General features: G+C 70.9%; 51 protein-coding genes (1 of these 51 cut by a window edge). 28 read left to right on the top strand and 23 right to left on the bottom strand.

Going from position 1 to position 56,352, the window contains the following annotated elements; all coding sequences use genetic code 11:
- Both MMSR116_RS12070 and MMSR116_RS12065 read right to left on the bottom strand, forming a co-directional pair.
- Positions 1-2,122, bottom strand: the 5' portion of a protein-coding gene (locus MMSR116_RS12070; RefSeq protein WP_010682896.1) for an MGH1-like glycoside hydrolase domain-containing protein. It extends 551 nt beyond the left edge of the window; the window shows 2,122 of its 2,673 coding nt (coding positions 1-2,122); it begins with the start codon at positions 2,120-2,122; the stop codon falls past the left edge of the window.
- Between the two features lie 82 nt (positions 2,123-2,204).
- A complete protein-coding gene (locus MMSR116_RS12065; protein ID WP_010682897.1) occupies positions 2,205-2,870 on the bottom strand; it encodes an HAD-IA family hydrolase in 666 nt (221 codons plus the stop codon).
- Between the two features lie 194 nt (positions 2,871-3,064).
- On the opposite strand from MMSR116_RS12065, the gene trpA reads away from it, so the two are divergent.
- The 4 genes from trpA (at position 3,065) to MMSR116_RS12045 (ending at position 7,356) form a co-directional block, all read left to right on the top strand.
- Positions 3,065-3,904, top strand: coding sequence for a tryptophan synthase subunit alpha (gene trpA, locus MMSR116_RS12060; RefSeq protein WP_010682898.1), 840 nt, complete (start codon positions 3,065-3,067; stop codon positions 3,902-3,904).
- Between the two features lie 85 nt (positions 3,905-3,989).
- Entirely contained in the window at positions 3,990-4,886 is an 897-nt protein-coding gene (gene accD, locus MMSR116_RS12055) for an acetyl-CoA carboxylase, carboxyltransferase subunit beta (protein WP_010682899.1), read from the top strand.
- An 8-nt stretch (positions 4,887-4,894) separates the two neighbouring features.
- The gene (locus tag MMSR116_RS12050; RefSeq protein WP_010682900.1) at positions 4,895-6,220 is read left to right on the top strand and encodes a bifunctional folylpolyglutamate synthase/dihydrofolate synthase; all 1,326 of its coding nucleotides are present in this window, start codon (positions 4,895-4,897) and stop codon (positions 6,218-6,220) included.
- Between the two features lie 233 nt (positions 6,221-6,453).
- Positions 6,454-7,356, top strand: coding sequence for an outer membrane protein (locus MMSR116_RS12045; protein WP_010682901.1), 903 nt, complete (start codon positions 6,454-6,456; stop codon positions 7,354-7,356).
- 114 nt (positions 7,357-7,470) lie between these two features.
- Here the strand turns inward: MMSR116_RS12045 and trxA are convergent, their stop codons facing one another.
- Complete coding sequence (gene trxA / locus MMSR116_RS12040) at positions 7,471-7,794, bottom strand: thioredoxin (protein ID WP_010682902.1); 324 nt, start codon at positions 7,792-7,794, stop codon at positions 7,471-7,473.
- Between the two features lie 206 nt (positions 7,795-8,000).
- A complete protein-coding gene (gene addA, locus MMSR116_RS12035) occupies positions 8,001-11,492 on the bottom strand; it encodes a double-strand break repair helicase AddA (RefSeq protein ID WP_039892415.1) in 3,492 nt (1,163 codons plus the stop codon).
- Between the two features lie 111 nt (positions 11,493-11,603).
- On the opposite strand from addA, the gene minC (MMSR116_RS12030) reads away from it, so the two are divergent.
- From minC (MMSR116_RS12030) to MMSR116_RS12010, 5 genes are all read left to right on the top strand, one after another.
- Positions 11,604-12,356, top strand: coding sequence for a septum site-determining protein MinC (gene minC, locus MMSR116_RS12030; protein WP_051072124.1), 753 nt, complete (start codon positions 11,604-11,606; stop codon positions 12,354-12,356).
- 391 nt (positions 12,357-12,747) lie between these two features.
- The gene (gene minC / locus MMSR116_RS12025; RefSeq protein ID WP_010682904.1) at positions 12,748-13,476 is read left to right on the top strand and encodes a septum site-determining protein MinC; all 729 of its coding nucleotides are present in this window, start codon (positions 12,748-12,750) and stop codon (positions 13,474-13,476) included.
- 13 nt (positions 13,477-13,489) lie between these two features.
- Entirely contained in the window at positions 13,490-14,305 is an 816-nt protein-coding gene (gene minD / locus MMSR116_RS12020; protein ID WP_010682905.1) for a septum site-determining protein MinD, read from the top strand.
- Positions 14,302-14,640, top strand: coding sequence for a cell division topological specificity factor MinE (gene minE, locus MMSR116_RS12015; RefSeq protein ID WP_010682906.1), 339 nt, complete (start codon positions 14,302-14,304; stop codon positions 14,638-14,640). The genes minD and minE overlap by 4 nt, the downstream gene beginning before the upstream one ends.
- Before the next feature lie 341 nt (positions 14,641-14,981).
- Positions 14,982-15,866, top strand: coding sequence for an alpha/beta fold hydrolase (locus MMSR116_RS12010; protein ID WP_010682907.1), 885 nt, complete (start codon positions 14,982-14,984; stop codon positions 15,864-15,866).
- Here the strand turns inward: MMSR116_RS12010 and MMSR116_RS12005 are convergent.
- Complete coding sequence (locus tag MMSR116_RS12005; protein WP_010682908.1) at positions 15,856-17,292, bottom strand: cytochrome P450; 1,437 nt, start codon at positions 17,290-17,292, stop codon at positions 15,856-15,858. The two genes, MMSR116_RS12010 and MMSR116_RS12005, sit on opposite strands and share 11 nt — an antisense overlap.
- Before the next feature lie 60 nt (positions 17,293-17,352).
- Positions 17,353-20,001 (bottom strand): ABC transporter ATP-binding protein, encoded by a 2,649-nt coding sequence (locus MMSR116_RS12000; RefSeq protein WP_010682909.1) that lies wholly within the window; start codon positions 19,999-20,001, stop codon positions 17,353-17,355.
- A gap of 405 nt (positions 20,002-20,406) precedes the next feature.
- Here MMSR116_RS12000 and typA point away from each other — a divergent pair, with 405 nt between their 5' ends.
- Together typA and MMSR116_RS11990 are read left to right on the top strand one after the other, a co-directional pair.
- Complete coding sequence (gene typA, locus MMSR116_RS11995) at positions 20,407-22,230, top strand: translational GTPase TypA (protein ID WP_010682910.1); 1,824 nt, start codon at positions 20,407-20,409, stop codon at positions 22,228-22,230.
- Between the two features lie 182 nt (positions 22,231-22,412).
- Positions 22,413-22,649, top strand: a complete 237-nt coding sequence (locus MMSR116_RS11990) for a hypothetical protein (RefSeq protein WP_010682911.1) — start codon at positions 22,413-22,415, stop codon at positions 22,647-22,649.
- A gap of 42 nt (positions 22,650-22,691) precedes the next feature.
- Here the strand turns inward: MMSR116_RS11990 and MMSR116_RS31360 are convergent, their stop codons facing one another.
- The 5 genes from MMSR116_RS31360 to cysK form a co-directional block, all read right to left on the bottom strand.
- A complete protein-coding gene (locus MMSR116_RS31360; RefSeq protein ID WP_010682912.1) occupies positions 22,692-22,850 on the bottom strand; it encodes a hypothetical protein in 159 nt (52 codons plus the stop codon).
- The gene (locus MMSR116_RS11985; RefSeq protein WP_010682913.1) at positions 22,847-23,161 is read right to left on the bottom strand and encodes a hypothetical protein; all 315 of its coding nucleotides are present in this window, start codon (positions 23,159-23,161) and stop codon (positions 22,847-22,849) included. Before MMSR116_RS11985 ends, MMSR116_RS31360 begins: the two co-directional genes overlap by 4 nt.
- Entirely contained in the window at positions 23,161-23,487 is a 327-nt protein-coding gene (locus MMSR116_RS11980; RefSeq protein WP_010682914.1) for a hypothetical protein, read from the bottom strand. The genes MMSR116_RS11985 and MMSR116_RS11980 overlap by 1 nt, the downstream gene beginning before the upstream one ends.
- Positions 23,488-23,576: 89 nt before the next feature.
- A complete protein-coding gene (locus MMSR116_RS11975) occupies positions 23,577-24,074 on the bottom strand; it encodes a hypothetical protein (protein ID WP_010682915.1) in 498 nt (165 codons plus the stop codon).
- 307 nt (positions 24,075-24,381) lie between these two features.
- Positions 24,382-25,356, bottom strand: coding sequence for a cysteine synthase A (gene cysK, locus MMSR116_RS11970; RefSeq protein ID WP_010682916.1), 975 nt, complete (start codon positions 25,354-25,356; stop codon positions 24,382-24,384).
- 259 nt (positions 25,357-25,615) lie between these two features.
- Between cysK and MMSR116_RS11965 the strand changes: the two genes are divergently transcribed.
- A complete protein-coding gene (locus MMSR116_RS11965) occupies positions 25,616-26,563 on the top strand; it encodes a TAXI family TRAP transporter solute-binding subunit (protein WP_010682917.1) in 948 nt (315 codons plus the stop codon).
- A 9-nt stretch (positions 26,564-26,572) separates the two neighbouring features.
- Here the strand turns inward: MMSR116_RS11965 and MMSR116_RS11960 are convergent, their stop codons facing one another.
- Complete coding sequence (locus MMSR116_RS11960; RefSeq protein ID WP_010682918.1) at positions 26,573-27,100, bottom strand: GcrA family cell cycle regulator; 528 nt, start codon at positions 27,098-27,100, stop codon at positions 26,573-26,575.
- Between the two features lie 421 nt (positions 27,101-27,521).
- Here MMSR116_RS11960 and MMSR116_RS11955 point away from each other — a divergent pair, with 421 nt between their 5' ends.
- Positions 27,522-28,709: a patatin-like phospholipase family protein gene (locus MMSR116_RS11955; RefSeq protein ID WP_010682919.1), complete on the top strand. Its 1,188-nt coding sequence runs from the start codon at positions 27,522-27,524 to the stop codon at positions 28,707-28,709.
- A gap of 241 nt (positions 28,710-28,950) precedes the next feature.
- Here the strand turns inward: MMSR116_RS11955 and MMSR116_RS11950 are convergent, their stop codons facing one another.
- The 3 genes from MMSR116_RS11950 to MMSR116_RS11940 form a co-directional block, all read right to left on the bottom strand.
- Positions 28,951-29,079, bottom strand: a complete 129-nt coding sequence (locus MMSR116_RS11950) for a hypothetical protein (protein WP_010682920.1) — start codon at positions 29,077-29,079, stop codon at positions 28,951-28,953.
- A gap of 97 nt (positions 29,080-29,176) precedes the next feature.
- Entirely contained in the window at positions 29,177-30,589 is a 1,413-nt protein-coding gene (pyk, locus tag MMSR116_RS11945) for a pyruvate kinase (RefSeq protein ID WP_010682921.1), read from the bottom strand.
- 147 nt (positions 30,590-30,736) lie between these two features.
- Positions 30,737-31,231 (bottom strand): SRPBCC family protein, encoded by a 495-nt coding sequence (locus tag MMSR116_RS11940; protein ID WP_010682922.1) that lies wholly within the window; start codon positions 31,229-31,231, stop codon positions 30,737-30,739.
- A gap of 218 nt (positions 31,232-31,449) precedes the next feature.
- Between MMSR116_RS11940 and MMSR116_RS11935 the strand changes: the two genes are divergently transcribed.
- Positions 31,450-32,697 carry a lytic murein transglycosylase gene (locus tag MMSR116_RS11935; protein WP_010682923.1) on the top strand — a complete coding sequence of 416 codons (1,248 nt, stop codon included), beginning with the start codon at positions 31,450-31,452 and terminating at the stop codon, positions 32,695-32,697.
- A 9-nt stretch (positions 32,698-32,706) separates the two neighbouring features.
- Here the strand turns inward: MMSR116_RS11935 and MMSR116_RS11930 are convergent, their stop codons facing one another.
- The 4 genes from MMSR116_RS11930 to MMSR116_RS11915 form a co-directional block, all read right to left on the bottom strand.
- Positions 32,707-33,495: an aldolase gene (locus tag MMSR116_RS11930; protein WP_010682924.1), complete on the bottom strand. Its 789-nt coding sequence runs from the start codon at positions 33,493-33,495 to the stop codon at positions 32,707-32,709.
- A gap of 62 nt (positions 33,496-33,557) precedes the next feature.
- A complete protein-coding gene (locus tag MMSR116_RS11925) occupies positions 33,558-34,625 on the bottom strand; it encodes a biotin-dependent carboxyltransferase family protein (RefSeq protein WP_010682925.1) in 1,068 nt (355 codons plus the stop codon).
- Positions 34,625-35,356 (bottom strand): 5-oxoprolinase subunit B family protein, encoded by a 732-nt coding sequence (locus tag MMSR116_RS11920; protein ID WP_010682926.1) that lies wholly within the window; start codon positions 35,354-35,356, stop codon positions 34,625-34,627. Before MMSR116_RS11920 ends, MMSR116_RS11925 begins: the two co-directional genes overlap by 1 nt.
- A complete protein-coding gene (locus MMSR116_RS11915) occupies positions 35,353-36,114 on the bottom strand; it encodes a LamB/YcsF family protein (protein WP_010682927.1) in 762 nt (253 codons plus the stop codon). The genes MMSR116_RS11920 and MMSR116_RS11915 overlap by 4 nt, the downstream gene beginning before the upstream one ends.
- Positions 36,115-36,492: 378 nt before the next feature.
- Between MMSR116_RS11915 and MMSR116_RS11910 the strand changes: the two genes are divergently transcribed.
- The 3 genes from MMSR116_RS11910 to MMSR116_RS11900 all read left to right on the top strand — a co-directional run bounded on the left by MMSR116_RS11910 (position 36,493) and on the right by MMSR116_RS11900 (position 41,393).
- On the top strand, positions 36,493-36,891 hold the full coding sequence (locus MMSR116_RS11910) for a hypothetical protein (RefSeq protein WP_010682928.1): 399 nt from the start codon (positions 36,493-36,495) through the stop codon (positions 36,889-36,891).
- Positions 36,892-37,132: 241 nt separating this feature from the next.
- Positions 37,133-38,239 (top strand): hypothetical protein, encoded by a 1,107-nt coding sequence (locus MMSR116_RS11905; RefSeq protein ID WP_010682929.1) that lies wholly within the window; start codon positions 37,133-37,135, stop codon positions 38,237-38,239.
- Positions 38,232-41,393, top strand: coding sequence for an efflux RND transporter permease subunit (locus MMSR116_RS11900; protein WP_010682930.1), 3,162 nt, complete (start codon positions 38,232-38,234; stop codon positions 41,391-41,393). Before MMSR116_RS11905 ends, MMSR116_RS11900 begins: the two co-directional genes overlap by 8 nt.
- Before the next feature lie 178 nt (positions 41,394-41,571).
- Here the strand turns inward: MMSR116_RS11900 and MMSR116_RS11895 are convergent, their stop codons facing one another.
- The 3 genes from MMSR116_RS11895 to MMSR116_RS11885 all read right to left on the bottom strand — a co-directional run bounded on the left by MMSR116_RS11895 (position 41,572) and on the right by MMSR116_RS11885 (position 44,197).
- Positions 41,572-42,354 (bottom strand): ABC transporter ATP-binding protein, encoded by a 783-nt coding sequence (locus MMSR116_RS11895; protein WP_039892668.1) that lies wholly within the window; start codon positions 42,352-42,354, stop codon positions 41,572-41,574.
- 74 nt (positions 42,355-42,428) lie between these two features.
- On the bottom strand, positions 42,429-43,217 hold the full coding sequence (locus MMSR116_RS11890; RefSeq protein WP_010682932.1) for an ABC transporter permease: 789 nt from the start codon (positions 43,215-43,217) through the stop codon (positions 42,429-42,431).
- Positions 43,217-44,197 carry an aliphatic sulfonate ABC transporter substrate-binding protein gene (locus MMSR116_RS11885; RefSeq protein WP_010682933.1) on the bottom strand — a complete coding sequence of 327 codons (981 nt, stop codon included), beginning with the start codon at positions 44,195-44,197 and terminating at the stop codon, positions 43,217-43,219. Before MMSR116_RS11885 ends, MMSR116_RS11890 begins: the two co-directional genes overlap by 1 nt.
- 756 nt (positions 44,198-44,953) lie before the next feature.
- Here MMSR116_RS11885 and MMSR116_RS11880 point away from each other — a divergent pair.
- The 6 genes from MMSR116_RS11880 (at position 44,954) to MMSR116_RS11855 (ending at position 50,308) form a co-directional block, all read left to right on the top strand.
- Entirely contained in the window at positions 44,954-46,219 is a 1,266-nt protein-coding gene (locus tag MMSR116_RS11880; protein ID WP_010682934.1) for an NAD(P)/FAD-dependent oxidoreductase, read from the top strand.
- Between the two features lie 475 nt (positions 46,220-46,694).
- Positions 46,695-47,375, top strand: coding sequence for a divIVA protein (locus tag MMSR116_RS11875; protein ID WP_010682935.1), 681 nt, complete (start codon positions 46,695-46,697; stop codon positions 47,373-47,375).
- A 50-nt stretch (positions 47,376-47,425) separates the two neighbouring features.
- The gene (locus tag MMSR116_RS11870) at positions 47,426-47,935 is read left to right on the top strand and encodes a hypothetical protein (RefSeq protein WP_010682936.1); all 510 of its coding nucleotides are present in this window, start codon (positions 47,426-47,428) and stop codon (positions 47,933-47,935) included.
- Between the two features lie 79 nt (positions 47,936-48,014).
- Entirely contained in the window at positions 48,015-48,557 is a 543-nt protein-coding gene (locus MMSR116_RS11865) for a hypothetical protein (RefSeq protein WP_039892671.1), read from the top strand.
- Between the two features lie 33 nt (positions 48,558-48,590).
- On the top strand, positions 48,591-48,806 hold the full coding sequence (locus tag MMSR116_RS11860; RefSeq protein ID WP_158168866.1) for a hypothetical protein: 216 nt from the start codon (positions 48,591-48,593) through the stop codon (positions 48,804-48,806).
- Between the two features lie 146 nt (positions 48,807-48,952).
- Positions 48,953-50,308 (top strand): LLM class flavin-dependent oxidoreductase, encoded by a 1,356-nt coding sequence (locus MMSR116_RS11855; protein WP_010682939.1) that lies wholly within the window; start codon positions 48,953-48,955, stop codon positions 50,306-50,308.
- A 44-nt stretch (positions 50,309-50,352) separates the two neighbouring features.
- Here MMSR116_RS11855 and MMSR116_RS11850 read toward each other — a convergent pair whose 3' ends face one another.
- On the bottom strand, positions 50,353-50,688 hold the full coding sequence (locus MMSR116_RS11850) for an ArsR/SmtB family transcription factor (RefSeq protein ID WP_010682940.1): 336 nt from the start codon (positions 50,686-50,688) through the stop codon (positions 50,353-50,355).
- Between the two features lie 107 nt (positions 50,689-50,795).
- Here MMSR116_RS11850 and MMSR116_RS11845 point away from each other — a divergent pair, with 107 nt between their 5' ends.
- The 5 genes from MMSR116_RS11845 to MMSR116_RS11830 all read left to right on the top strand — a co-directional run bounded on the left by MMSR116_RS11845 (position 50,796) and on the right by MMSR116_RS11830 (position 56,115).
- Positions 50,796-51,542, top strand: a complete 747-nt coding sequence (locus MMSR116_RS11845) for a glucose 1-dehydrogenase (protein ID WP_010682941.1) — start codon at positions 50,796-50,798, stop codon at positions 51,540-51,542.
- A gap of 204 nt (positions 51,543-51,746) precedes the next feature.
- Positions 51,747-52,106, top strand: a complete 360-nt coding sequence (locus tag MMSR116_RS31860) for a hypothetical protein (RefSeq protein WP_244625646.1) — start codon at positions 51,747-51,749, stop codon at positions 52,104-52,106.
- Complete coding sequence (locus tag MMSR116_RS11840) at positions 52,103-53,542, top strand: di-heme-cytochrome C peroxidase (protein WP_244625645.1); 1,440 nt, start codon at positions 52,103-52,105, stop codon at positions 53,540-53,542. The genes MMSR116_RS31860 and MMSR116_RS11840 overlap by 4 nt, the downstream gene beginning before the upstream one ends.
- Positions 53,543-53,664: 122 nt before the next feature.
- Positions 53,665-54,804: a helix-turn-helix transcriptional regulator gene (locus tag MMSR116_RS11835; protein ID WP_010682943.1), complete on the top strand. Its 1,140-nt coding sequence runs from the start codon at positions 53,665-53,667 to the stop codon at positions 54,802-54,804.
- A 39-nt stretch (positions 54,805-54,843) separates the two neighbouring features.
- Positions 54,844-56,115: a cytochrome P450 gene (locus tag MMSR116_RS11830; RefSeq protein ID WP_010682944.1), complete on the top strand. Its 1,272-nt coding sequence runs from the start codon at positions 54,844-54,846 to the stop codon at positions 56,113-56,115.
- The last annotated feature ends 237 nt before the right edge of the window (positions 56,116-56,352 follow it).

Raw genomic sequence — 56,352 nt, 5'->3', positions numbered from 1 at the left:
CGCGGTGCAGGAGCGCCTTGAGCCGGTGGCCGCGCAGCAGCGACAGCAGGGCGCTCCGGGCCTGGCCGGGCTCGTTCCAGCGCGAGACCAGGGTCGCGAGATCGGGACGGTTCCTGAGGAAGAACACCATGCGGTCACGCAGGGACGGAAGCCGTTCGAGGTCACACTCGTTGATGGTCGCCACCGCGAAGATCGGGACCAGCCCGACCATGGTGCGTGCCCGGATCGGCAGCCGGCGTCCGTCGCGGGTCTCGATCACGTCGTAGAAGAAGCCTTCGCCTTCGTCCCACACGCCCTCGCCGGTGGCGGCCGCGATGAGGAGGAAGTGCTCGAAGAACTTCTCCGCCATGTCCTCGTAGGTCGGGTCCTGCAGCGCCAGCTCGATCGCGATGCGCATCAGGTTGAGGGCATAGGTCGCCATCCAGGCGGTCGCGTCCGACTGGGTCAGGGTCGCGCCGTCGCCCACCGGCTTCGACCGGTCGAAGATACCGATGTTGTCGAGGCCCAGGAATCCGCCCTGGAACAGGTTGCGGTCGTCCGAATCCTTGCGGTTGACCCACCACGTGAAGTTCAGGGTCAGCTTGTTGAAGATGCGCTTGAGAAAGGCATGGTCGGGCGTGCCGGTATGCTGGCGATCCAGTTCGAACACCCGCCAGGCGGCCAGCGCGTGGACCGGCGGGTTGGCGTCCCCGAACCCCCACTCGTAGGCCGGCAGGGCGGCGTTCGGATGGGCGTAGGCCTCGTCCACGAGGAGCAGGAGTTGGTTCTTGGCGAAGTCCGGATCGAACAGCGCGAAGACGATGGCCTGCAGCGCGAGATCCCAGGAGGCGAACCAGGGATACTCCCAGGCGTCCGGCATCGAGATGATGTCGTTGGCGCGTAAGTGCGCCCAGTCGCTGTTGCGTCCGCGCCGCCTCTCGGGGGCGGGGGCGGGCTGGGCCGGATCGCCCGCCAGCCATTCGCGCACGTCGTAATGGTAGAGCTGCTTCGACCAGAGCATGCCGGCCAGCGCCTGCCGCTGGACGAGCCGCATCTCGGGATCGGCGATCGGCGCCTGCAGGGCGGCGTAGAAGGCGTCGGCCTCCGCCGCGCGCTCGGCGAAGACGGCGTCGTAGTCCGCGAAGGGCGCCCCCGGCGCGGTCTCGGCGCGCAGGCGCAGGCGCAGGGTGCGGGTCTCGCCGGGGCCGAGATGCAGGTCGTAGCGCGCGGCGCACTTGGTGCCGGAGAGTCGGTTGACCGCGTTCGCCTCGCCGCCGACGACGCAGCGATCGATCCCGTCCTTGTAGAAGCCGTCGGCGGGACCGCTGCCGAACAGGCGGTGCGTGTTGGTGTCGTTCTCGGTGAACAGGACCTCGGCCGCGCCCTCGGCGAAGAAGCGCATCGGCGGCATGGTGGGGTGGCGCGCCCAGACCGAGCCGTCGGACCCGGCCATCAGCTCCGGCTTCGGCGCGCCCTGCTTCCACGACCAGGTGTTGCGCGCCCAGAGCTGCGGCAGCAGCGTCAGGTCGGCCGCCTCCGGCCCGCGGTTCGTGACGGTGACGCGCATCAGGACGTCGTCGGGGGTCGCCTTGGCGTAGGCGATCGCGACGTCGAAGTAGCGGCCCTCGTCGAACAGGCCGGTGTCGAGCAGCTCGTATTCCGGGTCGTCGAGCCCGCGCCGCGCGTTCTCCGCGACCAGCTCTCCGTAGGGGAAGGCGGCTTGCGGGTATTTGTAGAGCATCCGCATGAACGCGTGGGTCGGGACGCCGTCGAGGTAGTAGTAGAGTTCCTTGACGTCCTCGCCGTGGTTGCCCTCCTGGTTGGTCAGGCCGAACAGGCGCTCCTTCAGGATCGGGTCGCGGCCGTTCCAGAGGGCCAGCGACAGGCACCAGTTGAGGTGGCGGTCCCCGAAGCCGCCGATCCCGTCCTCGCCCCACCGATAGGCGCGCGACCGCGCGTGGTCGTGGGGCAGGTAGTCCCAGGCGTCACCGCCGGGGCTGTAATCCTCCCGGACGGTGCCCCATTGCCGGTCGCTCAGATAGGGGCCCCACTGGCGCCAGGCCGGGTCGGAGCGCGCCGCGACGAGCCGCCGGCCCTCGGCGGTCTCGAAGATGCTCCGCGGTGCGCCCTCGGGCTTGGTCATGGGCTAGCATGTCCCGGATCCGGCATTCGAACCGCCGATACTGCCCCGGTCCGTCCGGTAAAAGTCAACGTCGGCGCGACGCTCAAACCGTCAGGCTCACGCGGATCCCGTCCGGACCGGCCTCGGCGCGCAGGCGGCGGTAATCCGGGATCCGCGCATGGGACGTCCGCACCGGCGCGTGATGCGTGGCGGTGACGACCGCGACGGACGCCCCCGCCGCCTCGGCGGCCTGGATGCCGGCCGGCGCATCCTCGAACATCAGGCAATCCGCCGCCGCGACGCCGAGCCGGTCCGCGGCCGCCAGGACGCAGTCCGGCGCCGGCTTACCCCGCGCCACGTCCTCGGCGGCGATCATCAGTCGGGGACGCGGCATCCCGGCGGCGGCGAGGCGGCGCTCCGCGAGCGCCCGGGGGGCCGAGGTCACGATCGCCCAGCGGCCGGGCGGCAGCGCCTCCACGAAGGCGCGGGCGCCGGGGATCTCGGTGATGTCGGCCACGTCGTCCATCTCGGCCCGGGTGATCGCCGCGGCCTCCGCCTCGGGATCGACGCCGGGCAGGTCGAGGCGCCGGATCGTCTCGACCGAGCGCACGCCGTGGATCGTCGGCAGGAACGCCGCCACGTCGAGGCCGTGGGCCCGCGCCCAGCGCGACCAGATCCGCTCCGCCGAGGCGAGGGAGCTGATCAGCGTGCCGTCCATGTCGAACAGGAGCGCGGCGAAGCGGCGGGCGGGAAAGGCATCCTCGGTCATGGCCGAGCGCTACGCGGGGGACGCTCGGCGGGCAACGGGCCCGCGCGCATGGCCGGACCCCGCATCCGGCCGCGGCCCGATCCGCGATGCCGGCCGATGCCGGAGGCGCCCGCTTCACGGGCCCGCGCCTTTGGTGTAGCGCGGAGGGCAATCCCGGGCCCCCGCGCCCTGACACTGCGAAATACCCCAGACCCATGCCGAGCCGCATCGACGCCACCTTCGCCCGCGCCCGCGCGGAGAACCGGGCCGTCCTCGTCACCTACGTGATGGCGGGCGACCCCGACCCCGAGACCTCCCTGGAGGTGCTGAAGGCCCTTCCGGGGGCCGGCGCCGACATCCTGGAATTCGGCCTGCCCTTCACCGACCCGATGGCGGACGGCCCGGCGATCCAGGCGGCGGGCCTGCGGGCGCTGAAGGCCAGGCAGACCGTGCCCGGCACCCTCGATCTCGTGCGCCGCTTCCGCGCGGAGAACGGCTCCACGCCGATCGTGCTGATGGGCTACTACAACCCGATCCACACCTACGGCGTCGACCGGTTCCTGGAGGACGCGGTGGCTGCCGGCGTCGACGGGCTGATCGTGGTCGACCTGCCGCCCGAGGAGGATGCCGAGCTGTGCCTGCCGGCGCTGGGCAAGGGCCTCGCCTTCATCCGGCTCGCCACCCCCACCACCGACGAGAAGCGGCTGCCGGCCGTGCTCGCGAATACGGCAGGCTTCGTCTACTACGTGTCGATCACCGGCGTGACCGGAACGGCGACGCCCGATTTCGGCAAGGTCTCGGAGGCGGTGGCGCGGATCCGGCGGCACACCGAGCTTCCGGTGGTGGTCGGCTTCGGCGTGAAGACCGGCGCCCACGCGGCGGCCATCGCCCGGGGCGCGGACGGGGTCGTGGTCGGCTCGGCGCTGGTGGACACGCTCGTGCGTTCACTCGATGCCGACGGCCGGGCCCAGCCCGGCAGCGTCCCGGCAGTCGTGCAACTCGTGCGCGAACTGGCCGAGGGGGTGCGCTCGGCGCGGGTCGGGCAGGCCGCCTGATCGGCGATCCCTGGCGGTCGCCCCTGGCGGCGGAGCGCCGCCATCCTGATATTGGCGCGGGCTTGAAGCGGACGGACGCGAGGCGATGGTCGAACCGATGAACTGGATCTCGGAGGTTGTGCGCCCCCGGATCAAGACCCTGTTCAAGCGCGAGACGCCGGAGAACCTCTGGGTCAAGTGCCCCGATACCGGTCAGATGGTGTTCCACAAGGAGGTGGAGGCCAATCACTGGGTCATCCCCGGCTCCGAGCACCATCTGAAGATGGGCGCCCAGGCGCGCCTGAAGATGATGTTCGACGAGGGCACGTGGATCGACGTCGCGCTGCCCGAGGTCGCTCCGGACCCGCTGAAGTTCCGCGACGAGAAGCGCTACGCCGACCGCCTCAAGGAAGCGCGCGCCAAGACCGGCTTGCAGGACGCATTCAAGATCGGCTTCGGCCGGGTCGGCGGGCTGCCGATGGTGCTGGCCGCGCAGGAATTCGGCTTCATGGCCGGTTCGCTCGGCATGGCGGCGGGCGAGGCCTTCGTGCGCGGCGCCGAGACGGCCCTGGAGAAGCGCACGCCCTACGTGCTGTTCGCGGCCTCGGGCGGCGCCCGGATGCAGGAGGGCATCCTGTCGCTGATGCAGATGCCGCGCACGACCGTGGCGGTGCGCCGCCTCAACGCGGCCCGGCTGCCCTACATCGTCGTGCTGACGAACCCGACCACCGGCGGCGTCACCGCCTCCTACGCGATGCTGGGCGACGTCCACCTCGCCGAGCCCGGGGCCCTGATCTGCTTCGCCGGTCCCCGGGTGATCGAGCAGACCATCCGGGAGAAGCTGCCGGACGGCTTCCAGCGGGCGGAGTACCTGCGCGAGCACGGCATGGTCGACCAAGTCGTCCATCGCCACCAGCTCAAGGAGACGATCACGCGCCTCTGCAAGCTCCTCACCAACGCCGCCGAGGCGAGCGCCCCGCTCACCGCCTCCGAGGCGGCGTAAGCCGCGCGATGGCCTCGTCCGACGCCCTGATGGCGCGATTCCTCGCGCTGCATCCCCGCACCATCGACCTGTCGCTGGGTCGGATCGAGCGGCTCCTCGCGCGCCTCAACAATCCTGAGCGGCGCCTGCCGCCGGTGATCCATGTCGCCGGCACCAACGGCAAGGGCTCGACCATCGCGTTCATGCGGGCGATCCTCGAAGCGGGAGGGCTCGCGGCGCACGTCTACACGTCGCCCCACCTCGTCCGATTCCATGAGCGGATCCGGATCGGCGGGATCGGCGGCGGCCATTTCGTCGACGAGGACCGGCTGGCCGACGCGTTCTCGCGCTGCGAGACGGCCAACGACGGCCAGCCGATCACGATGTTCGAGATCACCACGGCGGCGGCCCTGCTGCTGTTCTCGGAGAGCCCGGCCGACGTGCTGCTGCTCGAAGTCGGCCTCGGCGGCCGGCTCGACGCCACCAACGTGATCGCGCAGCCCGCCTGCTCGGTGGTGACGCCGATCGGGCGCGACCACGCCGAGTATCTCGGCGACACGGTCGAATCGGTGGCGACCGAGAAGGCCGGCATCTTCAAGCGCGGCTGTCCCGCCGTGATCGCCGCCCAGGACTACGCCGAGGCCGACGCCGTGCTGTGCCGGCGCGCCGAGGCGGTCGGGGCCGGTCCGATCCTGGTGGGCAACCAGGATTTCTCCGTCTACGAGGAGCGCGGCCGGCTCGTCTACCAGGACGAGACCGATCTCTTCGACCTGCCGCGTCCCAAGCTGGCGGGCCGCCACCAGCTGGTCAATGCCGGGACGGCGATCACCGCGCTGCGCGCCGCGGGCTTCGGCGACATCGGCACGACGGCCCTGGAGAAGGGTCTCACGGAGGTCGATTGGCCGGGACGGCTGCAGCGCCTGGGCCGTGGGCGCCTCGCCGCGCAGATCGATCCCGGCGCCGAGCTGTGGCTCGACGGCGGCCATAACATCGACGGGGGCCGGATCCTGGCCGCCGCGATGGCGGATCTCGGCGAGAAGAGCGACGTGCCGCTGGTTCTGATCGTCGGCCTGCTCGGCACCAAGGACGCCGACGGCTTCCTGCGCAATTTCGTCGGGCTCGCCCGGGCCCTCGTCGCCGTCCCGATCACCGGGACGATGGCGGCGCGCCCGGCCGACGAGGTCGCGCGGATCGGCGAGAGCGTCGGCCTCTCCACCTACGCGGCCCCGAGCATCGAGGCGGCGCTGGCAATGGTTAAAGACATCGCCTTCGAGCGGCCGCCGCGGATCCTGATCTGCGGGTCGCTCTACTTGGCCGGGCTAGTCCTGGCGGCCAACGACACACCGCCCGTCTGAGTCGTCGCGGTCCGGCTGTGCCGGAAACGGCGGCCGCAATCGCATGGAATGTCTCTGGACATCCCGCAAGCTTTGATCGTCAGGCGCGGAAAGTCGTCGATTCGCCGCATTCGACCGGATCGACGTCCCGTCACGGCTACGCTTTCCCTCGGCTGTGGCAGCTAAGCTACATCCATCGCGGGCCCGATCGCCTAACGTCCACGGCGATCGGGCTAATGCTGGGGATCACAGTAATGAAGAAGCTTATCACCTCTCTCGCGGCGTTCACGGCGCTGACGGCCGCCGCTTCGGCCGCCGACCTGCCGCGCCGCGCCGCTCCGCCGCCGGTGTTCACCCCGGTTCCGGTGTTCACCTGGACGGGCGCCTACTTCGGTATCAACGCCGGTTACGGCTTCGATGCCAGCAACAACACGGCCAACGGCTTCACGCAGATCCCGGGTGCCAACCCGGTCGCGATCACGCCCGGTGGCGCGCTGTTCGTCCCGCCGATCCTGACCCCCGGCTCCTCGCTGACCTACGGTCGTAACCAGAACGAAGGCTTCACCGGCGGTGGCCAGATCGGCTACAACTGGCAGCTGACCCCGGGTCAGGGCGTGGTGTTCGGCGTCGAGGCCGACGCTCAGTACCTCGACTTCGGCAACCGTCGCGGCAGCTATGTCCTGGCGGGCGCGCCCGGCGCTGGCTTCGGCAACTTCGTGCCGGCCAACGGCCTGCTCAGCACGCTCGACTTCTTCGGCACGGTCCGTGGCCGCCTCGGCTACGCCTTCGACCGCGTGCTGTTCTACGGCACCGGCGGCTTCGCCTACGCCACCGGCGATCAGGGCGCGCGCGTCGCGTTCCAGAACTTCGCCGGCAGCCGCAGCGACTTCGTCACCGGCTGGACGGTCGGCGGCGGTATCGAGTACGCCCTGCCCACCGACTCGTTCCTGAACTTCTTCCGCTCTTCGGCCGTGACGCTGAAGGTGGAAGGCCTGTACGTGAACCTCGATCAGGGCCGCAACACGGGTCTCCCGCTGGTGGGTGGCTACATCACCCCCGCCGGGCTGGTGCCGGTGTTCAACAACGTGCCGGTGCGCAACAACGCCGAGTTCGCCGTCGTCCGCGCCGGCCTGAACTACAAGTTCGGCTCGTACTGAGACCGGACGGAAGGTCCCGGGCATAAGCCCCGGGACTTGATAACAAAAGGGTCTCGAAACCAAGAAAGCCCGGCCTCGCGGCCGGGCTTTCCTTTTGTCGACCGATCTCCGGGATCAGGCCGTCTGCGCACCGATCCAGCGGGACAGGTCACCCTTCGGGGCAGCACCGACCTTCTGATCGACCCGCTCGCCGTTCTTGAACAGCAGCAGCGTCGGAATCGACCGGATGCCGTACTGGGCGGCGATCTGCGGGTTCTCGTCGACATTCACCTTGGCGATCTTCACCTTGCCTTGAAGATCCGTGGCGATCTCCTCGAGCGCCGGGCCGATCTGGCGACAGGGGCCGCACCACTCCGCCCAGAAATCCACCACGACGGGCTCGGCGGACTTGAGAACGTCCTGCTCGAAGCTCGCGTCGGTCACTTTCACCGTCGCCATCACGTCACCTTTCGGTCTGCGCCACCCATCGGGCGGCGTCGAGCGGGCAGGGGCCCGCGCGGTCCGGTCAGAATTGGCGACGGGTCCGCGTGGGGTCAAGAAGTCGCGACACCCCAGCGGGCGCTGTGGTGGGGATGTGCCCCGCGCATGTGCGCTGGCGCATACCCGGGCGCTCCGATCCGGCAACCCGAGCCGTCGCCGAGGCGTCAGGCCGCAATCCCGGCTTGGTCCAGGGCGGTCGCGATGTCCTCGGCGCTCAAGGCGCGGATCACCGGGCCCGAGGTCCAGATGAGCATCGGCCGAATCGTCCGGCCGGGGTAGATCTGGCCGAGCAGCCGGGCATAGACGGCGATCTGGCCGGCCTCGGCGGGGGGCAGGGGCGCGTCCGGATCCGGCGGCCGCCCGGTCTTGAAGTCGGCGATCCGCACGGTGTCGGTCGTCACGGCCAACCGGTCGACGCGACCCTGGACAGCCCTCTCCGCGCCGCCGACCTGCACCCGCCCTGACAGGTTCACCTCCGCCCGGGCATCCGGCGCGAAGAGGGGTGCGAGGTCCGGATCGTCGATGATGCGCAGGACCGATCGCACGAGCCCGTAGAAGGCCGGGCGGGGCAGGCCGGGCGCCCGAGCCTGCACGAAGGCCAGTCCCGCGGCCTCGCGGCGCGCCGGCTCGACCCGCGGCAGGTGCTGGAGAAGGGCGTGGATCAGGATACCGCGGCGCCGCGCCTGGGCATCCGCGAGGCGCGGCGGCGGCACCCGTGCGCCATCCGCCGCCTGGAGAGCGCTGGATGGATTGAGCGCCTGCACCTGCGGCTCGGCCGGGACCGGGTCGCGCAGCCAGTCAGGCTCCGACGCCGGCGGATCCGCGGGCCTCGGTGTCTCCGGCGCGCGGCGAGCCTCGGAGCCGTCCTGCCAGACGGTGGCCGTCCCGTAGGACAGCTCGATCGTCTCGCCCGCGCCGAGCACGGCTTCGAGGCCGGCGCGCACCATCCGGCACCATGCCGCCTCGGTCTCGCGTTCGTGCCCGCGGAAGGGCGCGACGATCAGCCGGTCGGCGGCCCGGGTCATGGCCACGTAGAGGAGGCGGTTGTGCTCCTGCCGCGCCTGGGCGAGCAGGGCCGCGCGGGCGGTTTCCGTGGCCGCGCAATCCTGCAGCTTCCCGCTCGACCAGACGGGTGGGAGGGCGCCTCCGGTCGCCGCCAGCGGCAGCAGTGGCGGGTCGTTTCGGCCGAGCGGTTCGCAGCCGTCGAGGATCACCACCACCGGCGCTTCCAGGCCCTTGGCGCCGTGCACCGTCATGACCCGAACCTCGTCACGGCCCGATTCGAGGTCGCGCTTGACCGTGTGCCCGGCCTCGGCGCCGACATAGCGGGCCAGGAATCCGCCCAGCGACGGGGCGTCCTCGGCCGATTCGGCCTGCGCGGCGGCGGCGAGGAAGACGTCGATCGCGTCGCCCGCCTCGCCGCCGAGCCGCGCGACCAGCTTGGCGCGGCCCTCCTGCGGGCCGAGGAGCCGGGCGTAGAACCCGAACGGGCCGTGGCGGCCCGCGAGCGCGATCCATCCCGCGAGTGCCGCGAGGCCGCGGATCGCCGTCGCATCGCCCGCCGCGGCGTGGCGGTGCAGGGCGTCCTCCAGCGTCTCCGACAGGTCCCGACGGGCGGCGATCCGCACCAGATCCTCGTCGGTGAACCCGACCAGGGGCGTCTTGAGCGCCGTGGCGAGGGTCAGGTCGTCGGCCGGGAGGAGCCCGGCCCGCCCGGCCGCCACGAGATCGGCCACCGCGATATGGGCCGAGACCTCAAGCCGGTCCTGGCCGGCCACCGGCACCCCGAGGCTCTTGAGGGCGCGGATCACCTCCTCGAAGGCCGGGCCGCGCTTGCGGACCAGGATCAGCACGTCCCCGGGGCGCCAGATCCGGCCTGCCGCGTCGCCCCGTGTGGTCCAGCTCCGCACCGCCTGCGCGACGCGGCGGGCGGTCACGATCGCGGGGGCGCTGGTCTCGGGCGCGTCGACCGGTGCCGTCCAGGCATCGGGCTCGGCCGCCGGCTCGGGCTCGGTGATCGGCCACAGCTCCACCGCGCCGGGCACGTCCGGCCGCGCGCTCGCGTGGACGGTCCGGCGCACCGTGTCCTCGAAGGACAGGCCCTCGTTGTGCGCGTCGAGGGCGAACACGGCATCGACGGCGCGCAGCACCAGGCTGGTCGAGCGGAACGACAGGGTGAGCGGCACGTCCTCGAAGGTGAGGCCCGCCGCCCGCGACTCCGCGATCCAGGAAGCCCGCGTCAGGGCGAATTCCCGCGGCTCGGCGCCCTGGAAGCCGTAGATCGACTGCTTCGGATCACCCACGGCGAAGCGCGTGCGATGGCCTGCGCGCGCGCCCTCGCCGGCGGCGAATTCCTGGGTGATCGCCCGCAGGATCGCCCATTGCTCGGGGTTGGTATCCTGCGCCTCGTCCACCAAGACGTGATCGATGCCGCGGTCGAGCTTGTACAGGACCCAGCCGGCGCCGACCCGGCCGAGCAGGTCCAGGGCCTTGTGGATCAGGTCGTCGAAGTCGAGGGCGCCGAGCCGCGCCTTCTGCGCCTCGACCCGGCGGTGGATTTCGGCGGCGATCTGGAACAGGGCCTGGGTGCGGGCGTGGGCGCGGGCGGCGCGCAGGCGGTCGAAGAGAGGGTCCAGGCGGTCGCGCTCGGCGATCAGGGCGTCCTTCACCGCAGCCGGGACGCTCTTGGTGCCGAGGCTGGAATCGGCCTTGGGCTCGTCCTTGAGGGTGAAGAACACGGCGCGGTAGAGCGAAAGCGCCTCCGCCCGGTCCGGCTGGTCCTCGGAGCGGGCCCGCTCGGCCTCGGCGGCCGCCAGCGCGTCGGCGAGCTTCTCGTCGTTGGCCTTGCCGGTGCGCAGGGCCTGGACCACGGCGGCCCGATCCTCCGGTGCGAGGCCGGGGCCGCCCTCCAGGATCGCCGCCTCGATCCGCTCGGCGCTCTCCTCGGCGGCGAGCCCCAGCGCGCCGTGCAGGCGCGCGAAGGCGCGCTCCAGGCCTGCCGTATCGCCGATGAGGCTGCGCGCCCGCATCGCGGAGCGGATCGCCGCCCGGAGCGTGTCGCCCGTCGCCTCGGGGGCGACGCGGGCGAGGGCCGCGCTCAGCGGCGTGTCGCCGTTCGAGACCGCGTCGGCCAGCACGTTGGCCATCTCGATGTCGAAGATCTCCCGGGCCTTCGCCTCGTCGAGCACCACGAATCGGGCCGGGACGTTCGCCTCGAACGGGAACATATGGAGCAGCCGCTCGCACAGGGCGTGCAGGGTCTCGATCTTGAGGCCGCCCGGCGTCTCCACCGCCCGGGCAAAGAGGCGCCGGGCCATGCGCAGGCGCTCCGGCCCAGCCTGCTCGCCGGTGAGTTCAGCAAGTTCGGCCGCCAGGGCGTCGTCGTCCAGCGTCACCCAGCGCCCGAGCAGGCGGAACACGCGGATCGCCATGTTGGCGGCCGCCGCCTTGGTGAAGGTCAGGCAGAGGATCCGGCCGGGCGGGGCGCCGTCGAGGAGCAGCCGCACCACCCGGTCGGTGAGCACCTTGGTCTTGCCCGCGCCGGCATTGGCGGAGACCCAGGCCGAGGCCCGCGGATCGGCCGCCCGGCGCTGGTTCGCCCGGGTGAGGTCGTCGACGACGAAGGGTTTGACGGCGTGCGTGCTGGCGCTGCTCAACGGTCCGGTCCGGCTCGGCTGGCGCCACGTTCTACAACAGAAACGCGTGCGCGGGGCCGCCAAGGCGTCACACCGGGCGTTGCGGGATTGCCCCCGGCGCGGCGGCGCCGCATGGATGCGGGGACAACCTGCGCGAAGCAAGACACGCCCGTGACTCAGCCGACATCCGAGCCGGCCCGCCCGCCGATCCGCTTCCGCGGCCGCTCCTTCATGGCCACCGTCCTGGCGCCCGTGCCACCGGTGGCGGACTGGCTGGGCGACCTCGACGCCCTCAACCGGCGAGCGCCCAATTTCTTCGCCGGACGCCCGGTGATCCTCGACCTCGCGGGCCTCCGGCTCGGCCGCGAGGATCTCGACGGGCTGCTCGTGGAACTGACGGCCCGCAACATCGCCATCCTGGGCATCGAGGGCGCGCCGCCCGCGCTCCTGGGCGACGGCCTGCCGCCGGCCCTGTCGGGCGGACGCCCGGCCGGCGAGGTCGCGGTCTCCGGCGAGCCCGCGCCGGCCGAGCCGCAACCGAAGGAGGCCGTCCGCTCGCTGATCCTCGACGCGCCGGTGCGATCGGGCCAGACGGTGCTCCATCTCGAGGGCGACGTGACCGTCCTGGGCGCCGTTGCCTCGGGCGCCGAGGTGATCGCGGGAGGCTCGATCCACGTCTACGGCGCGCTGCGCGGCCGCGCGATCGCCGGCGCCGCGGGCAATCCGGCGGCGCGGATCTGGTGCCGCAAGTTCGAGCCGGAGCTGGTGGCGATCGACGGCCTCTACCGCGCCGCGGACGACCTCGACCCGTCCTTCCGGGGACAGGCCACGGAGGTGCGGCTCACGGATGATGCGATCAAGCTGACCTTGTTCGATCGGGGGTGATCGTTCGGGCGGTTCTTACCGGGCGGGTGGAGCGAGGCGAAATCTGATCCGGATCCAGCAGAGAAGGCGCCGCGCCAGCGGCACGGAGACGCCTTTGCGGCTCCCGTTCGAATGCCTGTGGTGGCGGGTCTCGCACGACTCACGAGCGACGCGAAGTGACCCAGGGCAGCGCCACCCAGAATGGGCAAAGCGCCACTGGATTGCTTCGCTCCGCTCGCAAAGTCGGTGGTGCCACGGCATCGACCGGAACGGGCTGACGACCATAGAGCTGTCGTCCTGCGCCGCCCCGATACCAGGATCCCGGCAGAATTTGCCGACCGGATCAGAAACTTAACCCTTCGGTAACCATACCCGCCGTCAATGGTCCGGTAAGGACTCTTAACGGGCGGACATGAGCGACACCCTCCCCGAGCCGATCGACCCGGAGACCGCCCAGACGGCGGCTCCTTCCGCGCCCCGGCCGCTCAGCCTGCGCGGACGGGCCTTCAAGGCCCTGGCCCTCGCCCCCGAACCGCCGCTTCCCGAGTGGCTCGCGGGTCTCGACGCGGCGCTGAAGCGCTCGCCGACCCTGCTGAAAGGCCGGGCCGTGATCCTCGACTGCGCCCGGCTCAAGCCCGAGCCGGACACTCTCGAGACGCTCATGAACGAGCTCAAGGCCCGCGGCATCGCGGTCCTGGGCATCGAGGGCGCCGACGCGGTGGCGGAAGGCCTGCCGCCGCTTCTGGTGAAGGGACACCCGTCCGAGACGGTCGAGATCCCGAGCATTCCGGCCGAGCCGGAGCCGCATGTGGTCACCTCGATCACCGTCGAGGGCTCGGTCCGCTCCGGCCAGAGCGTCATCAACCCGACCGGCGACGTCACCGTGATGGGTTCGGTGTCCTCGGGGGCCGAGATCCTGGCCGGCGGCTCCATCCACGTCTACGGCGCCCTGCGCGGTCGCGCGATCGCCGGAGCCGCGCGCAACCCGCGCGCACGAATCTACTGCCGCAAATTCGAGCCCGAGTTGCTGGGGATCGACCGCCTCGTGCGGACGGCGGAGGACATGGGCACGGCCCTGCGCGGCAAGGCCGCTCAGGTCTGGCTCGATGGCGGCAACATCCGAATGGCAAGCCTGGATTAAGGGAGATCGACGCGTGGCAAAGGTTCTCGTCGTCACATCGGGCAAGGGCGGCGTCGGCAAGACGACGACGACCGCGGCCCTCGGAGCGGCCCTGGCCCAGGGTGGTCAGAGCGTGTGCGTCGTCGACTTCGACGTCGGCCTGCGCAACCTCGACCTGATCATGGGCGCCGAGCGCCGGGTCGTCTACGACCTGATCAACGTGGTCAACGGCGACGCGAAGCTCCCGCAGGCGCTCATCAAGGACAAGCGGGTCGAGACCCTGCACCTGCTGCCGGCCTCGCAGACCCGCGACAAGGACGCGCTCACCGATGCCGGCGTCGCCCGGGTCATGGAGGAGCTGCGCGAGAAGTTCGACTGGGTCATCTGCGACTCCCCCGCCGGCATCGAGCGCGGCGCCCAGCTGGCCATGCACCACGCCGACATCGCCGTCGTCGTGACCAACCCCGAGGTCTCCTCGGTGCGCGACTCCGACCGGATCATCGGCCTCCTCGATTCCAAGACCGCCAAGGCGGAGAAGGGCGAGGAGATGGACAAGCACCTCATCCTCACCCGCTACGACCCGTCCCGGGCCGACCGCGGCGACATGCTCAAGACCGAGGACGTGCTCGACATCCTGTCGATCCCGCTGCTCGCCATCATCCCGGAGAGCCAGGAGGTGCTGCGCGCCTCGAACCTCGGCTGCCCGGTGACCCTCAACAATCCCCTCTGCGCCCCGGCGCGGGCCTATGCCGACGCGGCGCGCCGGCTGAAGGGCGAGGACATCCCGATGAGCCTGCCGGTCGAGCGCAAGTCGTTCCTCGACAAGCTGTTCATGCGGAGGGCGGCATGAGCATCCTGGGCATCTTCCAGAAGCGCAACTCCGGCTCGGTCGCCCGCGACCGTCTGCAGCTGATCCTCGCCCACGAGCGGGCCGAGTCGGGTCGCCCCGACCTCGTGCTCCAGCTCCGCGAGGAGATCCTGGCGGTGATCGCCAACCACGTCGCGGTCGAGCCCGACAAGGTGAAGGTCACCCTGGAGCGTGGCGAGGGCGTCTCGACGCTGGGTCTCGACATCGAGCTTCCGCTCGGTGCCGCCGGCAAGCTCGACGCGAAGCTCGCGGCGAAGCTCGCCGAGGTCGCCGCCAACAAGGGCGGTGCGAAGGCGGCGTCCAAGAAGGCCGCTTGAGCCGGGCGGGACCGCTCCCGCCGGCATCGATCGACGTAAGCCGCGTCCGGGCAGCCGGGCGCGGCTTTGCTGTCTGAAAGCGGTCGCCATCTGCCAGGCCGCACGGTTGCGGCCTGAACCGCCGAAGGTTCGACGACGTTAGACCCGAAACGCCGGGAGCACCTTCGGCGTCAGCGAGGATCGCCGCACCGTCATTCCGGGTCGCCGAAGGCGAGCCCGGAATCCAGACCCTCCGGCGGAGCCATTCGTGGCACGCGATGAGGGTCTGGATCCCGGGCGCCGTTGCGCGGCCCCGGGATGACGGGGTGGCGTGCAACAGTTCGAAGCAATCCGGGACCGCCATGCCGAGTGCCACCACGGATGATGGGATCCGCCTCCATTACGAGGCGAGCGGGCGCGGAACGCCGCTGATCTTCGTGCACGAATTCGCCGGCGATCACCGCAGCTACGAGGCGCAGCTCCGCCATTTCGGCCGCCGCTACCACGCCGTCGCGTTCAACGCGCGGGGCTATCCGCCCTCCGACGTGCCGGAATCCGTCTCGGCCTATTCCCAGGCCCGCGCCGCCGACGACATCCTCGCCATCCTCGATCATATCGGCGCCCCGAAGGCCCATGTCGCGGGAATCTCGATGGGGGCCTTCGCGACCCTCCATTTCGGACTGCGCCACCCCGACCGCGCCCTGTCGCTCTGCCTCGGCGGCTGCGGCTACGGCGCCGAGCCCGAACGGCAGGCCCAGTTCCGCGCCGAGGCGGAGGCCACCGCGGAGGTGCTGCGGCGTGACGGCATGGCGGCCTTCGCCGAACGCTACGCCGTCGGGCCGACCCGGGTGCAGTTCGAGACCAAGGACCCGCGCGGGCACGCCGAGTTCAAGCGGATGCTGGCCGAGCATTCGGCGCTGGGCTCGGCCAACACGCAGGCCGGCGTTCAGAAGGAGCGTCCCTCCCTATACGACCTGACGGAGGCTCTGGGCCGGCTCGCCGTGCCGACCCTGATCGTCGCCGGCGACGAGGATTGGCCCTGCCTCGCCCCCAGCCTGATGCTGAAGCGCGCGATCCCGTCCGCCGGGCTTGCGGTCGTGCCGAATACCGGCCACGCCCTCTCGGTCGAGGAGCCGGAGTCCTACAACCGGCTCCTCGACGACTTCCTGGCCCAGGTCGAGACCGGCCGCTGGCCGATGCGCGACCCGCGCGCGATCTCGGCGACGATCACGGGGATCAGAGGCTGACCGGATCTCGCGGGATCAGCCGGAATCGGGCGTTCCGGTCCGGCTGCGTCGTGACGACGGCCTGCGGCAGGACTGGCTCGGACCCCTCCAGGACCACGCGGAACCGTGCCAGCAGCCGCGCCAGCGTGAGGACCGCCTCGCTCAGCGCGAATTGCGCGCCGATGCAGACCCGCGGCCCGGCCCCGAACGGCAGATAGGCGAAGCGCGGCGGGGGCGCCGCCCCCGGCAGGAAGCGGCCGGGATCGAACGCGTCCGGGTCCGACCAGAGCTGCCTGTGGCGATGGAGCACCCAGGGGCTCACCATCACGATGTCGTTCTTCTTCACCGCGTGACCGACCACTTGGTCCGGGCCGAGGGCGCGGCGCACCACCACGAAGGCCGCCGGGTAGAGCCGCAGGGTCTCGTCGATCACCGCGCGGGCGAGGGGGAGCCGGCCGTCGCTCTGGCAGCCGGTGGGATCCGCGAGGTCGGCGTCGCGCGCCTCGGCGGCGACGCGCTCCTGAATCTCGGGCGCCAGTGCCAGCAGGTAGGCGGCCCAGAACAACGTGCCGGCCGTGGTCTCGTGGCCGGCGAGGATCATGGTGGCGACCTGGTCGCGCAACGCGTCGGGCGTGAACGCGGCGCCCGTGTCGGGGTTGCGCGCGGCCGCGAGCAGGTCCAGCAGGTCACCCGAGCGGGCATGGGGCTGATCCGAGGCGCGGCGCGCCGCGATGATGCGGTCGAGGAACGGGATCCAGCGGCGGCGGAACCGCGACCGCGACCAGTCGAGGGGGACCGGCCAGCCCGGCGGCGTCACGATGTCGAGGAGGTGGGGCCGGCCCATCCGTTCGGCGTACTCGGCGATGAAGGCGCGCAGCTCCGCACCGTGCTCGTCCATGCCCACCGAGAACATGGCGCGGCCGGCGATCTCCAGGGCGAGCCGGTAGAAGGACGTGAACAGGTCGACCGGACCCGCCGCGGCTTCGGCGGCGATGTCGCTCAGACCGTCCTCGACGGCGGCGGCGATGTGCGGCACCAGCCCGTCGATCGCCCGCGGCGTGAAGGCCGGCGCCAGGGTCCGGCGTTGATGACGCCACGCCGATCCCTCGCTGATCAGGAGCCCGTCGCCCAGGATCGGGCGCAGGATGCGGATCGTCCCGGTGGTGCGCGCGTAATTCGTCTGGTTCTCCACCAGCACGCGTCGGATCGCTTCCGGATCGTTCAGGACATAGCTCGACCGCCCGAGGAGGCCGCGGCGGGTCACCGGCTCCTCGAAGGCGCGCCGGGGGAAGCCCGCCAGGCTGTTGTCGCGGATCGAGCGCAGGTAGGCGGGGATCGGCAGCTCGCGCTCCGGCGGCGCGCGGCGGGGCGGCACCACGCGGGGCAGGCCGGCGAGGCTCCCGGTCGTCCGGGCCGGGTTCTCGATCGCGTCCGACAGCGTGGGCATACGGTACCCTGGACCGGAGACGGGGAGGCTGTAAACCGCCGCGCCCGTGTCCCGATGCGATCACTCGGCCGCGGAGCGCAGCCGCGCCTCGCTGCTCCGGAGCGGCAGCCGCGCGGGGAACCGTGCAGGGTCCGCCTCCGCCGAGAGGCTCGCCACGAGGCTCGCCCTGGGAAGGGTGGCGCCCGCGACATCGAGCAGCGTGTCGACGCCGCCATCGAGGTGCTCGTCCACGCGGTCGACGACCAGAATTTCCGGGTCCCGTAAGATCGCGCGGGCGAGGCCGATCCGCACGCGGACGCGCTCCGCAAGCAGCTGCCCCCGGTTGCCGACCGCCTTCTCCAGCCCGCGCCGCTGGATCGGCCCCTCCAGATCGAACTCCCGGAACACCGCCCGCGCTTCCCGCTGGATCAGCGTCTCGCCGTGCATCCGGGCCGTGTCGATGCGGCCGAACAGGAGGTTGTCGAGCACGGTGCTGCGCGGGTTGATCCGGGTGGGATCGTAGGATTCGATGTCGCACCCGTCCTGGCCGTGCATCCGCCCCTGCACGACGGCCCGCGCCCCGACGATGCGCGTGGCGAGATCCTCGTCGAGGAGGCCGAAGCGCATCCGCGGCTCGACATAGGCCAGGGCCAGGGCCAGGAAGGCCACGCTGTCGTCGTCGCTGAGGCGACCCTCCGCGGGCAGGCGGGACAGCCGGAGCAGGTAGTCCGGCAACGCGTCCGGCGTGATCAGCGAGAAGCGCCGGAACAGCGGATGGCCGGGCGGCACGTCGGCGAAAATGTCCTTCAGGTTGCTGGCGATGGCGACACCCATCCGGTCCAGCGCTTCGAGGAGCTGGACCTTCTCCAGCGCCTCGCGGAAGAGGGCGGTGCCCGCCAGACGCCGCGGATCCGTCAGCGTCGGATCGCGCGGCACGCCGAACAGCAGGTTCTCCGCCACCGTCGCCTGATCGTTGTAGCGGCCGCGGGCGAACGGAATGACGAGGTCGGCGAGGCCCTTCTGGGCGAAGTGCTCGCGCAGGTGCTCCCGGGCCGCGATCATGCGCTGGCCCACCGGCGTATCGTGCGCGACCGAGCTGAGGGCGCCGAGGCCGAACCGGTACAGGTCGTCGCCGAGATCGAGCCGGCTCAACAGGCCGACGAGCCGCTCGTCGAGCTCCTCCGCATCCCGGACGCCGAGCTGCCGATAGTCGATCCAGGGATCGTCGACCGTGTCGCACGGGTTGCCGGTCTTCACCGCCTCGTTGATCTGCGCCCGGCTCAGGTCGAGATGGCCGGTCCGCAGCGGACAGATCCGCAGTCCGTACAGGATGTTGTCGCGCACCGTCCCGGGGAACAGCACCGGCTCGACCCCCGCATAGGCGATGCGGCGCGCGTGGGCTGGCCGCGGCAGGGTGGCCAGGTCGTGATCGCCGATCCGGATCGCTCCGTTCGGCGCCGTCTGCAGGCCCGCGAGGACGCGCGTGAATTCCTGCGCGACGGAGCCGGACGGGACCAGTGCGAGGCGGGTCGGCAGGGGCACCTCGGCGTCCCCGACCTCCACCGGAGCGCCGCCCTGCGGGTCGCGCAGGGCCAGCCCCTCGAAGCGCAGCGGCGTCCCCAGGAGCGGCGGCGGCGCCTCCGTCTCGGGCTCGGCCGGGCGCAGGCGCTGCGGGCCGAAATGCGCCGCCACGGTCTCGTACTTCACCTCGACGTCGAGGCGCTGCTGATCCCAGTCGATCAGCTCCTTCAGCGGTGGCGGCAGGTCGCGATAGGCGGCGAGGACGGCGACCAGCTGGCCGATATCGAGCTGACCCTTGAGGGCGAAGACGCCGCCGATCGCGTAGAACAGGAACGGCGTGACCTGCGCGAGCAGGTTGTTGAGGTATTTGACCGCGAACTTGCGGCGATAGATCCGCAGGCGCAGGTCGTAGAGGCTGTAGAGCCGGCCGCCGATCTCCGCCCGTTCCCAGCGCCCGGTATCGTTGAGCAGGACCGCCGGCAGCCCGTCGAGCACCTCGGCGACACGGCCGGCGAGGTTGCGCGAGGCGATCTGCCGCTTCCGGCTGAGGCGGATGATCTCGCGGCGCAGCCGCGGGATCACGGTCATCTGAACGCCGACCATGCCGCCCGCCGCAAGGCCGAGCCACAGGTTCTGCATCATGATGAAGGCGAGGGCCGTGGCGGCCTGGGTGCCGAGGAACACCGGCACCACGATCGCGTCGCCGATGAAGGAGCCGATCGGCTCGACCTCGTCGCGGATGATCGTCGCCGTCTCGGAGGATTTCACCTCCCGCTGGGCCTCCGGCGAGAACCGCAGCATCAGGGAGAAGAGCTGGAAGCGCAGCCGGCGCAGCATCCGCTCGCCGAGGATGCCCTTCTGCAGGTTGATCCAGAACTTGAACGCGCCGTTGATCAGCACCAGCGCCAGGAAGAGGGTTGAGAGCCCGAGCAGAAGCTCGAACCGGTCGAGCTGGAACCCCTCGAACAGCCGGGTCGCTCCGCCGCCGAGGGCGTCCGGCCAATGGACGGTGATGTCGAGGAACGAGGCCGTCGCCTCGCCGTGGGCGAAGGCCTTGCCGGTGATCGCGTCGTTGACGATGCGCTTCGGCAGGTCGAGCGAGGCGAAGTAGAACGGCAGCGAGGCCAGGACCACGGCGCAGATCTTGAGCTGGTCGCCCTTGGAGTAGCGCCAAATATACGGGAAGAGCCGCGGCTCAAGCGCGCGCATCGTGTCCTTCCGGTGAAAGCCCGTCCTGGCGTGAGCAGTGCCGAATCGGTGCGCGATCCCGCGAACATACGATCAAGACGGTATCCGTTCACGCCCAGTAAGTTCCGCCGGCTGCCGGGCTCCCAAGGACGACCGACGGGTTCATCGCACCGTCATATAGCGCGTCGGCGGCCGTCCGAAGGGCATGCAGGGCTGCTCTGCACAGCGCCGTGCCGCCGCCGGCCGGCGGCCCTCCCGCAGACGCGATCATCCCGGAGAGATGCATCCGTCATGCGTGTGCCGGCCTTGCTCCGAGACGCGCGTCCTTATATTGCGACGCAACCACCACGACTCCGTACCTGAACCGGCGCGGACGGCCGCGCCGCGCGGCCGCCAGGGAGCCGGCACAACCCGTTTCGGGCAGCCATGAATCTGCGCAACATCGCCATCATCGCTCACGTCGACCACGGCAAGACGACCCTCGTCGACAAGCTGCTGGCCCAATCCGGCACCTTCCGCGAGAACCAGCGGGTCGAGGAGCGGGCGATGGACTCGAACGACCTCGAGAAGGAGCGCGGCATCACGATCCTCGCCAAGGCGACCTCGGTCGTCTGGAAGGACACCCGTGTCAACATCGTCGACACCCCCGGCCACGCCGATTTCGGCGGCGAGGTCGAGCGCATCCTGTCGATGGTCGACGGCGTGATCGTGCTGGTGGATGCCGCCGAGGGGCCGATGCCGCAGACCAAGTTCGTGGTCGGCAAGGCGCTGAAGATCGGCCTGCGTCCGATCGTGGCGATCAACAAGGTCGACCGGCCGGACGCGCGCATCAACGAAGTCGTCAACGAGGTCTTCGACCTGTTCGCCGCCCTCGACGCCACCGACGAGCAGCTCGACTTCCCGATCCTCTACGGCTCGGGCCGTAACGGCTGGATGGCCGAGAGCCCGGAGGCCGACCCGTCGGTGGGTCTGGAGCCGCTGTTCGACCTCGTGCTCAAGCATGTGCCGCCGGCCAAGACCGAGGAGGGGCCGTTCCGGATGCTCGGCACCCTGCTGGAGGCCAACCCGTTCCTCGGCCGCATCATCACCGGCCGCATCGCGTCGGGCTCGGTGAAGCCGAACCAGTCGATCAAGGTGCTCGACCGGACCGGCAAGGTCGTGGAGACCGGGCGCGTCTCGAAGATCCTCGCCTTCCGCGGCCTGGAGCGCGCGCCGATCGAGGTGGGCGAGGCGGGCGACATCGTCTCGATCGCCGGCCTCGTGAAGGGCACCGTGGCCGACACGTTCTGCGATCCGCAGGTCGAGACGCCGATCCAGGCGCAGCCGATCGACCCGCCGACCGTGACCATGTCGTTCATCGTCAACGACAGCCCGCTCGCCGGCACCGAGGGCGACAAGGTCACGAGCCGCATGATCCGCGACCGCCTGTTCAAGGAGGCCGAGGGCAATGTCACGCTCAAGATCGAGGAAGCGGCCGACAAGGACTCGTTCTACGTCTCGGGCCGCGGCGAGCTTCAGCTCTCGATCCTGATCGAGACCATGCGCCGCGAGGGCTTCGAGATCGCCGTGTCGCGGCCTCGGGTCGTGTACGAGCGCGACGAGGCCGGCGGGCTGCTGGAGCCGATCGAGGAGGTCGTGATCGACGTCGACGAGGAGCATTCCGGCGTCGTCGTGCAGAAGATGTCCGAGCGGAAGGCCGAGATGCTGGAGATGCGGCCGTCGGGCGGCAACCGCCTGCGCCTCGTTTTCCACGCTCCGACCCGCGGCCTGATCGGCTACCAGGGCGAGCTGCTCACCGACACCCGCGGCACCGCGATCATGAACCGGCTGTTCAAGGCCTACGAGCCCTACAAGGGCGAGATGCCGGGCCGGCGCAACGGCGTGCTGATCTCCAACGACCAGGGCGAGGCCGTGGCCTACGCCATGTGGAACCTGGAGGACCGCGGCCCGATGATGATCGAGCCGGGCTGGAAGGTGTACCAGGGCATGATCGTCGGCGAGCACAACCGCGAGAACGATCTCGAGGTGAACGTGCTCAAGGGCAAGAAGCTCACCAACATCCGCACCACGTCGAAGGACGAGGCCGTCCGCCTCACCCCGCCGATCCGGATGACCCTGGAGCGCTCGCTGGCCTGGATCCAGGACGACGAGCTCGTCGAGGTGACGCCGAAGTCGATCCGACTGCGCAAGGCGATCCTCGACCCGAACGACCGCAAACGCGCTGAGCGTTCGAAGGAGAACGCGGCCTGAGGCCGCTGTCTCCAGCTATCAACGGCCGGCACCGGACGTGAACGGCCGGCAACCGGGCGCTCAGGCCCGGTTGCTGATGCGGCCCTTATTCCTGTCGGCTCTCGGGCCCATCGAACCCTTATGCCGGGCGGCTTAGCTCGGTCGGGCGGACCCGAGAGGCCCGCGTCAACCCTGTGACTTCCATGCCCGTCGCGTTGAACCCACTCCAACCCGTCCGCTCGCCCGCTACCGCGGCCCCGGCTTCCTATCTCGTCGGCCAGGACGGCGACGGCCATTGGGTGGCCGTCGCGACCGGCGGACGGGCCGGGGGCATCTTCCGCTCCCGTCAGGACGCGATCCGGTACGCCTGCGTCGAGAGCGGCTGCCGGCCGGACGATGTGCGGCTCGCCGTCGATCCCATCCCGTTCCGGCTCGTCTGAGCGCAACGCGCGGGCGGCGCGCCTCTCACGGGCGCGGCCCGCTCAGCTGCTGCCGGGATCGGTCTCGTCGCGCTGCGTCCCGCCGGCCGGCGGACCCATGCCGGGTTTGCCCTCCGTCTTCTCGTTCGGGTCCTTCACCGCGTCGGGCGCGACGTTCTTCGGCTTGTCCGGCTTCGCGCCGGTGTCATCCCGCTCGCTCATCCCTGATCCTCCCGCTCGGCCCTGTAGAGGCCGCCCGCGACCTTCTCGTCCTCGGCCGGGCCGCGCGACGCCTTCTGGTCGGAATGGCCGCCGGACGAACCCCCGACGGCGGGTGGTGAGCGACCCGGTTCGCCCGCCTTTCCCCAACCGTCCTTGGGTTCAGGGCGGGGGCTTCCGTTGGACCCCATTTCAGTGATGGCCGCCTGATCGGCGGTCTGCCGGCCGCCGCCGGCGGGTGCATCCCCGCGCGAGCCGACCACGTCGTCGGGCTTGCGGGTGACGGTCCCGGATTCGCTCGTTGGCCTGGGCATCACCGCTTCCCGTCGTCCTCGCCGACCGCCGCGGTGGCGCGATCGATCGATTCCTTCGCGGCCGGGCTCAGGCCGGTCGCGCCTTTCAGTTTGTCGAGATTCTCGCGCGGCGTCTCGGCCTCGGTGGCGTCCGTGGCATCGGAGCCGGGGGTACCGGAGGCGACCCGCGCCGCCTGGGCGTCGCCCGCCGGATCCCGCTGCAGGTCGGCCTGCGTTCGAGCCGCCAACCCGACGTCCAGCGGTGAATCCTGTCCGAGATCCTGGCCGTTGCGGTCGGCGTTCGCGTCGAACGCCTTCAGAGACGGTCGTCCTGTCTGCCCAGTCATGGCTTGCCTCACTGCGTCTTCGCGGGACAACGGAGGCAGCGCGGGAGGGTTGCGCGGACTGGGTCGATCGATCGCGGTCGATCCAGGGCTCAGCGCCCGACGATTTGGGGCAGGAGCTTCCGGGCGAGCCGCTGCACCGCATCCGCCGCCGCCCCGCGGGTGGCCGCTTTGGCGGCGATCGTCAGGAGATCGCCGTCGCGCAGGATGACGGCGGTGGCGCCCGCGCCGCGTTCGAGGGCGTAGACGCTGATCCACCCGATCGCCGGGCCGGCCGGCAGGCTGGTGAGGCGGCAATCCGGGTTCTGCTTGACGCAGAGTGCCTCCAGGGCCGCCAGGGTGGTCTTGCCGGATCGGACCCGGCCTTCGGTCCCGTCCGTCAGGCGCCCGAGCTGCATCTCGGCTGCGGGGGCGCTGTCGCAGGCCGCGCAGGTGAGGACGAGCTGGAGCGGCTGCGCCTGCGCGGTGGTGCCGTCGCCGAGCGCGGTCCGGCCCTCCTCGGCCAGGGCGGTCAGATCGTGGACCGCGAATCCCTGCGCCAGCACGATCTTTGGCCAGAGACAGCACAGAATCACGAGGAAGCGGCGCATGTGAGACTCTCCGACCGATGGCTCGATCGGCGGTAGCGAAACAAGTGTCGAAGATCCAGCGGATCCGTCAAGATCTTCGACCCAGAAGCGGGTAAACCGGTGCCGCAACGCTGCGTCTATCGCGCCGTGAAATCGATGTTCATCTATCAAATTGGCATTTTGTTATTTCTGAGACCTGGTCGATAATCGGAAAGTATCGCGGACATAAGTAAGGCCGCACCGGATGGCGCGGCCTCTCTGGGAGCGAAACCGTACCCCTACTCCGTTCGATCCGGAGCGAGGACGGCTGGTCCTATGCGGATCCCGCTCAGCCGATCCCCTCGAACAGGGCCGACGAGATGTAGCGCTCGGCGAAGGAGCAGGCGACGGTGACGATCCGCTTGCCCTGGAACTCCGGCCGCTTGGCCAGCTCAAGCGCCGCGGCGACGTTGCCGCCCGTCGAGATGCCACCCGGGATGCCCTCCAGCCGGGCCAGCGCCCGGGCGGTATCGAAGGCGGTCTGGTTGGACACCTTCAGCACGCCGTCCAGGATGGTGGTGTGGAGGTTGTCCGGGATGAAGCCTGCGCCGATGCCCTGGATCTTGTGCGGGCCGGGCTGACCGCCGGAGATCACCGGCGAATCCTCCGGCTCTACCGCGAACACCTTCAGATTCGGCAGGCGCGGCTTCAGCACCTCCCCGACGCCGGTCACGGTGCCGCCGGTGCCGACGCCAGCCACGAAGGCGTCGAGCTGGCCGCCCGTGTCGCTCCAGATCTCCTCGGCGGTGGTCTTCCGGTGGATCTCGGGGTTGGCCGGATTCGAGAATTGCTGCGGCATGACCGAGCCGGGGATCTCCTTCAGGAGTTCCTCGGCCTTGGCGATCGCACCCTTCATGCCCTGTGCTCCGGGGGTGAGCGCCAGCTCGGCACCCAGGAAGGCCAGCATCTTGCGCCGCTCCAGCGACATGGTCTCCGGCATCACCAGGATCAGCCGGTAGCCCCGGGCCGCCGCCGTGAACGCCAGCGCGATGCCGGTGTTGCCCGAGGTCGGCTCGACCAGCGTGCCGCCGGGCTGCAGCTTGCCGGACGCCTCAAGCGCGTCGATCATGTTGACGCCGATGCGGTCTTTCACGCTGGCGATCGGGTTGAAGAACTCGAGCTTCAGCAGGATCTCGGCATCGACGCCGTGCTCCTTGGGAAGGCGGTTCAGGCGCACCAGCGGGGTGTTGCCGATCGTCTCGGTGATCGAGCCGTAGACACGGCCGTGGCCGACCTTCGCCGGCGCGTTGAGGGTGTCGGCCATCGCGGAGCTCCTGCTCGTGTAAGCGTTGGACTGCTGTCGGATCCGCCGGGTCGCGCGTGTCGCGGCCCGACGGGAGGCTGCGATATCGCGTTGGCGTCTCCGGAGCAATCGGGCTAAGTGCCCTTACCGAAAGTTCTTTCCGGTTTTCGCGACGGCACGACCTGGGGTGGAATGGCGTTGTCGGCAAACGCCAGCCTGATAGAAGAACTTTCTCTTCCGGATGTCGGCATGCATCCGTTCCGCGGCGGAGCGAGCGATAATGGCGACCCTCGAACTGGCCGGCAGTGCCGCGACCTGGACCCGGCGGGCGGCTGTGCTGGCGGCCTTCGGGCTCATCATTGTGGACCAGGCGCGTGCGGCAGAGCCGGTGCGCCTGATCCTGGCGACCGCGACGCCCGGAGGCGGCTTCCCGGCCTTCGGGGAGAGCTTCGTGACGGCGGTTCACGCGGCCGATCCGACGTTGGCGCTGGAGACCCGCGCCACGGGCGGCTCGGCCGAGAATATCGGTCTGCTGCGGTCCGGCCGCGTCGACCTGGCCCTGGTCCAGGGTGCGTACGCCTATCCGGCCTTGGCCGAGGGCGGCGGGCTCACCGTCCTGGCGCCTATGTACGCGACCCCGGGCCTGTTCGCAGTCCCGGCCGGCAGCCCGATCCGGTCGGTGGACGACCTGCGAGGGCGCACGGTGGTGCTGGGCACCCATAATTCGGGGCTCACCGTGATGGGCCGCGACGCGCTGCGGGCCTCCGGGCTCGATCCGGAGCGGGACATCCAGCCGGTCCTGGTCGATCGTGCCGGTGATGGGCCGTCCCTGGTTCGCGAGGGGCGGGCGGACGCGCTCTGGGGGGGCGGTCTCGACTGGCCGGGCTTCCTGGCCCTGGCCCGCGAGCCCGGCGGCGCGCGCTTCTTCGGCCCGTCGGCGGCGGGCATCGCGCAACTGGCACAGCCGGGAAGCGCAATGCGGCGGCTCACCGTTCCGGCCGGCAGCTTCCCGGGACAGGACACGCCGATCGAGACCGTGGGCTCTTGGAGTTTCGTGCTGGCGCGGCCGGCCCTCGATGACGGGACGGCCCACCGGCTCGTCCGGGCGATCGCTCAGGCCGATCTCGGCGCGACCGCCCCCAGAAATCTGGCCGGGATCGTGCCCGAGACCGCCATCAATCCGGCGACGTTGCGCTTCATGCGGGACGGCCGGACCGTCCCGCGCTGAGCATTTCCGTCAGCGGAACGACGCGACGCGGCGGTCCCGCTTCCGTTCCGTGGCCGGCTGGTAGGCGATCTCGGCGTGGTGGGTGCAGTAGGGCAGCCCGGTGATCGAGCGGGCGCCGCAGAACCGGAACTCCGGCGTGGTCGGGTCGCCGAGCGGCCACCGGCACATCGATTCGCGCAGGTCCATGATGGTGACCCGCTGAGACACCGCCAGGGCGACCGGCTCCGGAGCCGGGGCGGGCGCCGGGAATTCGGGCGCGGGCCGATGCGAGAGGATCGCCACAGGCTCGGGCGCCTGCGTCTCGACCACCGCGATGGCGGTCTCGATCTCCACGGTCTTCGACGGCGGCGCAGCGGCCTGGATCTCCTCGCCACCCCGGGCGCGGCCGGCGAGGCCGAGCCGGTGCACCTTGCCGATCACGGCATTACGGGTCACGCCGCCGAGCTGCGCAGCGATCTTGCTGGCGCTCTGCCCATCCTCCCACAGCCGCCGCAAGAGTGCGACGCGATCATCCGTCCAGCCCAGGCCCGGTTCCATATTCCCCCTCCGCCCCCTGCGGCTCCGGTGCCGCCCGGGTCTGCCGTCCGCCCCGTGGGCCGAACGACCCATCATCCGGCTGGCCAAGCTGCCATGCAGACTGCGTACCCGCGCCAAGGCTGCCGCACCGCGTGCGACACCCTGTCCGTCGAGCCACGGGGAACCCTAGCGCGGCGTTCCCGAGCGTTGCAAGGGCGGCCGGGGGGGCACAGCCTCCCCTGTCCACCGGCAAAGGCTGCGGCCCGGCGCCGACCCGCATTCCGCAACGGCCTCGCTCGCGCCGTGATCCGATGGGATCGTGACCGCAGCGCAACAGCGCGGCCATATCGCGCCCCGTTGCCGGCAAAGCGGGAACGGGCGATACGGCCAAGCTCGTTCCGTATGGCACAGTGGTCGCGGACCACGGATCGGGGTGAGGACGATGGGTTTCCGTCAGATGGGCCTGCGCGCGCTGGCCGTGCTCGGGCTGGCGGGTCAGGTCGCGGCCTGCGGAAGCGTTCCGCGCGCACCCTACACGGCCGAGCAGGCGACCTTCGCCACCGTGCCGGGCATTCCCGGCGCCCGGGTCTTCGCGGACGCGTCTGTGGAGACGATCGCGGAGCTGGCGGCCAACCCGCAACGCCGATCTTCGGGCTTTTCCTATCTGGCGCTCTCCGGCGGCGGCGGCGACGGCGCGTACGGGGCGGGCGTGCTCAACGGCTGGACGGCCTCGGGCAAGCGCCCCGAATTCACCCTGGTGTCGGGTGTCTCGACAGGCGCGCTGATCGCGCCCTTCGCGTTCCTGGGCTCCGCCTACGACGCGTACCTCACCGAGTTCTACACCAGCGGCGTCGCCGGCGAACTGGTGGCCTCGCCGAACATCGCGAACGTGCTGTTCGGGTCCGGCCTGTTCGGCGACGGGCGCCTGCGCAACCTGATCGACCGCTACGTCACCCCGGACCTGATCCGGGCGGTGGCCGAGGAGCACGCCAAGGGCCGGCGCCTGCTCGTGGTGACCACCAACCTGGATTCCCAGCGCGCGGTGATCTGGAACATGGGTGCCATCGCGGCGAGCGGCGCGCCCAACACCCGGGAGCTGTTCCGCGACGTGCTGGCCGCCTCCGCCAGCATCCCGGCGGTCTTCCCGCCGCAATTCATCGACGTCTCGGCCGGCGACGCGCGCTTCCAGGAGATGCACGTCGACGGCTCGGTGGTGACGCCGGTCTTCACCCTCCCACAGACCCTGCTCCTGCGCGACCGCCGCATCCGCACGGGTGGCAAGGCCGAGATCTACGTGGTGATCAACGGGCGCCTGGAGCCCGATTTCGAGGTCACGAAGGACAACACCCTCTCCATCGTGGAGCGCTCCTTCACCACGGCCAGCCGGGCCCGCTCGCGGGCGACGCTCACGGCGACCTACGCCCTGGCGCGCAACAACGGGATTGGATTCAATCTCACCTACATCGATGAGGGCGGCCCGAAGGTACCGGCCTCCAAGGGATTCGACACCGCCTACATGCGGGCCTTGTACGAGGAGGGTCTGGAGAAGGGCCGGACCGGCACGTTCTGGCAGCACACGGTCCCGGCGGCGCCGACGCTGAAGGAGACCGCGAGCGCGGTGGCGAACTGAGCGCCTGTACGGCGCGATATCCCATCCCACGTCCTCATCCTGAGGTGCCCGCCTCAGCGGGCCTCGAAGGAGAGCTCCAGGGATCGCGGTGCTAGCGGGAGGGCTCCTTCGAGGCCTCCGCTCCGCTTCGGCGCCTCAGGATGAGGGCGCGTCTGGGAAACCGGTCGCTGATCGGCGCGCTCGGGCGCCGGGCTCCTCGGACTGGCGCCGCGCCCTGGGGTGGGCGCGGCGACCGTGACGGTTACTTGCCCAGGATCTTCGTGACGAGGCGGCCGATCGGCGTCGCCGAGCTGGCGTTCCGGTCGTCGCGATCGACGGGGCGGTTCTCGTTGCCGAGGAGCTTGGTGACGATGCGTCCGATCAGGTTCATGGGTCGGCCCTCCGGTAGAACGCCACAACGGCGCAGCTTTCGGTTCAACGGGTGAGGCGCGGGCCGCGTTCCAACCGACCCGCGACCCGCGACCGCCTCAGACCTGCATGAGCCGGATGTTGTTGGTGTTGCCGGCGGTGTGGAACGGGATCCCGGCGGCGACCACGATGATGTCGTGGGGCTTCGCGAAGCCCTCGTCCTGTGCGTGGTGGCAGGCCTTCGAGGTCATCTCCTCGTAGCTGTCGACATCCTCCGTCAGGACGCTGTGCGCCCCCCAGAGCAGGCTGAGCCGGCGTGAGGTCCCGATGTTCGGGGTGAGCGCCAGGATCGGGGAAGCCGGGCGCTTGCGCGCGACCCGGGCCGCCGTCGTCCCGCTGGCCGTGTAGGCGACGATCGCGGCGGCATGCACAGCCTCGGCGAGATCGGCCGTGGCGGTCGCCACCGCGTGGGGTGGGGTCTCCTCCTCGCCGGGCTCAAGGGCGGCCACGATGGAGTGGTAGAGCTTGTGCCCCTCCACGCTCCGGATGATCCGGTCCATCATGGCCACGGCCTCCACCGGGTAGCGGCCCGTGGCCGATTCCGCCGAGAGCATCACGGCATCGGCGCCGTCATAGATGGCGGTGGCGACGTCCGAGGCCTCGGCCCGGGTCGGCGCCGGGGCGTTCACCATGGAGTCGAGCATCTGGGTGGCCACCACCACCGGCTTCACGGCGCGCCGACAGGCGCGGATCAGCTCCTTCTGCCGCCCCGGGACGTCCTCGTGCGGGATCTCGACGCCGAGATCCCCGCGGGCCACCATCACGGCGTCGGAGAGCTGGATGATGTCGTCGATCCGCTCCAGCGCCTGCGGCTTCTCGATCTTCGACATGATGCCGGCGCGCTCGCCGATGAGGCCGCGCGCCTCGATGACGTCGGAGGGCTTCTGAACGAAGGACAGGGCCACCCAGTCGACCCCCAGGTCGAGGCCGAAGGCGAGGTCGGCACGGTCCTTCTCGGTCAGCGGCGAGAGATCCAGCAACGTGCCCGGCAGGTTCACGCCCTTGCGGTTCGAGATCGGGCCGCCGGTGACCACCTCGGCGGTGATGGCGGTCCGCTCCGGGCCGGTGACCCGCACCCGCACCCGGCCGTCGTCGATCAGGAGCTCCTGGCCGGGAACCACGGCGTCGAAGATCTCCGGATGATGCAGCGGGATCGCCTGCTTGTCGCCCTCGTCGCCTTCCAGGACGAAGCGCACCATTTCGCCGGCCTGGAGGTCCAGGCGTCCGCCCTGCAGCGTGCCGATCCGGATCTTCGGTCCCTGCAGGTCCTGAAGGATGCCGATCGGCCGGCCGACCTCCTTCTCGAGGTTGCGGATCGCGGCGTGGACCTTGGCGTGGTCGGCCTGGACGCCGTGGCTGAAATTCAGCCGGAAGGTGTCGACCCCGGCGAGGAACAGGGCATGCAGCTGCTCCGGCGTCGAGCTGGCGGGTCCAACGGTGGCGACGATCTTGGCATGGCGGTGTCGGCGCATGAGGGTCTCGGGCTCCTGAGGCTGACTCCGGGATCGGCGGGCGATTGCACGCCGACGCCGCTCACATCGGGCCCGGGACCGTCCGCGGCGAGGGGGGCAGTGCCGGACGAGTGCATTTTCAGCGGGCGCCGGAGACTCGGCCACCCGTTATCTGGCTGCCTCGCGGGCGATCCCGGCCAGTCCCGCGTCGAAGACGCCCGCGATGTCGGCGACGGCATCGGCGTCGCTCATGCCCTCGGCGTCGAAGGTCGCGCTCCAGACCACCGTGGATCCGGGCCCGTTCGGCCGGACCGCGAGGGTCGCATTGTAGGCGCGCACGGGCAGCGGACCCTGGATGAAGCTGTAGCTGTAGCTCATGCCGGCCTCGTCCCGGGCGGTCTCCACCTCGACGACGGTGCCGAGGCCGCCCTTCACGACGAGGCCGCGGATCTGCGCGCGGATGCCGTCGTCGTCATCGTCGGCCGACAGGATGCAGCGCGCGACCTGCGGATGCCAGAACTGGATCGCGCAGAAGTCGCCGATGAGCGCCCACACGGCGGCGGGCGGCGCGGGAAGATCGCGGCTGCGGGTGACTTCGAGGGCGCAGGCCGGTCCGGCCGCGACCATCGCCACCAGGCTTCCGGCGAGGGCAATGCGGGTCACGCGATCGGGCTCCCTCGCGGTATCGCGGGGGATGTAGGGCGCGACGTATGATCCGTCGCCGGAGCGGGGCGACGCGAAGATTGGGAGCGCCGCCGAGAGGCTCGTGATCAGGCCGCCCCGCCCCGGAGGCGACACGCGATCGATCTGCCCCTAGAAGGCGCTCGGCACGGCCGGCCCGAATCCCGCGCCCCGCTCGATCTCGACCACCGGAGCCCGCGATGAGCATCACGGCGCGCATGTCCCAGGCGGTCCGCGCGGCCGCAATCGTCTGCGGCCTCGCGCCCGCGGTGGCGCAAGCGGCTCCGGAGGCCGCTCCGCCCTTCGAGACCTGCCGCGCCGACCTCGTCGCCACCGCGCAGGCGCGGGCGGTGCCGACGGGCGTCGCGGAGGCGCAGCTCGCCGGCCTCACGCCGGATCCGGAGGTGATCGCCGCGACAGGGAGCCAGGGCGAGTTCGTCCGGCCGATCTGGGACTATATCGAGGCCAGCGTCACCCCGGCCCGCATCGAGGCTGGCCAGCGTAAGCTGGCCGAGCACGCCGACAACCTGGCGGCCATCGAGGCCCAGTACGGCGTCGACCGGCACATCCTCGTGGCCTTCTGGGGCGTCGAGTCGAGCTACGGCGCCGTGCTCGACAATCCGGCGGTGGTGAAGCCGGTCGTGCGCTCGCTCGCGACGCTCGCCTGCGGCGATCCCGCCCGATCCGGCTACTGGCGCGACGAGCTGACCTCCGCCCTCCAGATCCTGGCATGGAATGCGGCGCCGCTGGACCGGATGCCCGGTGGTCTCACCGGATCCTGGGCCGGCGCCATGGGCCACACCCAGTTCATGCCGACGGTCTACCAGCGCTTCGCCGTCGATTTCGACGGTGACGGCCGGCGCGATATCTGGACTTCGGTCCCCGACGCACTCGCCTCGACGGCGAATTACCTGCGCGCCCACGGCTGGCGCCCGGATGAGGGTTGGGGTTCGGAGGTGAACCTGCCCCCGGGCTTCGACGCCGCCCTGGCCGACGAGACCACCTCCCGCAGCCTCGACGCGTGGCGGGCGCTGGGGGTCCGTCCGGTCGCCGATCGCGCGTGGACGGACGGAGCCGCGGAGGCGACCCTGATCCTGCCCGCCGGCATCCGGGGCCCGGCCTTCCTGCTCAGGCCGAACTTCGCGGTGATCCTGCGCTACAACACGGCCTTGGCCTACGCACTCACGGTGGCGCATCTGTCGGACCGCCTGCGCGGCGACCCGGGCTTCGCGCGCGACTGGCCGCGGGGCGACCGGCCGCTGACCTCGGACGAGCGGCGCGACCTGCAGAACCGTCTCGCCGAGCGCGGCTTCGCCCCCGGGATCGTGGACGGCAAGATCGGGCCGAAGACCCGGGCGGCACTCCGGGCCTTCCAGGTCTCGGTCGGCCTGCCGGCGGACGGCTACGCCGACGCCCCCGTGCTGGAGCGGATTCGGGCGACGCCTTGAACTCGGCGATCAGGCCAGGAAGGCCGGCTCGTCCCGGGCGAGGACGCGCTTGACGCTCTCCAGGTGCAGCCGCGCGCTCTCGGCGCGCCCGGCGGCCTCCTGGGCCGCCACGCGCTTCACGATCGCCTCGGGCACGACCTTGAGGGTCCGGCCGGTGCTGAAGGCGAGCACCTGCGCCTGCGCGGCCCGCTCCAGGTAGTAGAGGTCGTCCCAGGCCTCCGCGATGGTCTCGCCCAGCACCATCACGCCGTGGTTCTTCAGGAACACCACGTCGGCCTCGCCGGCGGCGCTGGCGATCCGTTGGCCTTCCTGCGCGTCCAGGGCCAGACCGTTGTAGTCCTCGTCCACCGCAATGCGCCCGTAGAAGCGGAGCGCGGTCTGGCCCGCCCACATCAGAGGTTGCCCCTCCAGCATGGCGAGCGCCGTCGCGTAGGGCATATGCGTGTGGAAGGCGGCCCGGGCCCGGGGCTTCAACCGGTGCAGCTCGGCGTGAATGTGGAAGGCGGTGGCCTCGGGCTGGCCGTCGCCCTCCACGACGTTGCCGTGGAAGTCGCAGAGCAGCAGGCTCGACGCCGTCACCTCGGCGAAGGCGAGGCCGTAGGGATTGACCAGGAACAGGTCCGGCCGCTCGGGCAGCACCGCCGAGAAGTGATTGCAGATGCCTTCCTCCAGGCCGTGGCGGGCGGCCCAGCGCAGGCAGGCGGCGAGATCGACGCGCGCCCGGCGCACGCTGTCGGCGTTCAGGGGCTCGTTGCTGCGCACGGGCGGCGTGCCCGGGGCGGTGACGGCGTGAGCCATGCGTGAAGGCCTTCCTGTTCTCGTGCGAAGGGGCGGCCGGGATCCCCGGCCTGACGCGCATCTTACCCGCCGGCGCGGTCTTGCGGAGGCGCCCCGGGCGCGGATTCGGACGGCCAGGCATGAGCGTCCGTCACGCCGCCGACGAGGTTGAGCCCGAGCAGGAAGTCCGACGCGAAATCGGTGCGCACCACCGGCTCGCGGGCTACGGGCTCGCGAAGCGCGTCGCGCTCGGCACGGCGGGCGTCGACCGCCTCGGCGACGGTGACGCTTCGGAAGCGCAGGTGCGTCCCGCCCCGAACCTGAGCAAGGCGTCCCAGATCGGCGCCGATCACGGTGGCGATCTTCGGGTAGCCGCCGGTGGATTGCCGGTCCGCCATCAGCACGATCGGCAGGCCGTTCCCCGGCACCTGGATCGCCCCCATGGCGACGCCGTCGGAAACGATGTCGTGGCCGCGGGCGTGCGCCAGCGGGGTCCCGTCCAGGAAGCACGCCATGCGGTCGCCCCGCGGCGAGACGGTCCAAGGCCCATCGAGGAAGGCCGCGATCTGGTCGGGCGCGAAATAATCGTCCTGCGGGCCGAGCACGACACGGATCGGTCGCGCGTCCCGCTGAAGCCAGGGGATGACGAGCCTGTGCGGCGCCCCGTCGGCCGGCCGATCATCGGCCACCGGCAGGCGATCCCCGGCGGCGAGGCCGCGACCGTCGAGGCCGCCGAGCGCCGAGCGGGTATGGGTGGCGGTGGAGCCGAGGACCGGGGTCACGTCGAGCCGGCCGCAGACCGCGAGATAGCCCCACGATCCCGCATCGCCCGCCCGCACGGCGAGCGTTTGTCCGGGGGCCAGCGTCAGCGCGACGGCGCCGGGCAGCGTCGCGCCGTCGAGGGCGATCCGGAAGCCGGGGGCGACCAGCGCGATCCCGAGCGGGCCGTCCTCGGCGGCGACCGTCACGCCGCCGGTGGAGATCTCGATGGCGATGGCATCGAGGGGATTGCCGGCCGCGCGGTTGGCGGTGGCGTGCATCAGCGGATCCATCGGCCCGGCGGCCGTGATGCCGTAGCGCAGGTAGCCGTGACGGCCGCCATCCTGGAGGGTCACGCCGGGGCCCGCGGCCTCGATCACGAGCGCACCCATCAGCGGGCCTCCCCGCGGCGGGCGACCGGCTCGCCCGCCGCCTCGCGGGCCGACAGCGCGTCGAAGGCTGCGGCGTCCACGGGCTCGAAGCGGAGCAGGTCGCCCGCGCCGACGAAGAAGCTCGGGTCGCGCTCCGGCGCGTAGAGACGCGCCGGCGTGGCGCCGATCACGTACCAGCCGGTCGGCATCGGCACGGTGGCGACCGCCGCGAGACCGCCGCCGATCATGACGGCGTTCCTCGGGTGGGGCGGCCGTGGGCTGGCCCGGCGCGGGACCGCCAGGACCTCCGGCAGGCCGCCGAGATACGCGAAACCCGGGGCGAAGCCGTACATGTAGACCCGGTAGGTCACCCCGGCATGGGTCGAGACCACCGCGTCCGGTGTCAGGCCGGAGCGCTCGGCCACCTGGGCGATGTCCTCCCCGTGCGGGGCGTCGTAGCAACAGGGCAGCGTCCATACGGTGGGCGTGGCCGCGCGGGCGGCGCCCGCCGTCAGGGACCGCACCCGGGCGACGAGCGCCTCGCGGTCGAGCACCAGGGGATCGTAGTGCAGCATCAGCGAGCGGTAGGTCGGAACACGCTCCCGCAGGCCCCGCGGCGGATCTCCGCCGAGGGCATCGTCCAGCGCGAGAACCCGATCGCTGATCGCGGGATCGACGGTGGTGCCGAACTCGACCACGAGTGCGGCTTCGCCGGCGTCGAGGAGCCGGGGTTCGTCGGCCCCGCCGCTCACGGCCGGAACGGCGCCAGCGCGACGCCCGCGCCTTCGAGCCGGGTCCGGACCGCGCGGGCCGTGGCGACCGCGTGGGACGAGTCCCCATGCACGCAGATGGAGCGGATCGGCGTTGGCAGCGCCGTGCCCCCCGCCGTCAGGATCGCCCCTGTCTCGACCATGCGCAGGACCCGATCCGCAGCCTCGCCGGCATCGGTGATCAGGGCACCCGGCTGGCTGCGCGGCATCAGGAGCCCGGCTTCGGTGTAGCCACGGTCTGCGAAGATCTCCTGGTGAACCTCGAGGCCGCAGGCCTCGGCCGCCTGCACCTGCGCGGTGAGCGCGATGGCCAGCAGCGCCAGATCGCGGTCCACCGCGCGGACCGCGCGGGCGATGGCGTCGGCCACCGGCCGCTCCTCGGCGGCGACGTTGGCCAGCGCCCCGTGAGCCTTCACGTAGGTGATGCGGTGGCCGGCATAGGCGGCGAGCGCCTGCGCGGCGCCGACTTGGTAGGCGACGAGGCGCTCGATCTCGGGGGCGCTGAACGGCATCCGGCGTCGGCCGAAACCCCAGAGGTCCGGGAAGCCCGGATGGGCGCCGACCGCGACGCCGCGTTCCTTCGCCAGCGCGAAGGTGCTGGCCATGATCTCGGGATCCCCCGCGTGGAGACCGCAGGCGACATTGGCGGAGGTCACGATCCCGAGGATGGCCGCGTCGTCGCCGCAGGCGTAGGCGCCGTAGCCCTCGCCGAGATCGGAGTTGAGGTCCACGCTGATCAACGGTCCCGCTCCCTTGCCGAGGCGCCCCCGCCGCGCCCGCGTTCATCCAACGCGGTTCCTTATCAGAAGTCGCGCGGGCGCCTCCACGGGTGCAAGGCCGATGCCCGATGCCGCCTCGCCGTTTTGAATCCGCCGGCCCGGCCCGGCCGGCCTCCGACGCGTCACCGCCGCGGCAGGCCGCCCGGCTGATCTGCGGCATCGGGAAGCGGCAGCGCAGCTTGGACACCGACGATAAGGGGCGTCGCTGTGTCCAGATGGTGCCAATGGACAGTCCAGAACCCGTGGCGCCGGTCGAACGATCCGAAGTTCCTGTTTTTCCACGGAACTACCGGGTCGATCCGGCACTTGAGCCCTCTGAAAACTCTGGAGGAGCGTTACATGAAGGTTTCACACCTGGCCGGTGCGTTCGCGCTGTTTGCCTTGGCTGCCAGCCCCGCCCTTGCCGCGCCGTGCAGCACCGGCACGACGAAGGCCAAGTCCCCGGACCAGCAGGCTTCCAACCCCAACAGCTCCGACGTCGACAAGTCGAGCAAGAACCTCGCTGGCGGCAACCAGCCCGCTTCGCCCGGCACCGTGGGCGCCATGAACAACGCCGGTGCTACGCAGACCGCCGAGCGTCAGGCGCCGACCGATGCCAACGCCAAGTCCAACGCGAAGGATCCGGCGGCCGCCAACCTCGCGGGCGGCAACCAGCCGGCCTCTCCCGGCACCGTGGGCGCGATGAACAAGGCCGCCGCCGACAGCCAGACCGCACCGGCCTCGAAAGACGATTGCTGATCCGCATCTGATAGTCGAAGCACCTGTGCAAGCCCGCCCGGCCTAGCCGCGGCGGGCTTGCCTGTATCTGGACCCCCGCGAAAACCCGCGCGCCGCACGGCGAGGCCGGTTCGACATATCCGCAACAGGCACGTTCCCCTGCACCGAATTCTCGCCCTGGGCCCGGTTTGAGATCGGCTCAGCCGGTGTATCTGGCGTCAAAGTCGGGTAGATTCGGCAATTGCGCTTGGGAGGACATGTCGTGGGTCGGGGGCGAGCTTTCCTGCTCATCGGGGGATTGCTGCTCGTCGTCGGCGGCGCTTTCACGCAAGCCGGCGCCGATCTGCGCGCCAGGGCCGGCCCGCTGCTGTCCGATCTGCGCGAGCGACTCGAACCGCTGATCCCGAATCTCCGCACCGAGCGCGTCGCCGAGGTGCACCTTCCGGCCCCTCGCACCGCCGTCGAGGACGGGCGCACCTTCGTGCGGCTGTCGGCGGCCGAGCGCGAGCGGATCGGCCTCGTCGCCGAGGTCCGCCCGGCCGTGCTGCACCGGCAGGAATTGACCGCGTACGGAAGCGTGCTCGACATCGCCCGCGTGACGGAACTCGCCAACAGCTACGCGGGCGCCGTCGCGGCGCTTCAAACCGCCCAGGCGCGGGTCGAGGTCTCCGGCAGCGCCGCCCGGCGCGCGCGAAGCCTCGGCGCGGGCGTCGTGGCGGTGGCGCAGATCGAGACCGCCGAGGGCACCCTGCTCACCGATCGGGCTGCCGTGACGGCGGCCGAGTCCCAGGTGCGGACGCTCGCCGCTACCGCGCGGCAGGAATGGGGATCGGTGCTCGGCAAGGCGATCGTCGAGCGCTCGCCCCTGGTCACGCGCCTCATCGAGCGGGCCGAATTCCTGGTTCAGGTGACGCTGCCGCCGGGCGAGACGCTTCCGCAGCCGCCGCAGGCCGCCTTCGCCGAGGTTCCGCCACAGAGCGAGCGGGTCGCGCTGCGGCTGGTCTCGGCGGCGACCCGGACGGATCCGCGCATCCAGGGCCAGAGCTTCTTCTACCTGGTCTCCGGCGACAGCGGCCTCCTGCCCGGCACCAGCACCATGGCATTCCTGCCGGCCGCGCGCGCGGTCCGCGGGGTCCTGGTGCCCGAGGATGCCGTCGTGCACGGCGAGGGGAGCACCTGGGTTTATCGCGGCACCGGCGACGGCGCCTTCGTCCGGCATCCGGTGCGGCCCGACGCGCCGATGTCGGCCGATGCCTACGTGGTCACCGATCTGCCGGACGGCGGCGAGATCGTTCTGCGCGGCGGTCAGGCGCTCCTCTCGGAAGAGATGAAGAGCCGGATCCGGGTGGTGGGGGATGACGATGACTGAGCCGCCGGGCGCGGCCGGTCGCGGCGGCCCCCAGGCGTTTCTCGTCGGATTCGCCGTGCGGCTGCCGCGGGTGGTGCTCGCGCTCGCCTGCGCGGTACTCGCCTTCGGCCTCTACGTGCTGGCGGGCGCGCGCTACGACGTGTTCCCGGAATTCGCACCGCCGATCGTGACCATCCAGACCGAGGCGCCGGGCCTCGATTCGGAGCAGGTCGAGGTGCTGGTCACCCAGCCGGTGGAGGTCGCGATCGGCGGCCTGCCGGGGCTGGAGACCCTGCGCTCCACCTCTATCCAGGGCCTCTCGGTGATCAATGCCGCGTTCAAGCCCGGCAGCGACGTCGATCGCATCCGCCAGCGCGTTAACGAGCGGCTGGCGGCCCTGGCGGGGCGCATGCCCGACGGCGTCGCCACGCCGGCGATGACGCCGCTCACCTCCTCGACCCTCACGGTGCTCCTCGTCGGGCTCACCGCCGAGGCCCGGGACGCCATGGACTTGCGCCACGTGGCCGAATGGACCGTGCGCCGCCGCCTCCAGGCGGTGCCGGGCATCGCCCAGGTGTCGATCTACGGCGGGGCCGTGCGCGCGCTGCAGGTGCAGGTCCGGCCGGACGACCTGATCCGCTTCCAGATCGGCCTCAACGACGTGCTGACGGCGGCCCGGAAGGCCACCGGCGTGCGCGGTGCGGGTTTCGTCGACACGCCGAACCAGCGTGTCCTGCTGCGGAGCGAGGGCCAGTCGCTCACGCCGGAGGCTTTGGGCCGGACGGTTCTCCACAACGATGGCGGGGCGAGCGTGGTTCTCTCCGACGTGGCGACCGTCACGGCCGCCCCCGAGCCGGCGATCAGCGCGGCCCTGGTGGATGGAAAGCCCGGCGTCCTGTTGATGGTCGGTGCCCAGGTCGGGGTCGACACCCGTGCGGTCACCGCGCGGCTGGAAGCCGCCCTGGCCGAATTGCGTCCGGTCCTCGACCGGGAGGGAATAACCCTCCGCGCCGACCTGTTCCGCCCGGCGAGCTTCGTGGATGTCGCGACCGGCAACGTCATCCAGGCCCTCGCCTTCGGCGGGGTGCTGGTGGTGATCGTCCTCCTCGTTTTCCTGGCGGATTGGCGGGCCGCGCTGATCAGCGCGGCGGCGATCCCGCTGTCGCTGATCGCCGCCGCGCTGGCGCTCCAGGCCTGGGGCGAGAGCCTCAACACCATGACGCTCGGCGGCCTGGCGCTGGCCATCGGCGAGGTGGTCGACGACGCGGTGATCGGCGTCGAGAACGTGGCGCGCCGTCTGAGGGCGGCCAGAGGCGAGCGGCCGGCCCGGGTCGTGCTGGCCGCCATGCTGGAGGTGCGCACGTCGGTCGCCTACGCGACGCTCGCCGTGCTGCTGATGTTCCTGCCGGTCCTCTCGCTGACCGGGGTGGCCGGTCGCCTGTTCGGACCCTTGGCGCTGGCCTACATCGCCGCGGTCGTCGCCTCGCTGCTCGTCGCGCTCACCGTCACGCCGGCGCTGGCGCTCCTGCTCCTGGGCGGCCGGATGGCGCGGGGCGAGGCCGCGCCGCCGCGTGAGCCCCCGGTGGTGCGCTGGAGCCGGGCGGCCTATCTCCGGCTGCTCGCTGGGATCAGCCGGGTCCCGCGCCTCGCGATGCTGGGGAGCCTGCTGGTGACGCTCGCGGGCGCTGCCATCCTGCCAACCCTCGGGGCGGTGTTCCTCCCCGATCTGCGGGAGGGCCACATGATCCTGCACATGGTCGCCGTGCCCGGCACTTCCCTGCAGGAATCGCAGCGGCTCAGCGCGCTTCTCACCGGGGATCTGAAGGGGATCACGGGCGTGCGCGCCGTGGCCGCGCAGATCGGACGCGCCGAGGCCGGCGAGGATACGGCGGGACCCCACTACAGCGAGATCCACATCGATCTTCAGCCGGGCCTCGACGGGGCGGCCCAGCGCTCCGTGGAGTCCGCGATCCGCGACCTGATCGCCGGATTCCCCGGCGCGGCCTTCTCGCTCAAGACCTTCCTGACCGAGCGGATCGAGGAGACGGTGTCGGGTTTCACCGCCCTCGTCGTGGTCAACGTCGTGGGCAGCGACCTTGACCGGATCGAGGCGGCCGCCCGCTCGGTCGCGCGGGAACTTGCCGAGGTGAAGGGCGCCCGCGACGTACAGCAAGCCTCCCCGGCGGGCCTGCCGCAGGTCACCGTGGCGCTGCGCCCGGTCGATCTGCGGCACTGGGGCCTCGATCCGGTGGAGGTTCTGGAGGCGGTCCGTACCGCCTACCAGGGCGACGTGGTCGGTCAGGCCTACCGCGGCAACGCCGTCTTCAACGTGCTGGTCATCCTCGACGCGGGCGTGCGAAGCCGTCTCAGCGCGGTGGGCGACCTGCCCCTGCGGGCACCTGGCGGCCGCTATGTCCGCCTGTCGCAGATCGCTGACGTCTACGAGAGCGCGGGCCGCTATCAGGTGCAGCATCTGGGCGCGCAGCGGGTCCAGGCCGTCACCGCCAATGTCGCCGGGCGCGACATGGCGGGCTTCGTGGCGGCGGCCAAGCGCAAGATCGCCAAGGAGGTGCGACTGCCCGAGGGAGTCTACGTCACCTTCTCGGGGGCGGCGGAGGCGCAGGAAGCGGCCCGGCGCGACCTGCTGATCCACGCCGGGCTCGCCGGCTTCGGCATCGTGGTGCTGCTCGCCATCGTCACCGGCTCGGCGGCGAATCTGATGCTCGTCCTCGTCAACCTGCCCTTCGCCTTCGTGGGCGGGGTCGCGGCGGCGGCGCTCACCGGGGGCGTGCTCTCGCTGGGCTCGATCGTCGGCTTCGTCACCCTGGCGGGCATCTCGCTGCGCAACAGCGTGATGATGATCGCCCATTACGAGCAGATGGTGATCCGCGACGGTCTCCCATGGAACGCCGCCACCGCCGCGGAGGGCGCGGCCGACCGGATGGTGCCGATCCTGATGACGTCGCTGGTCACCGGACTCGGGCTGCTGCCGCTGGCGCTCGGCGCGGGCGAGCCCGGCCGCGAGATCGAGGGCCCGATGGCTTTGATCATCCTGGGCGGCCTCGTCACCTCGACGGTGCTGAACCTCTTGATCCTGCCTGTGCTCGCCCTGCGCTTCGCCCGGTTCCGCTCGGAGGAGCCCGGAGATCGGGCGTTCACGCCAGCCCGGCCCTGATACGATTTCCGACGGGACACTTCGGTTGACGCATCCTCACCGTCATCACGAGCAGTGTGAAGGGGTCCAGGGTGGCGCGATCTGGATGGAGGTGGCGCCGTCTGGATCGCTTCGCTCCGCTCGCCAAGACGGGGGTGGAAGGCATCGATCGGCAACGGTTTGAGATGCCGTATGCCGGTTACCACCAGCTGGCGCGGGTCTCGGGCACGGGTTGGCGGCTGGCCGCGGCCGGCCTCAGCGAGCGATCCAGGGCCGCCAGTACCCTGCGCACCGCCTCCTCGTAGGTCGCCGCCACCGGGTCGCGGGGACGCGCGAGCCTGACCGGCACCGTCTCGTCGAGGCGTCCCGGCCGTGGGCGCATCACAACCACGCGGTCGGCCAGCGTCACCGCCTCGCCGACATCGTGGGTGACGATCAGGATCGTCGGCTTCGACTCGGACCAGAGGTCCAAGAGCTGCTCGTGGAGGCCCTTCCGGGTGAAGGCGTCGAGCGCCGAGAACGGCTCGTCCAGGAGCAGGACCCGGGGCTCGGCCACGAAGGCTCGGGCGATCGCGACGCGCTGCTGCTGCCCGCCCGACAGCTCGCGCGGCCACCGGCCGCCGTGCTCGGCCAAGCCGATCCGCTCGAGAGCGCGAGTCACGCGCGCGCGCCGCTCGGAGCGGGACAGGCCGGTGAGCCCGAAGCCGACATTGCCCGCCACGTCGAGCCAGGGCAGGAGCCGCGGCTCCTGGAAGACGACGCCGACGCTCGGGTGCGGCTCGCGGATGGTCTCGCCGTCGACTTGAACGCGGCCGCGGCTGGCTTGGTCGAGTCCCGCGATCAGCCGGAGCAGCGTCGTCTTCCCGCAGCCAGAGCCGCCGATCAACGCGACGACCTCCCCCTGCTGCACCGACAGGCCGATCCCCTCCAGCGCGCGCGTGCCGTCGGCGTAGGTCTTCGAGAGGTCGTCGACGATGAGCACGGGCGTCTCTGGTCCGGGCGTGGCTGCTGGTGTGACGACTGAGCCGGTGGTCGCGGCGAGATCGGCGCCGGCGGTCACAGGCTCTCTCGCGCCGTATCCTGCCACCGCGTCAAGGGCGATGTCAGCGAGACGAGGGCCATGTCGGCCAGCTTGCCCACCAGCGCGAAGGCGATGATCGCCGCCACGATCTGATCGGGCTTGCTGAACTGCTGACCATCGACCAGCAGGTAGCCGAGGCCTTCGGATGCGCCCATCAGCTCCGCCGCCACGACGAACAGGAAGCCGAGGCCGAGACCGGTGCGCAGACCCACGAGGGTCGCCGGCAGGACCGCCGGCAGCAGGATGCGCCGGGCCAGCGCGAGGCGTGACAGCCGGAAGATCCGCCCGACCTCGACGAGCTTCCGGTCCACCGAGGCGATCGCTCCCGAGACCCCGACATAAACCGGGAAGAACACGCCCACGGCGATCAGCAGCACCTTCGGCGTCTCGAGGATGCCGAACCACAGGATGAACAGGGGCACCCAGGCGAGGGATGGAACCGCGCGCAGTGCCTGCAGGGTCGGGTCGATCAGCCAGCGCAGCACCGGCACCGTGGCCACCAGGGCGCCGGCCAGGATCCCAGCCGCCGCCCCGCAGAGGAAGCCGAGCCCGACCCGGAGGAGGGTGGCCTCGACATGCATCTGCAGGTCGCCCGAGGCGGCGAGCGCCCACAGGGTGGCACCGATCCGGCTCGGCGGCGGGAGCAGGCGCCCGGATGCGAGGCCCGTATCGACCGCGACCTCCCAGCTGAGCGCCAGCAGGAGCGGCAGGAGCAGGCCGAGCCCGGCACGACCGCTCCGCCGCAGGAGCGGCACTCCAGGCATCACCGCCCGGGGGCGGGGTTGAAGCCCGGGTCGAGCAGGCCGTCGACCGCCGCCGGCACGTCGGTCCCGGCCGGGATCACGCCGGCCTGCTGCAAGGCGAGGCCGGCCGCCTTGATCGACTCGGCCTGGGCCGGCCCGATCGCCGGCTGCGACAGGTCCGTGCGCTCGATCTGGCGGGCGATCACCGGCTCCGGCAGCTTGGTGGCCGCCACGAGGGCCGCAGTCAGCGCCTGCGGATTGGCGAGCGCGTAGGCCCGCGCCTTCTCGTAGGCGGCGATCACGGTCCGGACGAGGTCGGGATTCGCCTTGGCAAACTCCTCCCGGACGTCGAGCAGGCCCCAGGTGTTCGCGGCGGCATCCCGGTAGAACAGGACGTCGCCGTTCTCGATCTCGGCGGCCGCCATCATCGGGTCGAGGCCGGCCCAGGCATCGACGTCGCCGCGATCGAGGGCGGTGCGCCCGTCCGGGTGCTGGAGCAGGACGAGCTTGGCGTCGCGCTCGGTGAGCCCGGCGGCCTGGAGCGCGCGGATCAGGAAGATGTGCGGGTCGGTGCCCCGGGTGACCGCGACGCGCTTGCCCTTGAGATCGGCCGGCTTGGTGATGCCGGTGTCTTTGCGGGTGACCAGCGCGGTCCATTCGGGGCGCGAGTAGGCGTAGATGGCCTTGATCGGGTTGCCGTTGATCCGCGCCACGAGGGCCGCGGCGCCTGCCGCCGAACCGAAATCGATGGCGCCGGCGTTCAGGAATTCGAGCGCCTTGTTGGAGCCGAGCGACTGGACCCAGCGCACCTTGATGCCGCGCGGCGCCAGGGCCTCCTCCAGGAAACTCTTTTCCTTCAGGAGCAGGCCCACCGGATTGTAGGTTGCCCAATCGAGGCGGACTTCCTTGGGATCGTCGGCGCGCGCCTCTCGCACCAACGCACTGCCGAGACAGGCCAGGGCGAGACCGGCGGCCAGCAGGGATCGGCGGGTCGAGAGCATGGAAGGGACCTCAAGGTGCGGGATGGGATGGGCGACCGTTCCCGGGGGCGGATGCGCGGAACCGTGTTGGGCCGGATCGAGTCGGGATTGGCCGGAGGGTGCAGTCAGCGATGCGGCCGGCAAACGGCGGCGCACAGGGACCCATTGGGGTCACCGCCGAGCGGCTCTCGCGTCGTCATTCTCGGCCTTGGGATCCCCGTCGCAGACACTGAATACAACATCCTGGTCTCAAGCCAGAGAGTCAACGAAAGCGCTTTCTCTACTTCCGCCTCTGCGGACAAGATTCTTCGGCCTCGCGCCGATCTGGGAGACGCTTCTGCGCCGTGGCGGCGAGGCGGGACGTAGATCGTCCTCCCGGGTTCCAGACCCTGGTCACCGACCGATCTGCGTGTAGTCTCCGGCTCCGGCGCGGTATGGGTGAACATTCTCATCGCCACCGGACGATCAGCCGTCGTTACGTTCTCAGGAGCGACGCGCCGGTGACCGCTCCGTCCTTGTCACCCCGTGTCATCCCGGGGCCGCGTCGCGGCACCCGGAATCCACACCCGCCGACGCGCCAGGTCTCAAAACCTCCGGTGTTCTTGTATTCCGGGTCTCCCTACGGCGCGCCGGATGATGGGGCGGAACGTCGTCCAAAGGCCTTCAACTGGACAGGCCGCTCTTCGCGGGCGCTGAAGATTGGCGAGGTCCTGCACGCGCTGTACATCTCGTGAGGGCGGCCAGAGTTCACCGCGTGGTCGATGAGCGAGATGGGCGATGGCGCAGCAGATCGTCGTAGTGGGCGGCGGCTTTGCCGGTCTCTGGGCCGCGGCATCCGCAGCCCGGGCGCGCGACGCGTTCGGCCTGGGCGATGCCTGCGGCGTCACCCTGATCGCGCCCAGTCCCTTCCACGTCATCCGCGTGCGCTGTTACGAGGCCGATCTGACCCCGCTGCGCGTGCCCCTCGACGACGTCCTCACGCCGATCGGCGTGCGCCGCCTCCAGGCCCGCGTCACGGAGATCGATCCGGCGGCGCACAGCGTGACGGTCGTGGACGAGCAGTCTGCCGGGCCCTCCGCGCTGCCCTACGCCCGCCTGATCCTGGCGGCCGGAAGCACCCTGCGCCGGCCGGCCGTGGCGGGCATCGCGAGCGCCTTCGACGTCGACACCTACGAGGGCGCGCAGGCTCTGGCGGCCCATATCGATCGGCTCGGCAGCACCGGTCCGGGACCGGACGAGCCGGGCCTCTGGACGGCGGTCGTCATCGGTGCCGGGCTCGTCGGGCTCGAACTCGCCTGCGAGCTCCCCGCCCGGCTCACGGCGGCCCGGGACCGGGCGGGGCGCGCCGGTCCGGTGCGGACGATCCTGATCGACCACGCGGCGCAGATCGGCAGTGCCATGGGAGAGGCTGCACAGCCCGCGATCCAGGCAGCGCTGACGGCCGCCGGTGTCGTCGGCCTCCCCGAGGCGCGCATCGCCGCGCTCGATCCCGACGGACTGACACTGGCCGATGGGACGCGCATCCCGGCGCGGACGATCGTCTGCGCGACCGGCATGGAGGCCAGCCCGCTCGCCGCCCGGCTCGGCCTGCCCCTCGATCCGCTCGGGCGCGTGCCGGTGGACCCGTACCTGCAGGTCACCGGCTGCCCGGATCTGTACGGGGCCGGCGACATCGCCGCTGCCGTCGCCGATGCGGCGGGCCATCGGACGGTGATGTCCTGCCAGCACGCGCGACCGATGGGGCGGTTCGCAGGCCACAACGCGGTCTGCGATCTCGCCGGCCTTCCGGAGCGTCGCCTGCGCTTCTCGGCCCCGGACTACGTCACGGTGCTCGACCTCGGCGATTGGGGCGCCGTCTACACCGCCGGGTGGGACCGGGGCGCGCTGGTCGCCTCCGGTGCGGCCGCCAAGGCGACCAAGCGGCTGATCAACGGCAGCCGCATCTACCCGCCCCTGGACCGCGACCCGGAGCGCATCCGGGCGGCCGCCGCACCGATCCTCCAGCCGCCGCCGGCGACGCAGGGCGCGGCCAGTCGCGGGTGAGGCCGATCACGGATTTCCGACGGCCGGACGCCGCGGCTGACGGCGTCGCCCGCGCACCACGCACGCTTCGCCCGACGGGGCCGTCATGTCGTGTCCAGCGTGCTTTGTCGCTGATCACGGCCCTGGGTTTCGTATTGCGCGCGTCGCGGCAGGATATGCGGCGTCGCCTGCGCCGGTCAGGCCGAAATTCCGGTGCCGTTTGAACGCTTTGATCTTCCGGATCCGGCGCGCAGATCTTGCCGCCGTGCGGGCTGCGGGCTTGCGAGACCGCCGCGGCATTCGTCGTGAGCCCGGCCCGGCCGATGAATTCAGGTTCGCTTCGACAGTCGATGGCGCCCGTTGCGACGGCCGAAAATTAATTCTGGTTAGGCAGAGCTTATGAAAAGCTATCGGCCGCTTTCCCGATTAACACGTCATTAACCATAGCTGTGTCTGGATCATGCCACGTCCGGCTCGAGGAAGGGCAGATAACGACATGGTCGCGGCACCGACAGCCTCCTGGTCTCATATCCTGACGCAGGTCGCGGAAAGTCTCGACCGCATCGTCGAGAAACCGTCCGCCGAAATCCTGCGGCTCAAACCCACGTTCTCCGGTGCGGACGCGCCGGCGCTGCGCCTGCGGCACGAGGGCGAGGAGCCGGCTGCGCCGGTCCTGCCGGAGCCGGCCGTCAACGATGCCAAGCCCGTCGCGGCCTCGCAGGAGGGCGATGCCGAGGACGAGTCGGTGTCGGACTGGATGAGTACCCTCGACATCATCAACGGCATGGTCGGCCTCGCCGACGAGCAGAAGCGGCGTCTGCGTAACCAGAGCGAGACGCACGACAGCGCGATCGAGATGCTCAAGCGTGAGCTGAAGGAGACGCAGCAGCGACTTCAGCTCTCCGAGATGCGGGCCCACGAGATCGAGGCCCATGCCGACATCCGGCTCCAGCGCATCCAGGCCGATGCGGATGCCCAGGTCGAGGAGATCCGCGCCGAGGCCGAGGCCCGGGTGCGGACGATCCAGGCCGAGGCGGCAGCCTGGGTGCGCGCGGCCGAGGAGCAGGTTCGTGTCGCCGAGATGCGGGCGGACACCGCGGAGAAGTGGCTGTCCCGCATCGATGCGGCGGCGAAGAACCTCCTTCTGGGTGGCCACATGAGCCAAGCCGACGCCTGAGACGAGAGGGCGTCGCCCCGATTTTCCAGACACGGGCTCCGGGATTGACGATGGAACACTCGAGATGGAACACGGCTGAGGAGCCGACCGAGCGCCAGGATTCGAGCGCGCCGGCTTCCGGAAGTGACACCTCCGCCGCGCCCGCCAACGTCGTCGTGCTGGCCGCGATTCCCACCAGCCCGCCGCCGGCCCGCGCTCCGTCGTCCGAGGCCGTTGTCGGCAAGTGGCCGAGCGTGCTGGAGCGGGTCCGCGGCGCGGCCCAGTATATCCGGCAGGTCGAGGATCGCGCGCAGGATTACGAGGTGCGCGTTCAGGAACTCCTGGAGCAGGTCCGCGCCGACATGCGCGAAGCCGACTCAAAGGTCCGTGCCGCCGAGCAGCGCACCCGCGAGATCCAGAACCGCGCGGATTCCCTGATTGGCGCAGCCGAGGAGCGGGCCCGCGCCGCCGAAGAGCGCGCCGCTTCGGCCGAGGACTGGCTGCGCCGGATCTCCGAAGCGATCGAATCCGAGTTCGTCGTCGAGCCCGCGCCGCGCAAGACCGGGACGCTGGACGTCTGACGCCGCCGGCGTCGCGGCCGGACAAGCTTCCGATCAGTCCTTCGATCAGTGACAGGAAAAGGGACGTGCGATGCCCGCGATGGACGAGGCTTTCTGGGCCAACCTCGATGCGCAGATCATCGCGCAGCGACCGGAAGGCCCGGCGCGCGTGCCGGCTGCGCCGGCGCCGCAGAGCCTGACTGTCCAGGGAGGCGCCATCGAGAACCCTGCTGCCGCCGTCCCCGTCGCACCGCGCCGGTTGGCCTCGGATTGGACCGGCGTGCTCGACACGCTGACCGCCGCCAAGAGCGCCGCCCAGCAACAGGAGCTGCGCCTGCGTGAGCAGGCGGCCGAGCAGGAGGCGTTGCTGCGGGACCTGAAACGGTCCCAGCAGGAGCTGCGCGCCTTCGAAGTGCTGCTGCGCGAGTGCAAGACCCAGGGCGAGGCGAAGCTCAGGGATTGCGAGGCGCAGGCCGAGGCGCGGCTGCAGAAACTCCAGGGGGAAGCTTCGGCGCAGCTGCAGACCATGGAGGCCCGGGCACAGGCCGCCGAACTCCGCGCGCAGGCCGCCGAGGACTGGCTGCAACGGATCGAGCAGGCGAGTCGTGACCTGATGCCGGCCGCCGAACGGGTCGCCGCCTGAATGCCGTCGCGGCGACCATGATCGGATGAGACCGTGAGCGCGATCGGTGCCCCTCACGCGTCCAAGCGGATGCTTGTCCTGGCGGGACTGGTCGCGCCGCTGCTCGGCGGCTGCGTCTCGACAATGGACCATCCCGTCGACCGGAGCTTCGCCGATCAGATCACCCGGGCGGAGCCGGCCGCATCGGAGGCGATCGCCGAGAAGCCGGTCGATGACGGCGAGTGGCGACTGCGGCTCTCGTATCTCTGAGCGGTCGACGATCGGGCGGCGGACACGGCGCCGTTTCGGACAGGGCAGCCGCGCGCAACGAACGTTTCGCCGCCGCAGTCTGGTTCGCTAAAATCCTGCCTCCTCGCGCGGCTCGGAGCTGGCCGCCCCCGGAATCGGTCGGATCGATGAGACAGGACTCCCTGCGCCTCGGCGCATTCTTCTACGCGACCGGCCACCATGTGGCGGGCTGGCGCCATCCCTCCAGCGAGGCTGACGGCGGCCTCGTCCTGGAGCGATACGTGGGCTGGGCACGCCGCGCCGAGGCCGCGAAATTCGACCTGATCTTCCTGGAGGACGGTTCGGGGATCCGCGACCTCGACCTGCGGTCGAGCGAGCGCACGGCACGCTCGACCCATTTCGAGCCGGTGACGCTGCTCTCGGCCCTGGCGGCGGTCACGAGCCGCATCGGGTTGGTGGCCACGACCTCCACGACCTTCCACGAGCCCTACAACGTCGCGCGCCGCTTCGCGTCGCTCGATCACCTCAGCGGCGGCCGCGCCGGCTGGAATCTCGTCACCTCCGCCACGGATGCCGAAGCCGCCAATTTCGGCGGCGACCGGATCGCCCGTCACGCCGACCGGTACGAGCGGGCCGAGGAGTTCGTCGACGTCGTCCTCGGCCTGTGGAACACCTGGGACGACGGCGCGGTCCTCATCGACCGGGAACGCGGGCAGTTCTCGAAGCCGGACGGCTTCCGGCCGCTCAACCACAGCGGTAAACATTTCGAAGTCCGCGGACCGCTCAACATCTCGCGTACGCCGCAGGGGCAGCCGGTTCTGGTGCAGGCCGGCGCCTCGGGCCCCGGCAAGGACCTCGCGGCGCGGACCGCGGAGATCGTCTTCACGGCAAACCAGACCCTTGAGGAGGCTGTGGCGTTCTACGGCGACCTGAAGGCGCGCATGGCGCATTTCGGCCGGTCGCCGGACGATCTGAAGATCATGCCGGGCCTCTTCCCCGTCGTCGGTCGCAGCGAGTCGGAGGCGCGATCCAAGTTCGAGGCGTTGCAGGATCTCATCGACCCTGTCGTCGGGCTCGCGTTACTCGGGCGCATGATCGGCGGCCACGATCTTTCGGGCTACGATCCCGACGGCCCTGTCCCCGATCTGCCCGAGACAGAGGGCATCAAGTCCCGCCAGCAACTGATGTTCGACCTCGCCCGCCGTGAGGGGCTGACTCTCCGCCAGCTTTACCTGCGCATCGCCGGTGCCCGCGGCCACTCGCAGATCGTCGGCACGGCCGCCCAGATCGTCGACGAGATGGAAGAGCGGTTCCGGGCCGGCGGCGCGGACGGCTTCAACATCATGCCGCCGACCCTGCCCGGTGGCCTCGACGACTTCATCGAACTGGTGCTGCCGGAACTGCGCCGCCGCGGCCTGTTCCGCACGGAGTACGAGAGCCGGACGCTGCGGGGGAATATCGGGTCCCGGCCGCCCGCGGCGTTGGCAAAGTGGCTGGCCAAGCCGCCGGCGGAGGCGCACTGAGCGCGGCGGAGACCTCTCCCGGCGGATGCCGTCCGGCGCTTGCCTCAGCGCTCTGAACGCTTTGCCGCGTAGGCCGTCAGGATCGCCGCCAGGAGCCCTGGGAAGCGGGCGTCGATCTCGGCGCAGCGGGCGTGGTTGCGCATCTCGACGCCGTGGCGTTCGCACCGGATCAGACCGGCCTCGCGCAGCACCTTGAAGTGGCTGGACAGGGACGATTTCGGGATCACCCGGTCGCCCATGGCGGAGACCGTCGCGCAGGTCTCGACGCAGCCGGCCTGCGCGATCCGGGCGAAGATCGTCGCCCGGTCGGGGTCGGAGAGCGCGTGCAGGATCGCCTCCGGCTGTACGTCGTCGATCGCGGGGTGAAGAAGCGGCCTCATCTTTCAACCATATGGGGTCTTGCGCGCGTGACCGTTAGTTCCGAAATCCCGAACTATGGGACCGAGGCGACCATCCCGGAGCCGGCCCATGTCGAAGGTACGCGCACATGTCAAAGCTGGTTGGCAAGGTCGCCGTGGTCACAGGCGCCTCGAAGGGCATCGGTGCCGCCATCGCCAAGGCCCTCGCGCAGGAAGGGGCCGCGGTCGTGGTCAATTACGTGTCCAGCAAGTCGGGCGCCGACACGGTGGTGGCGGCGATCACCGGAGCCGGAGGGAAGGCGATCGCGGTCCAAGGTGATGTCTCCAAGCGCGCCGAGGCGCAGGGTCTGATCGACGCCGCCGTGACCGCCTTCGGCCGGCTCGACATCCTCGTCAACAATTCCGGTGTCTATGAATTCGCCGCGATCGCGGAGGTCACCGAGGAGCACTACCGCAGGCAATTCGACGTCAACGTGCTCGGTGTGCTCCTCGCCACCCAGGCCGCCGCGACGCATCTCGGCGCGGGGGGCAGTATCATCAACATCTCCTCGGTGGCCGCCAGCCTCCAGCCTGCGACCACGGCCGTCTACAGCGGCACGAAAGGCGCCCTGAACGCGATCACCGGTGTCCTGGCCAACGAGCTGGCGCCGCGCAAGATCCGCGTCAACGCGGTGAGCCCGGGCTACGTGGTGACCGAAGGGACGCGCACCGCCGGCGTCACCGGCTCCGAGATGGAAGCGGGGTTGGTCGCCCAGACGCCCCTCGGCCGCGCCGGCCAGCCCGACGACATCGCCGGGGTCGTCACCTTCCTCGCCTCGGACGGCGCCCGCTGGGTGACCGGCGAGGAGATCAACGTCGGCGGCGGTATCCGCTGACGCACGGACCGCCCGCGCGCGGGCGGAAGGCCTGCGCGCGTCTCTGACCGAAACGAGTAACCAGTTTTCGCAAAGACATGGACTGCCGAATAGTCGGCGAGTGAGCGTCATCCATTTGGGTGAGGCGGTCATTACGGCCGATGCTTATTGATCGGCCGCTCCAATCCCGTCGGCGCAAGGTTGGTCCATGCCTGAGGTGCGATCGTGACCCCGGCGCAGGTTGCAAGCGTTGCCGTCGCCGCGGCATCGATCGTCCTCGCGACGGCTGCGGGCCTGGGAGCCGAAGCGGAGGAGCCGGACCCGACTCCGCTCTTCCTGCAACAATCCTGGAGCCCGGCGGACAGGGCTTGGTTCTACGGCGCGAGCCAGGGCTCGCAGATCATGCCCTACGCGTGGTTCATGTCGCTGGAGCGGCCGGACAGCCGCGACCTCTTCGTGTCGGACGGGCTGGCGCGCTTCGGCTACCTCCCGAACCCCTATGACGGGGCGGGGGAGGGCCCCGCACCGGCCTCCCCATCGGCTTCGCGAAGGATGTCGACGACCGCGGCGAGTGGATCGGCATGACCTGCGCGGCCTGCCACGTGAATCGGCTCGCGCTCCGCGGGCGGACGATCCAGATCGATGGCGGTCCCGCGGATGCGGACATGTTCGCCTTCATCGAGGAACTCGGCCGCGCGCTCTCGCAGACCACGGGTGACCCGGAGCGGTTCGCGCGCTTTGCCGACCGGGTGATCCCGCCCGAACTGTCCGCGCCGCTCCCCGGGACGTCGGAGATCGACCGCCGCCGGCTCCGAACGAGCCTCGAAACCTTCGCGCGGGACTTTTCCAGTTTCGTCGAGACGAGCCGCGCGGTGGTGCCCTGGGGCCCCGCGCGCCTCGACGCGTTCGGCATGATCTTCAACCGGGCGACGGGGCTCGACCTGCACGACCCCCGCAACATCGCCGAGCCCGACGCCCCCGTCAGCTACCCGTTCCTCTGGGACACTTCCTGGCACGACCGGGTGCAGTGGAACGGCTCGGCGCCGAACGGCCTCCCCGTCGAGCGCCTCGGCCGCAACGTGGGCGAGGTGCTCGGCGTCTTCGCCAACGCCGACATCCGTGAGCCGACCTTGCCGCCCCTGTGGTTCGCGACCTCGGCGGACCGCCTCAACCTCCTGCGGATCGAGGCGCGCCTGGGCACGCTCACGGCGCCGGCCTGGCCCGACGCGCTCGCGCCGCGCACCGCGGCGCAGAAGCAGGATGCGGTGGCCGGCAAGGTTCTCTACGATCAGTATTGCCTCTCCTGCCACGCGATCGCCAGGACGGGATCCGATCGCAGCCAGACGGTCGTCCTGACGCCGCTCGCCGCGATCGGGACCGACCCGAAGATGGCCGAGAACGCCGCGACCCGCCGCGCGCGCACCGGCATCCTCGAAGGTGTCCGGATGCCCTTCCTGGCGACGACCCCGCCGCTGCCGGCGGAAACCCTCAGCCTCGATCTCGTGTCGACGATCGTCGCCGGTGCAATCCTGGCGCCCATCGACCGGGCGCCGGACCTGTCCCAGGTCCGCGCCGACCAGACCGCGATCATCGATCGCCTCCTCCCGCGTGGGGCCGCCGCGGCCGCAAACGAGAACACGCTGCTCAACGATGTGTCGCCCTCCGGCGGCAAGGATCTGGTCGCCGGATACGTCGAGCGCCGGGCGGATCGCGATCTCCGGGTCTACAAGGCCCGGCCCCTCGACGGGATCTGGGCGACAGGCCCGTTCCTGCACAACGGCTCCGTGCCCAACCTGTACGAACTCCTGCTCCCCGCCGAGCGCCGATCCAAGACGTTCCGCGTCGGGAGCCGCGAGCTGGACGAGGACCGCATCGGCTTCCGATCGGACATCGGCCCGTTTCTGTTCGACACGACGAGGCCCGGGAACGCCAACCGGGGCCACGAGGGTGCCGCCTACGGCACCGAGCAACTCGACGATGGGCAAAGACGCCAGCTTCTGGAATATTTACGCACGCTCTGAGCCCTCGATATTGCGTGCGGTTTTCCTGTACAACAGTATTGGCTCGTCGCGGATCGCTGATTCTGATCGGGGGAAGGTATCGTTCGGTTCTGGCAACCTGTCACTCACCGTGGAGTGTGGCGATGGAGGAACTTGAGGTCTATTCCCGCCTGATCGGGTCGATCTACGACCGGGTCGGGCAACCGGACGAGTGGCCGGAGCTCCTCGAAGATCTGACCGGCTTCGTCGGCGGCCGGGTCGGCCAGCTGGCGGTCTTCAGCCTCGACGGGACCCGCAAGCCCATGTGGGCGGTCTCGGGCTTCGACCGGACGCAGTACCGCACCTTCCTCTACCGTCACGCCACGGAGGACCCGCGCCTTCCCTACATCCTGTCGAACCAGGGCAAGGTGATCCGCGCCGAGGAGGGCGTGGACCCGGCCCAGTTCCGCGAGACCGCCCTGTTCAAGGAAGTCGTGCGGCCGTTCGGGATCGAGCACAGCCTCGTGACCTACTTCGCCAAGGAGGCCGACGTCATGGCGACGCTCGCCGCCATGCGCGACGAGGAGGCCGGGCCGTTCCAGTCCGCCGAGGTGCGCCGCCTCGCGATGCTCGTGCCACATCTCCGGCGCGCCTTCGAGTTCTATGCGCTGATGCGACAGGCCTCGGAACGGTCCTCGGACCTCGCCTCCGCCCTCGACCTGCTGGACGCCGCGGTGATCCTGACGGATTCTCGCTTGCGGGTCGCGCACGCCAACCGCGCCGCCGAGGAGCTGGCGAAGTCCCGCACGGGCCTGTCTCTCGACAAGGGCAGCCTCGCCCTGAAGGACGGCCACTGCTCCCGCCGGATCGCGCGCGCCGCCAGCGAGGCGCTTGCCGCGGCCAGCGGCGATGCCACGATCACGCAGGCCGACCATATCGCGATCACCTGCAGCGAGAGCGGCACGCCGTACCGGGTCTCGCTGCACCCGCTCTCGAAGCGGCCTGCGGGAACCGGGTCACGGGTCAAGGCGGAGCTCGCGGTGGTGATCCGCAGCGGATCGCCGAAGACGCAGGAGAGTTCCGCGGTTCGCCTGCAGCGCCTCTTCGGCCTGACCACCGCCGAGGCGATCCTCGCCAACGCGGTCGCCTCCGGGCGCTCCCTCAATGCCCACGCCCAGGATCGCGGGATCGCGATCTCGACCGTCCGGACACAGCTCCGGGCGCTCTTCGCCAAGACGGAGACGCACCGGCAGGGTGAGCTCGTCGCGCGCCTGCGGGAGGGCTTGGACATTTCCCTTCACTGAGGCCGTGGGCGCGTCCAAAAATTTGGCGAGGAGCGAGCGATGCGCATGCGGAGTGACACGCCAGACGCCCCCTGTCTCGAGACCCTGCTCGACCTGCCGGCGGACGCGCGCTGGCCGGTCGCCCGAGACTGGATCGAGCGTGTACCGCGGCCGTTCTTCGCGCAGCTGCGCGAACGGCGGCCGGTGCTGGATTGCGGTGCGGTCGTCCTCGTCGCCAAGCGCGCCGCGGTCGCCGAGATCCTGTCATTACCGAGCGTCTTCTCGGTCGCGCTCTACAAGCCCAAGATGGGCACCTTCATGCTGGCCCTCGACAACACCGAGGTGAATTACCGCGACAAGGCTGTGATGCGGGCCGTGCTGTCCTGGGGCGACCTTCCGGCGATCCGCGACCTCGCCGGATCCCTCACCGACGCGGCCCTCGACGCCGGCGCGGGAGCGGTCGATGTCGTCGCGGCGATCTCGCGCATGGTGCCACTGCGGATCGTTCAGCGCGCCTTCGGCATCGCCGCGCCGGACGGCGACATGCTGCGCTGGTCGTACGCGAACCAGCTCGACCAGTTCAACAACCTCCCTTTCGACGGGCGCCCCGACGCCGACGCGGTCCAGGCCGCGGCGGCCCAGGCCCGCGAGGAGATGCGGGCCGCCTTCGCGTCGCTCATACCGGCGCGCTTGGCGGCCCTTGAGGCCGGGGCCGAGGTGCCGGACGACAGCCTCACGCGGCTCCTGCGGCTGCGCCTGCCGTCCGCCGCGGGCTTCGGCATGGACCGCGTCGTCATCAACGTCGGCGGGCTGCTCATCGGCGCCATCGAGACGACCTCGGAGGTGGCGGTGAATGCCCTCGCGGAGATCCTCGGGCGGGCGGACGTGTACGCGTCGGCGCGCGCCGCGGCCGCGGAGGGCCCCGCTGCCTTCGACGGCTACGTCTGGGAGGCGCTGCGCTTCGCGCCGATCGTGGCCTTCATGTTCCGGCAGGCCGAGTCAGACCACGTTCTCTGTCGCGGCGGCCCGCAGGAAGCCCAGATCCGGAGGGGCCAGGTCGTGCTGCCGCTCAGCCTCTCGGCGATGTTCGACGCCGATTGGGTGCCGGAACCCGAGCGGTTCGACGCGGCGCGGCCGGACCACGCCTACCTGCATTTCGGGCTCGGCCACCACGAGTGCCTGGGCCGCTACGTGGCCGGTGCCATGATCCCCGAGATCGTGCGCCGGATCCTGCTCCGTGACGGCCTTCGCGCCCTCGGACCGGTGGGGGATGGCGGCACGCCGTTCCCGACATCCTTCCGGATCGCCTACGGGGCGGTCGCGTCTCCTTGAACGGGGATGTGAGGATCCGCGCCGGCCGCCTCGGCCTTCAAACGCCCGCGAAACCGCAGCCCTGACCGCCGCATGGGGCGGCGCCGTGGGTGGCGTTTGGGGTGGCGGTTGTGGTCGGTGGCCTACCGCAGCGCGAGACGCCGCTGCAGCAGGCCTGTTCGACGGTCAGCCAGAGAACGACCCAAAACCCTCAAAGGCATTGGTTGGCTTCGCGACCGGTGTCGATTCTTCTGAAGT

This window comes from Methylobacterium mesophilicum SR1.6/6 (assembly GCF_000364445.2).
GTDB lineage: Bacteria > Pseudomonadota > Alphaproteobacteria > Rhizobiales > Beijerinckiaceae > Methylobacterium > Methylobacterium mesophilicum_A.
The sequence above is the reverse complement of the archived record's forward strand: the minus strand, read 5'-3'. Positions and strand labels throughout refer to the sequence as shown.

Coding starts and splice junctions, on each gene's coding strand:
- MMSR116_RS12065 (WP_010682897.1), bottom strand. CDS start 2,870: ATGACCGAGGATGCCTTTCCCGCCCGCCGCTTCGCCGCGCTCCTGTTC.
- MMSR116_RS11890 (WP_010682932.1), bottom strand. CDS start 43,217: ATGCCTGGAGTGCCGCTCCTGCGGCGGAGCGGTCGTGCCGGGCTCGGC.
- MMSR116_RS11955 (WP_010682919.1), top strand. CDS start 27,522: ATGGGTTTCCGTCAGATGGGCCTGCGCGCGCTGGCCGTGCTCGGGCTG.
- MMSR116_RS11965 (WP_010682917.1), top strand. CDS start 25,616: ATGGCGACCCTCGAACTGGCCGGCAGTGCCGCGACCTGGACCCGGCGG.
- minE (WP_010682906.1), top strand. CDS start 14,302: ATGAGCATCCTGGGCATCTTCCAGAAGCGCAACTCCGGCTCGGTCGCC.
- minC (WP_051072124.1), top strand. CDS start 11,604: ATGGATGCGGGGACAACCTGCGCGAAGCAAGACACGCCCGTGACTCAG.
- MMSR116_RS11865 (WP_039892671.1), top strand. CDS start 48,015: ATGGACGAGGCTTTCTGGGCCAACCTCGATGCGCAGATCATCGCGCAG.
- MMSR116_RS11880 (WP_010682934.1), top strand. CDS start 44,954: ATGGCGCAGCAGATCGTCGTAGTGGGCGGCGGCTTTGCCGGTCTCTGG.
- MMSR116_RS11855 (WP_010682939.1), top strand. CDS start 48,953: ATGAGACAGGACTCCCTGCGCCTCGGCGCATTCTTCTACGCGACCGGC.
- MMSR116_RS11845 (WP_010682941.1), top strand. CDS start 50,796: ATGTCAAAGCTGGTTGGCAAGGTCGCCGTGGTCACAGGCGCCTCGAAG.
- MMSR116_RS11835 (WP_010682943.1), top strand. CDS start 53,665: ATGGAGGAACTTGAGGTCTATTCCCGCCTGATCGGGTCGATCTACGAC.
- MMSR116_RS12000 (WP_010682909.1), bottom strand. CDS start 20,001: ATGCGCGCGCTTGAGCCGCGGCTCTTCCCGTATATTTGGCGCTACTCC.
- MMSR116_RS11980 (WP_010682914.1), bottom strand. CDS start 23,487: ATGACTGGGCAGACAGGACGACCGTCTCTGAAGGCGTTCGACGCGAAC.
- MMSR116_RS31360 (WP_010682912.1), bottom strand. CDS start 22,850: ATGAGCGAGCGGGATGACACCGGCGCGAAGCCGGACAAGCCGAAGAAC.
- trxA (WP_010682902.1), bottom strand. CDS start 7,794: ATGGCGACGGTGAAAGTGACCGACGCGAGCTTCGAGCAGGACGTTCTC.
- MMSR116_RS11910 (WP_010682928.1), top strand. CDS start 36,493: ATGAAGGTTTCACACCTGGCCGGTGCGTTCGCGCTGTTTGCCTTGGCT.
- pyk (WP_010682921.1), bottom strand. CDS start 30,589: ATGCGCCGACACCGCCATGCCAAGATCGTCGCCACCGTTGGACCCGCC.
- MMSR116_RS12050 (WP_010682900.1), top strand. CDS start 4,895: ATGGCCTCGTCCGACGCCCTGATGGCGCGATTCCTCGCGCTGCATCCC.
- MMSR116_RS11975 (WP_010682915.1), bottom strand. CDS start 24,074: ATGCGCCGCTTCCTCGTGATTCTGTGCTGTCTCTGGCCAAAGATCGTG.
- accD (WP_010682899.1), top strand. CDS start 3,990: ATGGTCGAACCGATGAACTGGATCTCGGAGGTTGTGCGCCCCCGGATC.
- MMSR116_RS11850 (WP_010682940.1), bottom strand. CDS start 50,688: ATGAGGCCGCTTCTTCACCCCGCGATCGACGACGTACAGCCGGAGGCG.
- MMSR116_RS12005 (WP_010682908.1), bottom strand. CDS start 17,292: ATGCCCACGCTGTCGGACGCGATCGAGAACCCGGCCCGGACGACCGGG.
- MMSR116_RS11930 (WP_010682924.1), bottom strand. CDS start 33,495: ATGGCTCACGCCGTCACCGCCCCGGGCACGCCGCCCGTGCGCAGCAAC.
- MMSR116_RS12045 (WP_010682901.1), top strand. CDS start 6,454: ATGAAGAAGCTTATCACCTCTCTCGCGGCGTTCACGGCGCTGACGGCC.
- MMSR116_RS11870 (WP_010682936.1), top strand. CDS start 47,426: ATGGAACACTCGAGATGGAACACGGCTGAGGAGCCGACCGAGCGCCAG.
- MMSR116_RS11830 (WP_010682944.1), top strand. CDS start 54,844: ATGCGCATGCGGAGTGACACGCCAGACGCCCCCTGTCTCGAGACCCTG.
- MMSR116_RS12010 (WP_010682907.1), top strand. CDS start 14,982: ATGCCGAGTGCCACCACGGATGATGGGATCCGCCTCCATTACGAGGCG.
- MMSR116_RS11925 (WP_010682925.1), bottom strand. CDS start 34,625: ATGGGTGCGCTCGTGATCGAGGCCGCGGGCCCCGGCGTGACCCTCCAG.
- MMSR116_RS11840 (WP_244625645.1), top strand. CDS start 52,103: ATGACCTGCGCGGCCTGCCACGTGAATCGGCTCGCGCTCCGCGGGCGG.
- MMSR116_RS11960 (WP_010682918.1), bottom strand. CDS start 27,100: ATGGAACCGGGCCTGGGCTGGACGGATGATCGCGTCGCACTCTTGCGG.
- cysK (WP_010682916.1), bottom strand. CDS start 25,356: ATGGCCGACACCCTCAACGCGCCGGCGAAGGTCGGCCACGGCCGTGTC.
- trpA (WP_010682898.1), top strand. CDS start 3,065: ATGCCGAGCCGCATCGACGCCACCTTCGCCCGCGCCCGCGCGGAGAAC.
- minC (WP_010682904.1), top strand. CDS start 12,748: ATGAGCGACACCCTCCCCGAGCCGATCGACCCGGAGACCGCCCAGACG.
- MMSR116_RS11950 (WP_010682920.1), bottom strand. CDS start 29,079: ATGAACCTGATCGGACGCATCGTCACCAAGCTCCTCGGCAACGAGAAC.
- MMSR116_RS11885 (WP_010682933.1), bottom strand. CDS start 44,197: ATGCTCTCGACCCGCCGATCCCTGCTGGCCGCCGGTCTCGCCCTGGCC.
- MMSR116_RS11990 (WP_010682911.1), top strand. CDS start 22,413: ATGCCCGTCGCGTTGAACCCACTCCAACCCGTCCGCTCGCCCGCTACC.
- MMSR116_RS11935 (WP_010682923.1), top strand. CDS start 31,450: ATGAGCATCACGGCGCGCATGTCCCAGGCGGTCCGCGCGGCCGCAATC.
- typA (WP_010682910.1), top strand. CDS start 20,407: ATGAATCTGCGCAACATCGCCATCATCGCTCACGTCGACCACGGCAAG.
- MMSR116_RS11985 (WP_010682913.1), bottom strand. CDS start 23,161: ATGCCCAGGCCAACGAGCGAATCCGGGACCGTCACCCGCAAGCCCGAC.
- MMSR116_RS11900 (WP_010682930.1), top strand. CDS start 38,232: ATGACTGAGCCGCCGGGCGCGGCCGGTCGCGGCGGCCCCCAGGCGTTT.
- MMSR116_RS11875 (WP_010682935.1), top strand. CDS start 46,695: ATGGTCGCGGCACCGACAGCCTCCTGGTCTCATATCCTGACGCAGGTC.